The sequence below is a fragment of the Bradyrhizobium sp. CCBAU 53415 genome, assembly GCF_028128735.1.
Lineage (GTDB): Bacteria > Pseudomonadota > Alphaproteobacteria > Rhizobiales > Xanthobacteraceae > Bradyrhizobium.
The window spans coordinates 970,698-1,027,931 of the sequence record NZ_LBJF01000001.1 but is presented as its reverse complement, the minus strand read 5'-3'; the positions used below and the strand labels follow the sequence as shown (position 1 = coordinate 1,027,931).

Sequence of the window (57,234 nt, the reverse complement as noted above, 5' to 3'; positions counted from 1 at the left end):
GACGCAGAGGCGGAGCGCGGCCTGCGGCGTCTCGTCCTGCCGCTCCAGCCGGACCGGCTGGCCGATCAGGCAGCGCTGCGCGGCGACCTCTCGGTCCGCCGTGCTGCCGCTGATCTCTTCGCCCATGTCGCGCGCCAGCGCACGATGAACGGCGGAGGTCTCGGTGATCGAGACCGGTTTGCCCTGGCGCAGCAGCGCGAAAGGAAAGATGGTGGGTTGCGCGAATTCCTCGTCGTCCGCGTCGGTCATGTTGATCGCGGCTGGAACAGAGCGAAATGACGGCGACAGCGCGATCATGCTGTCGATCCCGGCGGCGAGCTCAGCGAGCATCTCGGCGCGGAAAACTGCGGGCACTGCGTAGTAGCTGCCGATCTCGGTCAGCGCCGCCTCCCAGCGCAGCCATTGACCGAAATTCGGCCGGCGCTCGAAGCGCGAACGCAGCTCCGTCCAGGCCACCGGCCAATCGCAACGGCCGGCGTAGTCGACGATACCAGGCGCGATCCCCTCGCCACGGTCGAGCGACCGCGAGAGCCCTTTCGGCACCAGCAGCGCACCGCTGAAGGCGGGCCCACCGAAGAATTTCGAGCCGGTGATCAGCACCATATGGCCGCGGTCGAGATAAGAGCGCAGCCGGCGGCGGCCGAGCCGGGCCTGGCAGGCATCGACGACGATCTGGACCTTGCGCGGCCAGCGCCGCGCGATCTCGTCGAGGCAGGCCGCGCTCGGCGCGCGCCATCCGAGCTTCGAGGAATCCATGATCTGAAGCAGCACGGGCGCGCCTTGCGCGATCGTCGCCTCGACCGCATGCAGCACCGCGGCATCGGCGTCCGCGCGCGTCGCGATCCCGCGCGCGGCCTCGCACAACGGCAACGCAACACTGGCGCCGGCGAGCCCGGCAACAGCGCCGTCCTTGCGAACCGCAAGGCCGCTCGCCGTCATGGAGCTGAAATGGTGCCCGCGGGAGGTATGGATCGTCCCGCTTCCGGTCTGGTCGGCGCCGACCACGATCGTCACCGGCCGTGCGCCGAGTATCGTGCGCGCCAGGAACAGGGCGTGGAGCTGCGAGTCCGTGCCGGAGGGCGAGAACACCACATCGACGCGCGGCGAGAGCTGGAGATGACCGCGCAGCTCGTCGCGCATGTCCTCGCAGCGTGCGTCGAAAGCGACTTCGACCTCGTCGAACAGGCACTTGTGGATCAGCTCTTCGCGCGCCTGCGCGGCACGGTCATAGGCGCGTTGCGAGATCGTCGATGCGGTCGAGGAGGCGAAATTCCAGATCTCCTGGTCCGGCGAGGCCGCGCAGCCATAGGCGTTGGAGCGACCCTTGGGATCGAGCGCGAGCCGCGGATCTCCGCCGGAGACGAGCAGCATGTCGAGCGGCGTGAAGAGATCGCGCAGGCGGTAGCGCGAACCGCCGTCGGACGCGCGTCCCGGTTCTGACACGCGGGCTGCGCCGCCGCTCATTCCGGAGGGCTCACGCCGCGGCATCGGCCGTCGCAGGCACGACTGCGAATTGCGAGGCGATGTCGCCGCGGAACACCGACGGCCCGACGTGATCGAGCGAGCTCTGAATGTCGGCCCAGATCTCGCCGCCGATATCGGTCCAGCGCTTGCAGAAGGCGAAGTCCTCGGAAAGATACGTGCCGGTCGCCGGATCGATCATGCATTCGAACAACGCAAAGCGGTTCTGGCTCGCGGCCAGCGTGTCATGCGAATGCTCGCGGAAGAACTGCAGGCCGGCATAGTCCGGGTGGCGGCACATCGCCTCCAGCACGTGGCGCCGGATCATCAGGAAGCCGGTGCCGGCATAGCGCACGCGGGTGAAGCCGTTGACGACGACGATGCGGTCGGGATCCTCGATCTCGAGCACGTAGTCGAGCGAGGCCGCCGGCACGTCGGTCCGGCCCGACTGGATCGCACGGGCGGCCTTGTCCCAGTTGACCCGCTTGATCGGATAGCAGCCCGCAACGACGTCCGCTCCGCATTCGATCAGCCGGAACACCTGCTCGGGCTTGAACCCGATATCGGCATCGATGAACAGGAAATGCGTCGCCTTGGGATCGTCCAGGAACATCGCGACCAGGTCGGCCCGCGCTCGCGTGATCAGCGCGTCGCCGTCGCGCAGATGCACCTTGAGCTCGAGATTGGACATCCCGTGCACGGCGCGCTGCAGCGCGAAGATCGAGCTCGCATAGATGCTCGACACCTGCCCGCCGAAGCATGGCGTGGCCACCACCAGTTGCATCTTGTCCGACATCGACTGCCCCGCCCCGCTCCAATCCTCACCAAGAGGTAAAGAGGCATGGTTAACGGCGCCTTAACGCGCCCTTACAGGAACTTGACGAGCGAGAGCTGCGCGAGGTTCGAGGTCACCTGGTAGGACGCCTGCAGCGCGTTCTGGAGCGCCAGGATCTCGCTCGCGACCTGGTCCGGCGAAGCCGATTCCGCCTGGTCGATGATGGTCTGGAGCTGCGCCTTGGCCTGGGTCTGGCGCGTGGAGGCGTCCTTCATCGTGTTCTGGGCCATCGCGATGTCGGTCTGGATGTCCTCGATGCGCTGCTGGCCGGGCTGCTGGGTCAGCGCCTGCGTCACCCGCAGGCTCAGCGCGGCGACCTGCCCGCCCGAATACTGCCCGGTCGGCGAGGTCGAGAAAGTCCCGAACACCGCGATCGCCTGCAATTGCCGGCGGATCGCGTCCTCGTTGGCCTGGGCACCATACTGCACCGTGACGGAATCGTCGACCCGCGCCATCGCGGTGGAGCGCGCCGAGCCGGGCCCGTCATTGCCCTGGTACCATTTCACGGTGTTGGCCGAACCGTTGACCAGCGTCGTCGCCGAGTTCGCCGGCGAGGAACCGACGCGCAGCGGCGGCTGCGCGGCGGTCACGGGCGTCGAGCCGAAGCCGAGCGAAGCAAGCGCGCCGGTATTCGAGCTGTTGATGTTCAGGCTCGTCGCATCGTCGGTGTTGATCGTGATCGAACCGCCATGAACCGTCGAAGGCTTCGATGTCCCCGTGATCTGGTCGATCTTGGTCAGCAGGGTCTGGATGCTGTCGCCGACGTTGAGCTGGTCGCCGGTCGCGCCCGAGGCCACGAAGGTCAGCGTGGTGCCGTTGATGGTGATCGTATCGCCGGCGACGAAGCCCGGCGAGATCGAATCCGAGGGGCTCGCGCCCGACAACGCCGTCGCGCCGGTGACGGGCGCCGGCGGCGCCGCCTGGTTGTTGACGGGCGTGCCGATCGCAGAGCTCGCGGTATTGAAGAAATTGTCGCCGGCGGTCACGGCGGACGCCGCGACCAGCGAGGTGTTGGCGAGCTTGGTGATCGCGGTGTTCAGCGCCGTGTTGAGGTTCGCCGCGGTGTTGTCCGGGTTGACCGGGACGCTCGCATCGATCGCGAAGCTGCCGACCGGCGTCGGCGTCGCCGTCGAGGCGGTCAGGTCGATCTGCTCGGTCGTGCCGTCCGGCAGGGTGAACTGGATGCTGAGCTTGTCGCCGTTGCTGGGATTGTTTCCGTTGAGGTCGACCGAGAACGACACCGGCGAGCCGCTGGGGCCGGTGACGGTCGCGCCCGTCAACGTCGAGGAGACCGCCTTGAGCTTGAGACCGAACGGCGAGCCTGCGACGTCTTCCGAGACCTGGATCGAGCTCGGCGTCGGCTGCGTCTGCACCAGCCGCCCCATGCCGTTGGCCCCCAAGTCGGCGGCCTGGCGCTCCGCCATCACGGTCTTGAAGCCCGCCTGCGTCGTGGTGCCATTGATGATGTCGCCGGCATCCGCGACCGGCTGCGTGTTGGCGGCGGTTCCGGAGAACAGATAGCGGTTGCCCGACTGCGTGTTGAGCACGCCGACCATCGAGCCGAACTGGGCGGCGGCGGTGTTCTGCGCGATCGTCTGGCCGTTGACGTTGAGATCCTGCGCGGTGTTGGCCGAGCCGGTCTGCACCGTGTTGCGAATCGTCGTCAGCGACTGCAGCGCGGTATTGGCGAGGTTGATGCTCACGTTGACGTTGGTGATCGTGTCGGTATAGGCGGCGATGTTGGAGAGCTGCGCGCGCCCGGCGATCGCAAAGCCCTCGTTGGTGCCCATGCCGGAATAGTTCTGCGACAGCTTGCCGGTCGAGAGCTGCGTCGACAGGTCGGTGAGCTGCTGATTGATGTTGCGGATCTGCGCGCCGAGAACCGACGAGGAGTAGTTGATGCTGCTGATCGACATGTTTCAGAGCCCTGTTACCTGTTACAATTGAGCCTGGAGCAACGTGTTCATCATGCTCTGCACCACCGACATCACGTGAGCGTTGGCGGCATAGGCATTCTGAAGCTGGATCAGGTTCGACATCTCCGAGTCGAGATTGACGCTGGAGGTCGAGTTGAACTTGGCCTGCAGCGTCGAGACCACGACGCTCTGGCCCTGCTGGAGCTGGGTGGCCTGCGTCGCGGCGTTGGCCTGCACGCTCAGGAACTGCTGGAGATAGTTCGAGACGCTGCCGGTGAAGGGCTGGCTGGCCGAGCCGAGACCGCTCTGCGGCGAATAGGTGAACACCGCCGAAGTGAGCTGCGAGTAGAGATAGTCCGAACGCGTGGTGTCGCCCGCAGGCGTCACCGGCGAGGTGTTGTACACGGACATCCTGGTCGGGTCGGCGACCAGCTGTGTGTTCACGGCGATGCGTCCGGCAAGGCCGGTCAGCTGCGAGCCCGAGGCGGTGATCGCGCCGGTATAGAGCGCCTGTCCGCCGTCGGTGAACAGCGGCAATTGCGGATTGCCCGAGGTCAGCGACGAGATCGTCTTGCTGATCGAGGTCGAACCGATCTTGGCGAGGCCGGTGTTGTCATCCGTGATCCGCAGCGTCGTGGCGGTCGCCGGTGACGGGGCAGCGGCGAAGGTCAGATGCGAGCCGGACAGCGCCGTGTTGAGCGCCGAGGCGATCGCACCCATGCCGCCGGAGAAGTTCACGCCGATCCGCATCGGGTTCGCGTTGGTCGCATTCTGGAGCGGCAGCGCCGCCGGATCGGTCACGTTGACCAGCGTAATCTGGCGCTGGGTGTTGGTCGCCGTGTCGGTGTAGGTGATGGTCGCGGTGTTGCCCGGTTGCGCACCGGCAAGGTCGATGTCGAAGCCGGCCGGCGGGCCGGACACCGCGGTGCCGGCCGTGGTCTTGTCGGACAACGCGCTCGCCATCGTCGCGGCGAGCTGGTCGATCTGGTTCTGCGCCTGCACCAGCGTCTGGTCGCGCAGCTTCAGATCGGCCGCGATCTGGCCGGACGAGACCACGCTATTGGCGACCACGTCGAGCTGCGAGCCGTTCGGCAGCTTGATGGTGAGCGCGCCGACGCCGGACTTGGACGGGTCGATGTTGTAGAGCGAGGTCGCCGAGAGCGCGCCGGCGGAGGCAAAGGAGAATTCCGAGGCGAGCCCGGCGCCGACCAGCTGGATGCCGGTCGTGGTGTAGATGTTGGCCTGGTTCGAGTTGTCGGTGGTGACGCGGACGTCGACATATTTCGACAGCGTGTTGATGGCCTGGTCGCGCTGGTCCATCAGCGTCGCGGCCGAGGGATCGTTGGCCGACAGGCCCTGGAGCTTGGTGTTGATGTCGGCGATTTGCCGCATCGCCGCGTTGGCGGCCTGCGCCGAGGTGCCGAGATCCTGCTCGACATTGGAGCGCAGCGACTGGATGCCCTTGGTGGTGACGTTGAGCTGGGTGGCCAGCGCCTGCGCCGCGCCGAGCGCAACGGTCTGCGCCGACGACGCACCCGAGCTCGTCGACAACGCCTGCAACGCGGTGGTGAAGTTGTTCAGCGCGGTTTCGAGCGTGCCGCTGTTGCCCGGCGTGCCGTAGACATTCTGAAGCTGCTTCAGGATGTTGGCCATCTGGTCGGCGTAGCCGCTGCCGCCGGTTTCGGTGCGCAGCTGGTTCAGCACGAAGGCGTCGAGCTCCCGGCTGACGCCGGTCGTCATCACGGTCGAGCCGAAGTCGCCGGTGGTGACCTCGATCTGGTTCGGCGTCTGGACGACGTAACCCGGCGTCTGCGAGTTCGCGACGTTCGAGGAGACGATCGAGAGCGCGGCCTGGTTGGCACGCAGGCCGCTCATCGCGCTGGCGAGGGCTGAACTCAAACCCATGTTACTTGCCGCCTTTGGTTACGTCACGCGCCGATCAGCGCAATACGTTCAGGAGGTCCTGCACCATCGAATTCGCGGTCGTGATCACCTTGGTGTTGGCCGAGTAGGCCTGCTGGGTCACGATCAGCTTGGTGAATTCGTCGGCGATGTCGGTGTTCGAGCCTTCCAGCGACGAGCCGCTGATGGTGCCCGAGGCGCCGTCGATGGCGTCTCCCGACTGTTCGGTCGCCGCATAGGCGCCGCCGTCCATCGCCTTGAGGTAGTTGGTGCCGTTGAAGTGCGACAACGAGACCTGTGCGAGGTTGAGGTTCTGGCCGTTCGAGAAGGTGCCGACCACGACGCCGTTGTTGTTGACGGCGACCGAGCGGAGCTGACCGGCGGCATAGCCGTTCTGGGTGATGGTGTTGATGGTCACCGCGCCGCTGGTGCTGGCATATTGCGTCAGCCCGCCCGAGGAGATGTTGAAGGCGACCGAGCCGAGCGACTGACCGCTGACGGTGACGTTGTTGATGGTGATGCCCGAGCCGCTCGGCGAGGTCAGCGAGCCGTCGGCGGCAAAGGTGAAGGTCTGACCGGTGTTGACCCAGCCGACGGTGGTGCCGGTCGCGTTCGGGTCGGTCTGGTAGAACAGGTTCCAGCTGTCCGAATGGCCCGCGCCCAGCGAGGCACTGTCGGTCTTGGCCCAGCGCAATTGCAGGTTCACCGGCGTGCCGGCGGCGTTGTAGGCGGTCACCGCGCCGCCGCTGATCGATTCCTTGGTGAAGGTGTCGATGTCGTTGCCGATCACGCCGCCGGTGCCGGCGGTGCCGCCACCGTCGCGGTTCTTGGTGATGGTCGAGGTGAAGCCGAGCGCGGAAAAGGCCGCGCTGTTGGAGCTCGACACCGAGAGGTTGGAGACGGTGCCGGTGTTCAGCGTGATCACGCCGCCGCTGCTGACCGACGATCCCGAGGCGCCGGAGAGCGCATCGATCTTGCCGAGCAGGGTCGTGACGTTGTCGGTGACGTTGATCTGGTTCGGGCCCGAGGCGCCCGAGGCCATGAAGGTCAGCGTCTGACCGTTGACGGTGATGGTGTCGCCGGCGGAGAAGCCGGATGTGAGCACCTGGGCGCCGCCGGCGGTGGCCGAGCCGCTCAGCACCGTTGCGCCCGAGATCGCCGGCGAGGACAGCACGTTGCCGCCGCGCGTCACGCTGCTGATGCCAAGCGCGGTCGCCGCCGTGCCGCTGCCGACCGCCACGTCGGTGCCGGTGCCGGTCGAGATCTGGATATTGCCGCTGGCGGAGAGCGAGGCCGTGACGCCGGCGCCGCCGGCGGTCTGGATCGCGTTCAGGATGTCTGCCACCGTGGCCGTCGTGCCCGCGCCGAGACCGATCGTGGTGTTGCTGCCGACGGTCGAGACCGTGGTGCTGCCGTCGAAGGTGATGGTGTTGCCGTTGATGGTCAGCGTCTGGCCGCTCAGCGCGGTGAGAATGCTGGAGGCGAGATGCGTGCCGACCGTGTTGTCGAGCGATGTGGTGGTCGAGGCCACCGCGGACGAATTGTTCTGAAGCGCGACCGTGCCCGTAGCCGTCGTCGACGAGTAGGCCGAGCGGATGTTCCCGGTTGCAGCCGCGCCTGACACCAATGCATTGGCATAAGGCGCCGGCGGCGTGCCGACCGGCAGCGGGTTGGCGGCGAAATCGGACGGGTTCAGCCCGCCGGCCGCCAGCAGCGTGCCGGTCGACGCGGTCGTTTTCGCCACGGTGTTCGGCTGGGTCGGCAGGTTCGCCGCGTACTGGATCGAGGTGGTCGCCTGCGCCGGAATGAAGTTGTTCTGGAATTGCAGAACGTTCGCGACGCTGCCGGTCGGGTTGCCGGTCTTCGGATCGACCGTGACGCCCATCAGGTAATAGCCGGCGCCGTTGACCAGATTGCCGTTGGCATTGAGCTGGAAGTCGCCGCGCCTCGTGTAGTAGGTCACCCCCGTGAAAACAGGCACGTTGTCGACGACGCCGCTCGCCTTCTGGATCGAGAAGAAGCCGTCGCCGGTGATCGCCATGTTGGTGGCGACGGTAGAGCCCGAGATCGTGCCCTGCGTGGTGATGGTGGCCTTCGCATTGGCCGTCACGCCGCCCGCGACCTGCTTGCTCGGAACCGAGGAGTCGGGAATGAGATCGACGAAGCTGGTGCCGATGCCCTTGTAACCGGTGGTGGACGAGTTCGCGATGTTGCCGGAAATGTTCTGAAGCGCGTAGGACTGCGCCTGCAGGCCACCCACCGAGGTGTTCATTGCATCGAAGATACCCATAACTTTGTCTCCAAATCCCGATCTCGGCGGCCGGTCGACCATGGCCGCAATCGGGAGAGACGTCGCAAGGGCTATGCCAATGCGGGTATCTTCAATAAATCAATGACTTAATGAAAAAGCCCCGGCTTGGCGACCAGGGCACAATTGCCGGGACCGGCAACTATTGCCGGGGAGATGGGGTCGTTCCGGAGCGGTCCACAGGACCGAATCCGGAACCTCGAGATTCCGGATTCGATGCTGACGCATCGCTCCGGAATGACAGTCCAAGTTTACGTCGCGGACGCCGCGGCCGGATGGAACACCAGCCCGAACCCGTCGATGCAGTAGCGCAAGCCCGTCGGCTTCGGACCGTCGTCGAAGACGTGGCCGAGATGGCCGCCGCAGCGCCGGCAATGCACCTCGGTGCGCAGCATGCCGTAGGTGCGGTCCTCGGTCTTGCCGACATTGCCTTCGATCGGCTGGTAGAAGCTCGGCCAGCCCGTGCCGCTCTCGAACTTGGTTTCGGACGCGAACAGCGGCAGGTCGCAGCCGGCGCAGGCGAAGGTGCCCTTGCGATGCTCCTTCAGCAGCGGGCTGGAGCCCGGCCGCTCGGTGCCGTGATTGCGCAGGATTTCATATTGCTGCGGCGTGAGCTGGGCGCGCCATTCAGCCTCCGTCTTGGTGATCTCGAACTTTTCCGCGGCCTTCTCGCCAGCCTCGGCAGGGGTTCCTCTCAGCCAGCGGAAGGCCGAAAGGCCGAACAGGCCGGCAACAGTCGTTAGCAGGATGCGGCGGTCAACCATCTCATTCTCCGTGCGCGGGCAATCCACGCCCTGAGATACGGGCTCTAACGGCCGACGTTACACTTCCGGGCGGAATTTCTCTCAACTTATTGAGAGGCGGCCCCTTCATGCGAGGCCGGTTCCACGACTTCAGCCGCTTGTTTCGGCGGCGGGGCCGGCCGCGGGCGCACACCGGGCGGCGGGCGGCGCGGACCGGTGCCGGCGGCCCGGTTGGCTTCGGCAAGGCGTGCCTCGCGCTCCCTGTCCCTGGCCCTGGCATGTTCGCGATAGCGGGCGAGCGAGCCAGCCGCGGCGGAACTTGCCCTGCCCCACATCCCGACCAGCTGCCCCGCGACGCGCCCCGTGGCGCCGCCCGCCCAGACCAGCTCGAACGGCGAGAACAGCCGCCAGCGCTCGTCGCCCCACAGGATGCTGCGCGCGATCATCTGTCCTGCCATGGCGGAGGTGTTCATGCCCTGGCGGCCGAACCCGCTCGCCACCCACAGGCCTTTGCGCAACTGGCCGATCTGCGGCATGCCGTGCACGGTCTGGCCGGTGGCGCCGCCGAACATATCGGTAATCTCGACATTGCCGAGCTCGGGAAAGATCGTGCGGATCCGCCGCCTCACTGCACCCGCGAAGCGCTGCGGACGCGCCGCCCAGGTGGTCTCCGGGCTCTCCCACATCAGCCGGTCGCCATCGACGATCCGGAAATGGTCGACGCCATCGGAATCCATCACCGATCCCCTGAAGGCGACGATCTCATGCAGGCGCTCGCCGAGCGGCGCGGTGATGCCGACATAGCGCCAGACCGGCAGCAGCGTCTCCGACAGGCGCCTCAAGGGCGCGCCCAGATGAATGTTGCCGGCAAGCACGATATGGGTCGCGCGCAGCCGCGCCGTGGGTGTGACGATGCGCTTGCGGATGCCGGAATGATCGATGCTGACGACCGGCGTGTCCTCGAAGATGCGGGCGCCTGCCCGCCGCGCCAGGGCCGCGAGGCCATGCACATATTTGCGCCCGTCGACCTGAAACGCTTTTGGATAGTACACGCCGTGGAAGTAGCGATCGGTCCTGAGCAACTCGCGGACGCGATCGACCTGCCAGCCCTCGACCTCGGTATCGAAATCCTCGTTCAGCATCTGCAACCGGCTGATCAGCCGGTCGCCGGCATCGACGTTGGAGACCTCCAGCACACCATCGCTGAGGCCGATTCCCGGCATGTTCTCTTCCGTGGCGTTGGCGCGGACCAACTCGGCGCCTTCCTTCGACAGCGCCCACAATTCGCGGGCATCCTCGAAGCCGATGCGCTCGATCAGGTCGGCGAGCGGCAATGCGAAACCCGGCATCACGGTGCCGAGCTGGTTGCCGGAGGCGTTCCAACCGATATGACGGCCCTCGAGCACCGCGACGCTGGCTCCGATCCGGGCCGCCTCCAGCGCGAGGGAAAGGCCGGCAAGCCCTGCACCGATGACGCAGATGTCGGCATCGAGATCGAACGACAGCCGCACGCGATCGCGAAAGCCGGCTTCTTCCTGGGACACGCTTGTGAAAGTCTCGGTCATGGCGTTTTCTTAAGATACCAACTGGGCGCCTGTCACCTTGTCCTCAACCGGCGTCTGTAGATTATCGTGGACGTGTAACGATTCGAGAATGCCATGCGCCGTTTGATGCTGCTGCGTCACGCCAAGACCGAGACCGACGCGCCGAGCGGCCGTGACCAGGACCGCCGGCTCGACGACCGCGGGCACAGGGATGCCGCGCAGATCGGCGACTGGATCGCCGCCCATCCACCCTTCCCCGATACCGTGCTGGTGTCGCACGCCGTGCGAGCCCGGCAGACCTGGGACATCGCCTGGGAGGCGATGAAGGACCGCGTCCCCGCGCCGCAGGTCGAGGTCCTGCCGGAACTCTACGGCGCCGATCCCGCGGAGATCCTGGAAGCCATTCGTACTGCAACCGCCCCGGCGGACCCAAAGCGGTTGCTGCTGATCGGCCACAATCCCGGCATGCACGAGGTCGCCCTGATGCTGATCGGCGGCGGCGATCCTGATGGCGCCAAGGCGCTCGGCCACAACCTGCCCACAGCGGGGCTTGCGATCTTCGACTTTGACGTCAAGGATTGGGGTGACGTGGCCTACCGCCACGGCAAACTGGTGCTGTTCGTCAGCCCCAAGCTGCTTCGATCCGCCTGAGACGCGCGGGCGCCGTCTCGACTGGTTGATCAGCTTGGTCAACAGGGAGGCGCAGATGTTCAAGTCCATCCTCGTGCCCATCGACCTCGCCGACACCGACCTCGCCAAGCCGGCGATCGCGACCGCGGCGACGTTGTCGCAGACCTGGAGCGGCACGGTGCGCCTGCTCAACGTGCTGCCGATGACGCCGGTGATGCTGGCCGAATACGTACCGGCCGATTTCGACGAGCAGCAGCGCCAGACCTCGGAAGAAGCCCTCGCCATCGTCGCGCGCGAATCCGGCATCGAGCCTTCCCGCATCTCCAGCGTGGTGCGCCAGGGCGGCATCTATCACGAGATCCTGGAGGAAGCCGCGCAGATGAAGGCCGATCTGATCGTGATGACCTCGCACCGGCCGGCGATGCGCACCTATTTCCTCGGCTCCAACGCCGGACACGTCGTGCGCTACGCCAAATGCTCGGTGCTGGTGGTGAGGCACTAGGGGCGCAGCGAATTATGGAGGCACCGCGTGCGCAACCAATGGTCTCGTGCCCCGGACGCAGCGCAGCGCTTCTTCAGCGGTGCGCTGCAGAGCCGGGGCCCATGCATCGGCACGCGCTGCGGATTCCTGGGTCCCGGCTATGCGCAGCAACGCAAGAGCGTTGCAGCGCGTCCGGGACACGCGAGTCGCGCTGCCAGGTGAGCAAAGCGACACCCGGGCCCGCTCGCGGTGAGAATTCCGGATATCGCTTCGCTCATTTTGGCTGCAAGACAGGAGGGCAAGCACTGGCTCGGAGCAATGTCATGAAGCAATGGTGGCGGAGGTGGAGCTACGAGGTCCCGCTCGCGATCGGCGATGCGCTGTGGGACGTGCTGGTCGTGCAACTGGCCGCACTGCTGGACAGGCTGACAGTGCGAAAGGTCATCGCCTTCATCCCCATCGTGATCCTCGTTCTGGCCTACTACCACAGAATCCCGATTCCGCCGGAACTGATGTTGATCGGTGACTTCCTCGCCTATATCGACGTCTTCTCGGCATTGATCCTGCTCGGCATGATGAGCCGCGTCACGACGATCCTGTTCGATGTCAAACAGTCGGCGGCGCGCATCGCCCTGCTCGCCGGCAGGGTCGTCGCGCATGCGCAGCGCCTGGACACGAGGCATCGACGCCAACGCGGCGCACCGACGAGACCCCGCCGCAAACCCGACCAGCCCGCAGACGGTTGGGCCTATGGCGGCGTGTGGGACCAGGTCTTGGTCGCCTGATTCGGCAATAAGGCACCAGCTTGTAGCCGGAATGGAGCGAAGCGCAATCACGGCTACAAGACTACGCGACTTCAAACTTCTCGGCGTAGATTCGTAAGAGGCTGGATGTCGAAGACATCTCCAGCCGATAAGCGCAGCATGTCCAGCGATACGCTGAGCGGTTCCCACTTGTTTCGAATTGACGTTAAGCCCGGCTCGCTTTCGATCAGCGAGGCGCTGCAAATTGAGGCGTGTACTGATAAAGGTCCGCTTCCCAGGGCGAAGCGGGAGGTTGCTTGGCTCAGCAATGTTCGACCGCTTTTGACCCATCTGCGACATGGGCAGGTTCAGCCGACCGGCTGGCAGCGGCCGCTGATGACAGTACCGTCGCGTTTATGCGCCTTAAGCGTGCCGTCGACGCGGTTGATGAAACCTTGCCAGCCAGCGGTCGGGTCGAACAGATGTTGCCAAATGTTGCCGAGCGTAAGCGCCGTCTCAAAGAATAAGTGCGCATCCGTGACGTGGACGGCCAAATTGCTTCCGAATGTCCGAGAGTGCATCGTCCCCTCGTCCAGATTAATGATGACCTGTTCTCCGTTCATGTAGACCGGGTTGCGCTCGTCACCCGCAAGGCCTCGCGCCCAGCATTTCAGATCGATCGTCTCGGCATGTGCAGCCATTGCAGCTAGCAGCGCTGCGACGATGATGGTTGCTTTCAGCTTCACAGTTTATCTCGTCGCTTTGTGACGGCCCTGCCGGGGGTCGGACACGACAGGACATGCGATGACCTTGCCGAAACTTCGGTGTGATGTGCGGAGAACTCGGTCGTTCAGAGATGAGCACGCGGCAATAGCCATCCCATGATCTTCTGATACGGATCGCGACGACTGCGGACGAATGCGTTCTCGTTCTGCTGAGCGGCGGTCCTGGCGAATTCAGAAATCCCTTCCATAGACTGCCGTTTATCCTTCGGAAGCTTCGCCCATTGGCGAATGATCTTTCGGCGGGCTTCGCGTTGCTTTTCCCTTACGTCAGGCATCGGGACGCTCCTTGAAGAGGATTATTCCGGTCCACCCAGTATTGTTTGGGCTCACGAAAACTTCAACGTCCAATCAAGAACTCTTAGCCCCTCCGATCGTGCAGCGTTACGCACGGGAGCGAATCTCATGTTGGCTTTGCAGGCCCGACGCCCTAGAATCGGCGGCGATCGCAGGACGAGCGAAATGCAGTATGTTTGCGACGCGCCGAAGGGTAAGACCTGGTTCCGTATCGAGACGGAAGGTGAAGCGGCGCATGAGTCGCGCCTGATGAACCACACAGTCGAGAAATATTTCCGCGAGGAGCGGAAGAAGGCAGTCCAGTCCTGGCGTCCCGAGCGGCCCAACGCGATCGAGCGCGACATCGGCCTTGAGGCCCATGTACGGCGAGAGATGCCGCTTTTCCTCACGTTGCGCGACAGGGAGGGCAATGCACTGGCTACAGCGATGCTGCCACCCGGTGGCAAGGATCGCGGCAGGTTCCGGATCATCATCGTTGCCGCATCCAATGCCGATCCTTATCCTGAGCAGGACGCGGCCATCGCTGCACTGGGAGCGCATTTCGGTCTCACACTCGATCGCAGCCGCTGCTTCCCCTACGGCCGCTAAGGAGCCTGACAAGCACCGCCGCTTGATTGGAGCGATGTCGGCTCATGGCCCGTGGCGGACTTCCACTCTCAGCCTCGCCTGGCCCATAGCTTCCGATGGCGAGGTGCCGCTGCATGTCGGTTCACAGGGGCAGACCGGAAGTCTGCGGCCGGCGCTAGTTCGGCGGCTTGTGACCCAGATCGGAAGTCGGTGGGCCCAATCTGGCCGTCCACCGTTGGCAGGTATCGCAGCCATTCGCCGGATCGCATACCTCGCGGGTCAGTACCTCGGTGCGCGGCGACGTAGTCGATCTCGCCGCGCGTAGTGCCGATATCCATCAGTTCCCTGTCACTTAAGTCGGACAGGGTGGCGCGCAATTTTTGGCGTTCGCGGCGCTCCTGAAAGGCATCCCAATATTTCCAGACGAAGCTGAAGACATGCCGGGTCGATACGGATGTCCGTTCCAGCCACGTTGTGCCGTGCGTCGTGCTCATCGCGGTGTCTCCTGGGATCACCGGCACGAGGGTGCCGCGAGGTCGGCGGGTACGCTTGACCGGCAGCTTACAATTTCCTCACCGGCAGCTTATTCTTGCGATTACCGGCGAGGCCAAAGCGCTACCCGGCTATCGGGGGCTCTCATCCAAGGGGATTCGCATCTTGCGCTATCTCTTCGAGGAGTACGCATTCGACACTGACCGGCGCGAGCTGCATCGCGGGGCGGACGTCGTCTCCATTGCACCACAGGTGTTCGACCTGCTCGAATACTTGATCCGCAACAGGGAGCGGGTCATTAGTAAAGACGACCTCATCAATGCCATTTGGAACGGCCGCAACGTGTCCGATGCCGCGCTCACGACACGCCTGAATGCCGCTCGGAGCGCGATAGGCGATTCCGGTGAGGAGCAGCGCTTCGTCAAGACACTTCCGCGCAAGGGTTTTCGTTTCGTCGGACAGGTGCGGGAGGCGCGAGAGGTTGCAGGCCCAAATCCGAGCGATACGCCCGAGAGCGCTCCTGCGGTACCCGACAAGCCCTCCATCGCCGTGCTGCCATTCGCGAACATGTCTGGCGATCCCGAGCAGGAGTACTTCGCGGACGGGATGGTTGAGGAGATCACGACCGCGCTTTCGCGGTTCAAATGGTTGTTCGTGATTGCTCGCAATTCGAGTTTCACCTTCAAAGGCAAAGCCGTCGATATCAAGGAAGTCGGGCGCAGGCTCGGCGTGCGCTACGTCCTCGAGGGGTCTGTGCGGAAGGCGTCGGGGAAAGTTCGCATCGCAGGGCAGTTGATCGATGCAGCTACAGGCGCGCATCTATGGGCGGACAGGTTTGAACGTGACCTTACCGACGTCTTTGCTCTCCAGGACGAAGTAACCGTCGCCGTTGTCTCGGCTGTTCAACCAAAGATGCTTCAAACAGAAATTGAAATGGCGACACGGAGGCGACCAGAGAACCTCACCGCCTATGACTTGTTTCTCCGATCCATGCAACATTATTACCTGACGACCCGCGAAAGTTTGGCCGAGGCGATCAGGCTGGCTCATTGCGCTTTGGAGCTAGAACCAAGGTTCGGGTCTGCAGCGGCTCTGGCAGGCGACTGCCATGCGAGCAACGTCGCTTTAGGCTATGCCAACGATCCTCAGTTCGACTGCAAGGAAGCAGTTCGGCTCGCTCATTTGGCATTGAGGATCGATGATGGTGATCCAGACACCTTGTCAAGGGTTGCCGTAATCTCGGCGGGCATGGTCGGCGATAGTGAAGCCGAGATCGAAATGGCTGACAGGGCCGTGCTGCTCAACCCAAATTCATGGCGCACTTGGAACAACAGAGGCTGGGTCTATACAATGGCCGGCCTGCCGGAGGAAGCGATACGAAGCTTTGAACGTGCCATTCGCATGAGCCCGGTAGATCCGCTGCTGCACATGACGTTTCTTGGCATTGCGCATGCCCTTATGGGACTTCGGCGTTTTGACGAGGCAATCGTCGCATTGAAGAAAGTCGTTCGTCTAAATCCCTCCTTTATGCCAGCTTACCGCGGCCTCGCGTCCGCCTTCGGCCATCTCGGACGCGACGCTGAGGCGCACGCCGCGGCGGCGCGTGTGCTTGAGATCGATCCCGCCTTTACAATATCGGCGCATATCGCCCGGGTCCCCAAAAGCTCAAAGCTGATTATTGAGGGTCTTCGAAAAGCGGGGTTGCCAGAATGAAGCGTGACGCGCTGGCGAGACGGTCCTCGCTGCGATGCGCGAGTCAGCTATTGGCCCCAAGCCGACCTGCAGGCGAATTGGCTTTTAGGTCGTCTTTCAAAAGCAAGGTCCACTCCCAGCTCGTCGGCAAGCTGGAGCGCAGCACAATCCGGAGCCCCGGGGATCAAGCTTCGCGCCCTTCGGGTACGAGACCTTGCGTCGCCCGACGGGCAAAACACCCAAACGCTGGGTCAACGCGCGGCGGCGAAAATATTCTTATTTACCGAATTTCGGAAACGGCGTATGTATTGCGCAACCCGGCCCAAGGAAGAGGGGCGTATCGCGATCGTCACGAACGCGGGCCGGACGGCGGTGGACGCAGGTCACGTCGGCGCGAAGGGCATCGCAGGGCGGGCAACCGTGAGCGAGAGTGTCGCGCACACGACCGGTGTGATCGGCGTACGGCAAAATCGTGTGGTCCTGGCGCCCGGGGTCTGTGCGCCAAGTCTTGTGGTGGAACGTGTCGCCCGACCGGGCACGCGCACCAGTCATCCGCAAGGCGACGGGGGCAATAGTGCATCGCTCCCCGGGGAGAGCGCGACATAAGCCGTAAAACCACTGCGCAGGGAAGGCCGGGATGTCCTGGCTACACCTGTATGCCGCTGTGCAGATTTCGCTACTGCCTTTCGCACAGTGGACCGCGGGTGCCAGCCGGCGCCTGGTCTTCCCTGCGCCCTCTTTCATTTCAGAGGGTGAGGCAATGAGGCAAAGCTCGGGCGAGATGAACCGCGAGGATGCGAGGTATGTCTCCACGCCAAAAGCGAATACCGAATGCAGCCGCAAGCATCATCCAACCCTGAGGTGCCGGAGCGAAGCGGAGGCCTCGAAAGGCGACAGCCCGTCTGCATCTCGGCCGTTCATCCTTCGAGGCTCCGCATGCTGTGCATTCGCATCGCACGCCTCGCACCTCAGGGTGACGGGACGGACACCGTCAGTGAGGAAGGATTCTGGATGGCTCGACCTTCGAGCTTCGGCGGACAAGCCGCTCGCAATGACGATGCTGAAACAGTTTCACGCCAAACTCCTCTCTCGTGCCCCGGACGATGCGCAGCACGAACTGATGCGCTGCAGAGCCGGGACACGGGAGGAACGAGCGCGGCAGAAGCGCCTCACAGATACCGCGTCAGCTCGGTCTTGAACTGCCCGTACACCGCATCCTCGATCTGGCTGCGCGTGATGCCGATGTCGCGCAGGGCGCGGTCGTCGAGCTCGCTCAGCGTCTTGACGGCGGAGCGGCGCTCGAGCCGGTCGAACAGCGCAGAGACGCCGTTGGCGAGCGCACCGAAAAATCCGCCCGGCGAGGATGGGCGAAAACTCCGCCCAGCAGTTTGCGAGATCGTGGTCATTCTTCTTCTCCGGCCTGTCGTCCCGCGCGGCGAAGCAGCGCCGTTGGCGCGGACGCTTGTGGGCGCCTGCACCTCATTTGCCGTCGGATTGCTCTCGCTCTCCTCGGCTCAATCGCGGTCCTTGATGGAACTTAAATGCTCCGGTACACTGCTCGGAGCAAGCAAAACATTGCTCTCGGTGCAATAATGTCCAAGTTCGAGTACGTGAAGCTTGCCGATGCCATTGCGGCCGATATCACCAACGGCACGTTAAGGCCCGGCGACCGGCTGCCGCCGCAGCGCAATTTTGCCTATGACCGCGGCATCGCCGTCTCGACCGCGAGCCGGGTTTATACGGAATTGCTCCGCCGCGGCCTCGTGGTCGGCGAGGTTGGCCGCGGCACCTTCATCTCCGGCGACGTCAGGCGTGAAGTCGAAACGATGAGCGAGCCGGCCGACGCGCGCATCAATTTCGAGGTCAATTACCCGCTGTTGCCGCAGCAATGGGCGATGATCGCCAGGAGCCTTGCGGGGCTGGAACGCACCGACGCGCTCGAATCCGCGCTGCGCGTCTCGACCAGCACCGGCACCAGGAGCGCGCGCAATGCGGCCGCCGCCTATCTCGCGCGCAAGGATTTCACGCCGCAGGCCGAACAGATCTTCTTCACCGCCAACGGCAAGCAATCGCTCGCGGCGGCGCTTGCGGCGCTCGTTCCCACCGGCGGCCGCTGCGGCGTCGAGGCACTGACCTATCCTTACGTCAAGAGCATCGCCGCGCGGTTAGGTGTGACGCTGGTGCCGATTCCGACGGACGAGCACGGCGCGCGGCCCGATGCGATCCAGAAGGCGCATCGCGAGGCGCACCTGTCGGCGCTGTATCTCCAGCCCATCATCCAGAATCCGCTCGGCGTCACCATGAACGCGACGCGGCGCGCCGAGATCATGCGCGTCGCCGAAAAGCTCGACCTCACCATCATCGAGGACACCGTCTACGGCTTCCTGGCCGACGACACGCCGCTGGCCGCGCTTGGGCCGGACCGCTGCATCGTGATCGACAGCCTGTCCAAGAAGGTCGCGCCCGGCCTCGCGCTCGGCATCCTGGTCGCGCCCCCGCAGCTGCGCGAAAGCGTGATGAGCGCTGTCCGCACCGGTGGCTGGATCGCCTCCGGCCATGCGCTGGCGGCCGGACAGCGGCTGATGGCCGACGGCACCGTCGCCGAGCTGACGCGCCTCAAGCGCATCGACGCGGCGCGCCGCCAGCAGACCGCAGCGAGGCTGCTGGCCGGCTACCAGCTCGCCGCCGATGCGCGCTCCTATCATCTCTGGCTGACACTGCCGCCGCACTGGCGCTCGCAGACCTTCGTCGCCGCGGCAGCAAGGCGCGGCATCGCGCTGACGCCGTCCTCGACCTTCGCGATCGCGCATGGTCATGCGCCAAATGCGGTGCGGCTCGCCCTCGCCCCGCCTTCGCCCGAGCAACTCGATTCCGGCCTGCGCACGATCGCCTCGCTGCTCGGCACCAAGGAAGAGGATTTCGACTCGACGGAGTAGCGATCCGTCCACCTAAGGCAGCATTGACCGAGGTAACTGGTCGAAGCTGTAGCTCTGCGGCTGGTTGCGCCGCACGAAGCCGCCGACCTGCCAGGCGAACAGCGCGGCAAAGCCGAGGATGAACAGCACGCCGGCGAATTCGCCGGTCAGGAGCGCGCGGATCAGGAGCCCCGCCATCGCCACAGCGAGCACCACCAGGAACGCCAGCACCGCCGCGTAGGTCCTGCGACCGAGGCCTGCGGTCAGTTCGGCGCGGCTGCCCGCCCTCGCCATCCGCGCATGCAATTCGACGATGAAATCGCGAAAGCCGTTGTCCTGCGGCGCCATCAGGGCCGCGGTCTGCCAGCTCGTCGACAGGATCGCGATGCGGCCGCCACCAGTGCGGCTGACATCGGCGCGAAAGCGGTGCTGCTGCATCGAGACCGGGCGGAACGACAGCCGGATCGCCGAGATCTCATCGTAGCGCCACAGGCCGGAGCGTCCCCCGTTCTGCCAGGACAGCCCCTGCTCCGTCAGCTCGAAACGATGCGCCGAGCCTATCAGCGAGGCCTTGTAGGCATAGCTCGTGGCCGAACCAGCTTCAGCTCCCCGCATGCCGATCATCGATCCCATCCGCGATCCGCTTGCGTGATCGCCCTCGCCCATCCTACAAGCGAGGCATGGCTGAGACGACATTTTTTCCGCGCCGCCTGATCCTCGGGGCCGCAATGATCTCCGGCGTATTGCTCGCGCTCGCGGTCCACATGCTGGGGGCGCGCTATGGTCTCGACCTTGGCGGCCTCTGGCGCTCCGACACGCACGAGTTCATGCCGACGGGCGCGGCGATCGCCTGGTGGCTGATTGCGACCGTCGGCTTCTCCGGCGGCTATTTCACGGCGAACCTGATGCAGAGCGCCGTCTCCGGCCAGATCCCGCAACGGATGCGGCAATTCCTGATCGCGGTCGGCGTGCTGCTGCTTGCAGGAGCGGGCCAGGCGGCCTCGGCGCCGAGCCCGATCCCGACCGTCTCGGGCGTGCTCGCCGGGCTTGCCGCGCTATGCCTCGGTGCCGTGATGGCGTTTTGCGGCGCGCATTTCGCGCTGCGCCGCGGCTGACCCTCAGGCCGACGCTCGCAGCCGCGGGCGGTCCAGCATCATCGCCACATCGGAAGCCGGCCGCGGCCTGCTGAACAGATACCCCTGCGCCTGAGTGCAGCCTTCGCGCCGGAGCAGCTCGAGTTGCACATCGTTCTCGACGCCTTCCGCCGTGGTGATGATGCCGAGGCTGCGGCCGAGGCCGGTCACCGCACGGATGATTGCCATGGAATCCTCGCGCGTCGCCAGCTCCGACACAAAGGAGCGGTCGATCTTGATCTTGTCGAACGGGAAGCTGCGCAGATAGCTCAGCGACGAATAGCCGGTGCCGAAATCGTCGAGCGAGATCCGCACGCCCATCGCGCGCAGCTCATGGAGGGTCGTGAGCGTCGCCTCGCTGTTCTGGAGCAGCACCGATTCGGTGATCTCGAGCTCGAGACGGCGCGCATCAAGTCCCGAGGCGGCCAGCGCTTCGGTCACGGACCCGATCAGGTGCGGGCTCTTGAACTGCACCGGCGACAAATTGACGGCGACGTCGACGTCGTCGGGCCAGGTGGCTGCGTCGGTGCAGGCGGAGCGCAGCACCAACTCGCCGAGCTGAACGATGAGCCCGGTCTCTTCGGCGAGCGGAATGAAGCTGATGGGCGCGATCAGCCCGCGCTGCGGATGGTTCCAGCGCAAGAGCGCCTCGAAGGCAACGACGCGACCGTTGGCGACGTCACGGATCGGCTGGTAATAGACCTGAAACTCGTCGCGCTGCAGCGCCGCGCGCAGATCCATTTCCATGAGGCGCCGCGCTTGAGCGCGCGCATCCATGCCGGTCTCGAAGAAGCGATAGGTGCCGCGGCCATCCGCCTTGGCGCGGTACAGCGCAAGATCGGCGTTCTTCAACAGCTCGTCCGGATTGCTGCCGTCCTGAGGCGACAGCGAGATGCCGATCGAGACGCCGATCACGATCTGATGGTCGTCGATCTCGTAAGGCGCCGAGATCACCTCGACGAGGCGGCCGGCAAGGGCCCTCGCAGCGGTCTCCTCGGAACGTCCGATCTGGACCACCGCGAACTCGTCGCCACCGAGCCGCGCCACGGTGTCGTTCTCGCCGACGGTGGCCTTCAGCCTGCGGCCGACCTCCTTGAGCAGCGCATCGCCGATGGGATGGCCGAGCGAGTCGTTGATGTCCTTGAAGTGATCGAGATCGAGGCAGAGCACAGCGAGCTGGTCGCCCGACTTGGTCCGACGCAGTCCCTGCTCGAGTTCCTCGTGGAACAGCACCCGGTTCGGCAGGCTGGTCAGCGCATCATGGCGGGCCATGTGCGAGATCTTGGCCTGCGCCTCCAGCCATTCGGTGATGTCCTCGAAGGTCGCGACCCAGCCGCCGCCCTGCATCGGCTGATTGACGACCCGGATGGAGCGGCCGAACCGATTGACGACGTCGGTCGTGGTGCGGCCCTCGCGTGCGTCGGCGATGAGGCGCGCGAAGAATTCATGCGCGTCGCCCTGCCACTGGCCCTTGGCCTGCTCTTCCCTGAGCACGTCGACCAGAAGCCGACCGGTGAGCAGGATGTCGGTGCGACGGAGCATCGCGGCATAGCGCTCGTTGAACAGGATGATCTTGCCGTCGGCATCGAACATGCACAGGCCCTGCGACATGTTCTCCAGCGCGCTGTCCAGCACGATCTGCTGGCGACCCAATTCGCCCTTGGCGCGGCGGTCGAGCAGCGCGGCCACGAGCGCAATCGCGATGATCGCGACGGCGGCGCTGGCCGTGAGGAAGGACAGCGAGGCCGGCGGGATGGAGAGCCCGCTGATCGCGAGCGTCGGGTCCGGCGTCAGCAGCACCGCGCCCATCGCGGTGAAGTGATGCGCGACGATGGCGATCGTCAGCAGGGTGATCGCCGTCAGCGCATGGGAGAGGTCGTCGCGCCGCGCGGCGATGAACAAGGCGAAAGCTGCAAAGACGATTCCGAACAGCACCGAGACGGCAACCGTGCTTCCGACCCAGTTCACCCGTGCCGGCATCTCCAGCGCCGCCATCCCGGTGTAATGCATCACCGCGACACCAGTGCCGACGATGGCGCCCCCCAGAACGATCCACACCGGGCGCGAGGACGATACGGCGACGCTCAGCCCCACGAAGGTCACGGAGATCGCAAGCATCAACGAGAGAATTGTCACCGGGATGTTGTAGGCGCCGGCGCCGCCCGGCCCGTAGGCAAGCATCGCGATGAAATGCGTCGCCCAGATGCCGCATCCGCTGACGGCCGCATCCAGGGCAATCCAGGCCAGACGTCCGGGGCCGTGCGCCGCGCGTGCGCGCTGAAACAGGCTGATCGCCGCCGCACTGGCGAGCAGACACACTGCGCCGCCAAGCGCAACGAGTCGCCAATCATGCTCGTCGGTAAGACAGTAGAGAACTTGATGCATTGCCGGCCCCTATCGACCCGCACTTGAGCCGACAGAGGTGGACAATCGGTAACCGGCTACAAGCCTGTTCCGGGAATGGTGAATGGAAAATGTGTATGTTCGCTCACATTGTTCCGCCGGGAGCGAGGCTGCGGTGAAGATGGCGAACCCCGCCATGAAGACACGCTTGAAGGCGGCAAACGCGATGGTGTAGGCGCTAACCACTCACTGCAACTCGGCGACGCCGCCGCCGAGCGCTTGCCCATCGCATCGAGCGCGGTATTGACGATGGTGACGTCGAGTTGCACCACGCCATAGCCGAGACTCATCGCGGCCATCGTGTGGGAGGTCGCAAGACGCGACGCGGCGCATCGCTCGACTTGATCGGGCGATCCAGTACGCCTTCGCAGGGCATGACACCCGGTAGCGTGGCAAAAAGCGCCACGCGGATGACCGCGCGGCGCCTTTCGCTACACTCACTCCCATCAGCTCGCCGCGCGCAGATTGACCTTGCTCTCAGCCAGCGTGGTCAGCTTCTTGTCGGTCGCCTTTTCCTCTTCCAGCGTCTTGGCGAGCACACTGGCGCAGTCGTTGTGGCCGAGCCGCTTGGCCCAGGCGATCAGACTGCCGTAGCGGACGATCTCGTAATGTTCGGCGGCCTGCGCCGCGTTGATCAGAGCTGCATCGAGCACCGCCTTGTCGGCGACTTCGCCGACGGTCTCGTCGGCTTCCTCGATAATGCCGTCGATCGCCGGACAGTCGACCGCCTTCACGGCGACGCCCTGCATCTTGAATACTTCCTCGAGCCGCGAAACGTGCTGCTTGGTTTCCTCGAGATGCGTCAAAAAGCCCTGCTTCAGCTGCGGATCGGTGGCCTTGCTTGCCATTTTCGGCAGCGCCTTGGTCAGCTGCTGCTCGGCGTAGTAGATGTCCTGAAGCTGGTGCACGAACAGGTCGTTCATGGTTTTGATGTCTTTTGTGAACAGTCCCATCGTTCGGTCCTCTATCGGTTTCTGGAACACGAAGGCAGCGGCTTGCGCGAAAAGCCGCTCCGCCATGTTCGGTTGCTGATGGGGCCACAACGAGTGCGCGGCAGCGACGTTCCAACAAGACGGTTTCGCTTGCGCTGGAACAATGTGGACCGCGCCAGGACCTGAAATCATGTCACCATACGAAACGGTCGCGCCGAGCCGGTATCACGACTCATATGCTTAACGCGCAGCCGATATGAACCGCGTATGACAAAAATGGCCGGTCCAGCGCAGAACCTATTGTTGTCAAGGGCTGCACAAGCCGCTGTTTTTGCCTTAAATGAGCTGGATCATGCCTTGCGGTCGATGCCTGCCTTTGGCCGTGATCGCACCCGATTGGCCAATGCCTGGCCCGGTCGGTCTTTGCCCCTGCCGGGAGGATGAATGCACGGACTGCTGCCCGCGCTGAAGCGTGGCTTCAAGAGATGGATCGGCTGGCGACGGCTCGGAATTGCCGCGAGCGTCTTCATCATCGCCTTCGCGATCACTACGCTGGTGCGGACCCTCAAGGGCATCGATACCGGGGTCATCCTGACCGCGTTGACCGAGATTCCCCGCGGCAGTATCGGGCTGGCGGCGATCTGCGTCTTCTTCGCGTTCTGCACGTTGACCTTCTACGACTTTTTCGCACTGCGAACGATCGGCAAGAAGCACGTGCCCTATCGCATCGCGGCGCTCTCCAGCTTCACGTCCTATTCGATCGGCCACAACATCGGCGCGACGGTCTTCACCGGCGGCGCGATCCGTTTCCGGATCTATTCGGACTACGGGCTGAACGCGATCGACGTCGCGAAGATCTGCTTCCTGTCCGGCCTGACCTTCTGGCTCGGTAACATCTTCGTGCTCTCGATCGGCATGGCCATCCATCCGGATGCCGCATCCGCGATGGATCAGCTCCCGTCGTCGATCAACCGCCTGATCGCCCTTGGCGGCCTCGCTTCGATCGGCGCTTATCTGGTCTGGCTCTGCATGGGCGAGAAGCGGCGGGAGCTCGGCCAGAAGGGCTGGAAAGTGGTGCTGCCATCGGCGCCGCTGACCTTGGTGCAGATCCTGATCGGCGTCGTCGATCTCGGCTTCTGCGCCACGGCGATGTACCTGTTGATGCCGGCCAATCCGCCGATCGACTTCATGTCGCTGGCGGTCGTGTTCATCCTGGCGACCCTGATCGGCTTTGCCAGCCACGCGCCCGGTTCGATCGGCGTGTTCGATGCTGCCATGCTGGTGGCACTGCCCGAATTCGGCCGCGAGCAGCTTCTGGCAACGCTGCTGGTGTTCCGCATCCTGTATTTCGTTATTCCGTTCGGCCTCGCCATCTCCATCATGGGCACGCGCGAGCTCTGGATGAACGTGGTCGAGCCCTGGCAGGAGCGACGGCGGCTGGCCGAGGCCTGCGCGCAGGCCAACCTGCCCAAGGAGGTGACACCAATGGAGCGCGAGCGGTTGCTGCGGCAGGCCAATAAGCGCTAAGGCGGCCGGCGCAGACAAAGGTTGCGGGCGGCGGAGCAATGCTCTCTTATTTCCGCCTCAACTTTACCGTTGAAGACCCGGGCCATGATCCCTGTACACTTTCGCACTCTCGCCGCAGGCGCTCTGCTGCTTGCCGGGCTTTGGACCGCCTTGCCGGCCCAGCGCGCCGCCGCTCAGGACGCCGGCACCATCCAGATCAGCTGGGAGGTGCGTAACCGCTTCCGGCTGTTCCGCGAGGAGCGCGACTTCCTGCTCCATGTCGAGAATGCGCGCAACCGCAGCATCCTCGCCGCCGAACAATCGCTGGAGCTCCAGAGTGAAGGCCGCGGCTGGGCCCGCAACATGGTCAATCGCCTGTGCATCGACCTCCAGGGCCGGGTCAACCAGCCCTGCACCCGCGACAACGTCAAGGAGAACTACATCACGCCGATCGACCACCCCGTCACCGTGCGCCTCGTTGGCGCGGTGCCGGTCGGCGCCACCTGCGCCTGGTCGTTCGACGACGGCGACGGGCCGCAACAATCGACCTTCGACTGCGCCGAGCCGGTCAATTTGCGCGTCCGCTACGGCAAGCAGACGGTCGCGACCGTCGATGTCTCCGCCGGCTCCGACCCGACCCAGCGGGTCCAGACCGAGATCGCGGTCCGCGACATTTTCGTCGCCGGCCTCGGAGACAGCATCGCCTCCGGCGAAGGCAATCCGGACCGGCCGCTGGCGCTGTCGGACGAAGGTTTTTGCTTCCGCTCCTATCTCGGCACCGCCGGCGCACAGTATTACCGGCCGAGCCGTCATGGCTTCAAGGGCGGCCGCGCCTGCGAGGCGCCGGATACGCTCGCCAACTGGCAACGCTACAGCGCACTCTGGTTCAATGCGCCCTGCCACCGCTCGCTGTACAGCTACCAGACGCGCACCGCGCTTGCGCTCGCGGTGCGCTACACCCACATCGCCGTGACTTACCTGCCGCTCGCCTGCACCGGCGCCAGCATTGGCGACGGACTGCTCGGCTCGCAGCGCGCCCGCGAATGCCCGCCCGGCAAGACCGGCGTCTGCAACACCAGCGTGACCGCCCAGGTCGCCGAGTTGCGCGAAGCGCTCACCGCGGCAAAAAAGCGCCAGCCCGACCGCACGCTCGATCTCGTGCTGCTCTCGGTCGGCGCCAACGACGTCTATTTTTCCGGTCTCGTCGCCGACGTCATTGTCGATACCGCGACCGAGCGCGCGCTGTTCCGCCGCTCCGGCGTGATGGCGAGCGTCGATGATTCCCGCGATGCGCTGGCGCGCGAGCTGCCGCAGAACTTCGTCAAGCTGCGCGAGGCGCTGAAGCCGCTCGTCGGCGGCGACCTCTCGCACGTGGTCTATGTCTCCTACGCCAATCCCGCGCTCGCCGACGGCGGCGTGCCCTGCCGCGGCGGAAGGGCCGGGTTCGACATCCATCCGGCCTTCAACGCCGATCCGCAGCGCCTTGCCCGCGTCTCGACCTATGTCGACACCGAATTCCTGCCGCAGCTGAAAGGCCTCGCCACCTGCACCCGCGGCGCGCTGTGCCGCGATCCCGAAGCCGACCGCATGACCTTCGTCGATGCGCACCAGGCGGCGTTCGCCGATCACGGCTTCTGCGCCCATTCGGGCAATGACCCCGAATTCGACCGGACCTGCTTTGCCGAGAACGGCCAGAGCTTCAATCCTGACATCGTGAGCGCGGCGAGCCAGCCGATGCTGTGCGGCCGCGGCGCTTCGGAATATCGCGCCTACCTGCCCCGCGCGCGCTGGATCCGCGACGCCAATGACAGCTATTTTGCGGCGATGACATATCCGCAAGGCTTGCCGGCGGCGAGCCAGCCGACCGACATTCACGACGCGACCTGGGGCGTGCTCTCCGCCGTCTACGGCGGCGCCGTGCATCCGAGCGCCGAGGGTCATGCCGCGATGGCGGATGCAGCACTGCCGGCCGCGAGCGCCGTGCTCGGGCTCGATGCCGTGCCGCCGAACGTGACGCGCGGATTCCTGCCGCAGCTGCTGCCGGGCGCGCAGCAGTAGCAAGGACGACGGAGCCCGGCTGAGCGCGGCGACATCCGGGACCACTCTCCCCCCATCGCCCGGCTCACGCGGGCCGCGCACTGCCTCCATCAATCCAAAAACGGCATCGATCGATACCCCCTTCAACTTGGACACCCTGCCGCGCGCGCCTCTACGACTCGCGGTGAATAGTCGGCAAGACCGAACGGGTCTGCTGAAACGTTCCTCCTGAGCGCTCCGGGACAAGCGGAGTGGGACAGGCAACTCAACGGCGGCCCAGAAAGCCGCCGTCTTTGTATTGGGGGTGATCGATGCTAGAAGTGCCGGGGAAGCGCCTTATCCATCTAAGGCATGTATCGATGTTCGACCTCAACCAGCTCCGCTGTTTCGTCACGGTGGCGGAGGAACTGCACTTCGGCCGCGCCGCCGCGCGGCTGAACATGACCCAGCCGCCGCTGTCCCGGCAGATCCAGGTGCTCGAGCACATCATCGATGCCCCGCTGCTGGAACGCACCAGCCGCTCGGTGCGCCTCACGCCTGCGGGACGCAGCTTCCTGCCGGAGGCGCGGCGCATCCTCAAGCTTGCGGAAAGCGCCTCGCAGGTCGCCCGGCGCATCGCACTCGGCAAGATCGGCTCTCTCAAGATCGGCTTCACAGCGGCTGCGGCCTACGGCTTCCTGCCCGAGCTCATCGCCGCCTGCCGCGCCAAGCTGCCCGAGGTCGATTTCTCGCTGAAGGAGATGGTGTCTGGCGATCAGTTCGAGGCGCTGACCTCCGGCCAGATCGACGCCGGCCTGCTGAGGCCGCCGATCGCGCGTCCCGAACTGGCCAGCCGCCGCGTCGTCGCCGAGCCCCTGCTCGCGGCGATCCCGAAGAAGCATCCGCTGGCAAACGCCGACAGCATCACCATCAAGGATTTCGACGACCAGCCCTTCGTGATGTACTCGCCTTACGAGAGCCGCTACTTCCACGACCTGCTGGTGGCGCTATTCACCCGCGCCGACGTGCTGCCACGCTACGTCCAGCATCTCAGCCAGATCCACTCGATCCTCGCGATGGTGCGCGCCGGCCTCGGCCTTGCCATCGTGCCGGCCGCAGCCGCGAGCCTGAAGATCTCCGACGTGCGCCTGCGTCCCCTGAAGCTGCGCACCCGCGTGCCCGTCGAGCTGTTCATGGTGTGGCGCCGCGAGGACGAGAATCCGCTGCTGCCGACGCTGGTTAAGATCGCCGGCGAATTGTCCTCCGCGGAGCTGACGGAGGATTGATGCTCGATCCGCATCGGTCGATATAGGCTTTGGCTTGGACGCGCATCGAACGGTCTCCTAAACCACGGCGCATGGACGCGCAGGCTTGCGTCCTCCGCAACACGCACGAAGGGAGCAGCGCCGTGAGCAAGATGACCCCGCAGGAAATGGCCGAGAAGATCGGATCCGGCCTCCTGTCCTTCCCCGTCACGCCGTTCAAGGATGACTACTCCTTCGACGAGGCGACGTATCGTGCCAACATGGACTGGCTGTGCGGCTACGACGTTGCCGGCCTGTTCGCGGCCGGCGGCACCGGCGAGTTCTTCTCGCTGACGCCATCAGAGGTTCCGCAAGTGGTCAAGATCGCCGTCGAGGAGACCAAGGGCCGCGTGCCCGTGCTTGCCGGCACCGGCTATGGCACCGCGATCGCCCGCGAGATCGCTGTTGGTGCCGAGAAGGCCGGCGCGGACGGCCTGCTGCTGCTGCCGCCTTACCTCACCCATTCCGAGCAGGACGGCCTCGCCGCCCATGTCGAGGCGATCTGCGCCGCCGTGAGGATCGGCGTCATTGTCTACAATCGCGACAACGCCATCCTCCAGCCCGACACGCTGGCCCGCCTCGCCGAGCGCTGCCCAAACCTCGTCGGCTACAAGGACGGCATCGGCGACATCGAGCTGATGACCCGCGTCTACACCACGCTCGGCGATCGCCTCACCTATATCGGCGGCCTGCCGACTGCGGAGACCTTCGCGCTGCCCTATCTCGACATGGGCGTGACCACCTATTCCTCGGCCGTGTTCAACTTCGTTCCGGAATTCGCCATCAACTTCTACGCCGCGGTGCGCAAGCGCGACCATGAGACCATCCATGCCGGCCTGAAGAACTTCATCCTGCCGCTGATCGCGATCCGCAACCGCAAGAAGGGCTACGCGGTCTCGATCATCAAGGCCGGCATGAAGGTGATCGGCCGCGACTCCGGCCCGGTCCGGCCGCCGCTGACCGATCTCACCGAGCAGGAGATGGTGGAACTGGCGGCGCTGGTGACGAATCTGCCCGCCATCCGATCGACACAACAGGCGGCAGAATAGCGAACGACAACAGGGAGGAGCATGCGATGGCCGAGACCAACATCTCCGGCGCGCCAGTCTCCAGCGCGCAAGTTGCCGGTGCACCCGTCGTCACGGCGATGCAGGTGATCCCGGTCGCGGGCCGCGACAGCATGCTCCTCAACCTGAGCGGCGCGCATGCGCCGTTCTTCACCCGCAACATCGTTGTCCTCACCGACAATTCCGGTCACACCGGCGTCGGCGAGGTACCGGGCGGACAGAAGATCTGGCAGACGCTCCAGGACGCCCGCGATCTCGTCATCGGCAAGACCGTCGGCGCGATGAACAACATCCTCGCAGACGTCCGCACCGCCTTCGCCGACCGCGATGCCGGCGGCCGCGGCAAGCAGACCTTCGACCTCCGCGTGATGATCCACGCGGTCACGGCGATCGAATCCGCACTGCTCGATCTGCTCGGCCAGCATCTCGGGCTGCCCGTCGCCGCGCTGCTCGGCGAAGGCCAGCAGCGCACCAGCGTCGAGACGCTCGGCTATCTCTTCTTTGTCGGCGATCGGCGCAAGTCGAAGCTCGACTATGTCGCGGGCGAGAGCGGCAAGGCGGAATGGTTCAACCTCCGCCATCAGGAGGCGATGACGCCCGAGACGGTGGTACGCCTCGCGGAAGCGACCTACGATCGTTACGGCTTCGCCGACTTCAAGCTGAAGGGCGGCGTGCTCCGGGGCGAGCAGGAGATCGAGGCAGTCACCGCGATCGCGAAGCGCTTCCCGAACGCGCGCGTCACGCTGGACCCGAACGGCGCCTGGTCGCTCGACGAGGCGATCAGGCTCTGCAAGGGCATGCACGGCATCCTCGCTTATGCCGAAGACCCGTGCGGCGCCGAGGCCGGCTTCTCCGGCCGCGAGATCATGGCCGAGTTCCGCCGCGCCACGGGGCTGCCGACCGCAACCAACATGATCGCGACCGACTGGCGGCAGCTGTCGCATGCGCTGCGCCTGGGCGCGGTGGACATCCCGCTCGCCGATCCCCATTTCTGGACCATGCAAGGCTCGGTGCGCGTGGCCCAGACCTGCCGCGACAACGGCCTGACCTGGGGCTCCCACTCCAACAACCACTTCGACATCTCGCTCGCCATGTTCACCCATGTCGGCGCAGCCGCCCCCGGCAAGGTCACCGCGATCGACACACACTGGATCTGGCAGGACGGCCAGGCTCTGACGAAGGAGCCGCTCCGGATCAGGGGCGGCAAGATCGCGGTGCCCGATCGCCCCGGCCTCGGCATCGAGATCGACCGCGCCGCCATCGAGGCCGCGCATGAGCTCTACAAGAAGCATGGACTTGGCGCCCGGGATGACGCTATGGCCATGCAGGACCTGATCCCCGGCTGGACCTTCGACGACAAGCGTCCCTGCCTCGTTCGCTAAGAAACTCTGGAGGAATACATGACAGCGATCCTGAAGAACTTCATCGGCGGCGAATGGGTCGACGGCTCCGGCGTCACGAAGAACATCAACCCCTCCAACACCAACGATCTCGTCGGCGAATACGCCAAGGCCGACAAGGCGCAGACCGAGAAGGCGATTGCGGCTGCCAAGGCGGCCTTCCCCGGCTGGGCGCAGTCGACACCGCAGGTGCGCTATGACGCACTGAACAAGATCTCGACCGAAATCCTCGCCCGCAAGGAAGAGCTCGGCCGCCTGCTCGCGCGCGAGGAAGGCAAGACACTGCCCGAGGGCATCGGCGAGGTCGCGCGCGCAGGCCAGATCTTTGCATTCTTCGCCGGCGAAGCGCTGCGCCTGATCGGCGAGAAGGGCGCCTCGGTCCGTCCCGGCCTCGACGTCGAGCTCACCCGTGAGCCGGTCGGCGTCGTCGGCATGATCACGCCCTGGAATTTCCCGATCGCGATCCCGGCCTGGAAGATCGCGCCCGCGCTCTGCTACGGCAACACGGTGGTGTTCAAGCCGGCCGAGCTGGTGCCCGGCTCGGCGCACGCGCTGTCCGAGATCATCACCCGCTCCGGGATTCCGGCCGGCGTGTTCAACCTCGTGGTCGGCTCCGGCTCCGTGGTCGGGCAGACGCTGCTCGACCATCCGGATGTCGCCGCGATCTCCTTCACCGGCTCGGTGCAGACGGGGCGCAAGATCGCGCAGGCCTGCGTGCTGTCGAACCCCATGAAGAAATTCCAGCTCGAGATGGGCGGCAAGAATCCGCTGGTCGTGCTCGACGACGCGGATCTCAAGACCGCCGTCGAGGTTGCCGTCAACGGTGCCTATTTCTCGACCGGTCAGCGCTGTACCGCCTCCTCTCGCCTGATCGTCACCGAAGGCATCCACGATCGCTTCGTCGCAGCAATGGCCGAGCGGCTGAAGGGCCTGTCGGTGGACGACGCGCTCAAGGCCGGCGTGCATATCGGCCCCGTCGTCGATCAGAGCCAGCTCGACCAGGACCTGCGCTATATCAAGATCGGCCAGGACGAGGGCGCCAGGCTCGCCTTCGGCGGCGAGCTGCTCAAGCGCGAGAACCCCGGTCACTATCTGCAGCCGGCGCTGTTCACCGAAGCCAGCAACAACATGCGCATCGCGCGTGAGGAGATTTTCGGCCCCGTCGCCGCCGTCATCCGCGCCAAGAACTACGAGGAGGCGCTCGCGATCTCCAACGATACCGAGTTCGGTCTCGCCTCCGGCATCTGCACCACCAGCCTGAAATATGCCTCGCACTACAAGCGCAACAGCGAGTCCGGCATGGTGATGGTCAACCTGCCGACCGCCGGCGTCGACTATCACGTGCCGTTCGGCGGCCGGAAGGGCTCGAGCTACGGCGCGCGCGAGCAGGGCTCCTATGCCCGCGAGTTCTACACGACGGTGAAGACGGCCTATACCTTCCCGGGCTGACAGGCCAATATGGGAGGGTGGGTTAGCGCAGCGTAACCCACCTCTTCTGCTTCCAAGGATAAAGATGCTGGTGGCTTACGCCGATTCGATTGCGCTCTGCGCAATCGCAGGGCTAACCCACCCTACAACTCCCGGAGTCCATCATGGACCAGGACGTCGCAGCGAAAGAGCAGCCCCGCTACATCAAGCTCAACGAGCGCGACAATGTCGCGATCGTGGTCAATGATTTCGGGCTTCCCGCCGGCTCCCGCTTCGCCAGCGGCCTGACGCTGCGCGTCTTCGTGCCGCAGGGACACAAGACGGCCCTGGTCGACATCGCGGAAGGCGCGCCGATCATCCGCTATGGCGAGATCATCGGCCACGCGCTCTCGCCGATCCTGGCCGGCGAGTGGGTGGACGAAGCCCGCATCCGCATGCCGGAGGCCCCTGCCCTCGACAAGCTTGAAATCTCGACCGCCGTCCCCGCCCCGCTGCCGCCGCTCGAAGGCTTCACCTTCCAAGGCTATCGCAATCCCGACGGCTCGGTCGGCACCAAGAACATCCTCGGCATCTCCTCCTCCGTGCAATGCGTCAAGGGCACGATGGAATATGCGGTCAAGCGCATCCGTGCCGAGCTGTTGCCGAAGTACCCTGATGTCGACGACGTCGTGCCGCTGACCCATGCCTATGGCTGCGGCGTCGCCATCACCGCGCCCGACGCGGTGGTGCCGATCCGCACCCTGCAGAACCTCGCGCTCAACCCGAATTTCGGCGGCGAGATCCTGGTCGTCGGTCTCGGCTGCGAGAAGCTCGCGCCCGAGCGGCTGGTGCCGGAGGGCGTGGGCGATGCCATCGTGCGCATGCAGGACGAAGCCTTCGACGGTTTCGGCGCCATCGTCGATGCCATCATGACCCAGGCCGAGGCCCGGCTGAAGGTGCTCAACACCCGCAAGCGCGAGACCTGCCCGGCCTCCGATCTCGTCATCGGCCTGCAATGCGGCGGCAGCGACGCCTTCTCCGGCGTCACCGCGAACCCCGCCGTCGGATTCGCCGCCGATCTCCTGGTGCGCGCCGGCGCCACCGTGATGTTCTCCGAGGTCACCGAGGTGCGCGACGCGATCCAGCTCCTGACGCGACGCGCGATCAGCGAGGAGGTCGGCCGCGCCCTTGTGCGCGAGATGGCCTGGTACGATTCCTATCTGGCCCGAGGCGGCGCCGACCGCAGCGCCAACACCACGCCCGGCAACAAGAAGGGCGGCCTCGCCAACATCGTCGAGAAGTCATTGGGCTCGATCGTGAAGTCCGGATCGAGCGCCATCACCGGCGTGCTCTCGCCCGGCGAGAAGGCGACGCAGAAGGGCATGCTGTTCGCGGCAACGCCCGCTTCCGACTTCATCTGCGGCACGCTGCAGCTCGCCTCCGGCATGACGCTGCAGGTGTTCACCACCGGCCGCGGCACGCCCTACGGGCTTGCCGCCGCGCCCGTGATCAAGGTCGCCACCCGCAGCGAGCTCGCGCGGCGCTGGAAGGACCTGATCGACTTCGACGCCGGCAGCATCGCCACCGGCGAGAAGACCATCGAGGAATGCGGCTGGGACCTGTTCCGCCTGATCCTCAATGTCGCCTCTGGCCGCATCAAGCCGTGGTCGGACCGCTGGGGCATCCACAATGATCTCACGCTGTTCAATCCGGCGCCGGTGACCTGAGGGGCGACGGGCCGGGTGCCTGTCATTGGCTATCGATCAGGTGCATGTCGCCCAGCGTGACGGGCCGGCTGCGTCCGGTATTCGGCGAGCCCGACACCCTCGACGTTGCGGCGGTTTCCAAGCTTCGATCTCGCCCGGGTGATGACGGTATGCGCATCCAGTCCCTGCGGCGTGACGTCCCTACGAACCAGCTCCTTGAACGGATCGCTCCGTAGCAGATTGATGGGCGCAACCGCCTAATCCCTGATCGCAGCGAACGCAGCACCGCGCCGGTCATGACGGCGCTTCCGCGGCGCGCGGAACGAGGTGCGTTCGTTCACGTCATGCTGCCCGGCATGAAGCAGCGCACGCGCGGATGGCCGTCGATATAGTGCTTCCACACCATGGTGCGGCCGATCTTGTTCGGCACGGTGATCACCGCCCCGTCGGGCACCACGACCCATTCGTCGTCGATGCGCACGCGGTAGTGGCCGCGTTCGGACTCCCAATCGACGTCGGCAATGACGTAGCCGTCGGCATCCGAGCAGCATTGCCCGTATTCGCTGTGCAGGCTCTCGAACCAGGGTTTCAAGGGCGAATTGGCGTAGCGGCCGTCGTCGCGCGCCAGCGCCGAAGCCGCGAGCAGCGTCGTCAACCCCAGCAGCGTGGCCGCACCTGATATGGCAGGTCTCATGTCGTCTCCGCGGTCGAAGTGACCGCCGCGAGGCAAACGCCGCCGTCCGCCCCTCCGCATGGTGTGCGGCAGGCGTGGAGACGGCGACTCGCTCCCTGGCAGCTTTGCCGACAGCTATGCAAATCCAGCGCCAGCGCGCATTCCGGGGAACTACTGGAGCGGGTCCGGCACGCGTTCGCCTTTCGGCGAACGTCGCCGCACAGGCCGTTCGAGGAAACGGAGAGACTGATGGGGACTGGCTTCCCCGCTGGCGGGCGCGGAAGCTACAGGCGTTGAGGCGGCGCAGCGTGCGAAATACGTCCCTACTGTTTCGCCGGAGCCATCATCGCGCCGCCCTTCTTCGTCGCGGGCGCCGGCGGCTTCGCTGCGGCGGCCTGCGCAGGCAGGTACTTCGCGACGATGGCAGGATCGATCTGCGCGATGTAGGCATCCGGCAGGCGCGTCCAGGTCTCGTCCTTGCCGAGCAGCGCGATGCCGAGATAACCGCGCAGCGTCAGGGTCTGGCCGTCGGGGCTGACCCGCATGTTGGCCTTCCAGATCTGACCGTCGCGCGGATTGAGCACGTTGCCGCCTTCGTACTTCAATCCTTCGCGCTTCATGTTGCGGACAAAGGAGATGCCGAGCACCGGCGCGTTCTTGCGATCGTCGGTGCACTTGCTGCAAACCTCGTTCGGATTGTCGGTTGGCCGCGGGAAGGTCTTTGCGATCACACCTTCGAAGACGCCGTTGTGGTCGACGAAGAGGAACCATCCGACCGTCTTGCCGTCTTCGACCTTCTGCCAGAGGCCCGCCGCTGTGGGCTCGGCGCTCTGCGCTGCACACGGGCTCACAGTCGCGAGCGACAATGCGAGCGCGACGAAGGAGAACAGCCGAGAGCTGGAAAAATTCCGCATTAGATCACCTTGCTATTCCACAACCGGAATGGCCGCAGACTACGGCGATTTCGCGAACGGTTCCAGCACCAGAAACATGGGGCATCGCCTCCCCGCTGCGTTCCGTCAGTTGACACCGAGCTTCTTTTGCAGGCTGGAGGACGAAGTCGTGTACTGGAACACGAGCCGCTTATCCGGATAGACGTAGCGATGGGCTTTTTGCGACATCAGCGCGCCCTCGTGGAAGCCGCACAGGATCAGCTTGATCTTGCCGGGATAGGTGTTGATGTCGCCGATCGCGAAGATGCCCGATACGTTGGTCTCGAACGCGGATGTCTCGACCGGCACCAGATTGTTCTCCAGCGCAATGCCCCAGTTCGCGACCGGGCCGAGCTTCATGGTCAGCCCGAAGAACGGCAGCATGGTATCGCAGGCGATTTCGCTCACGCTGTTGTCATTGCCCTTCACGGTCGCGCCGGTGAGCTTGCCCTCGGTGCCGGAGAGCGCGGTGACCTGGCCGAGCCGCAGATCCATCTTGCCGCCGGCGACCAGGGCGCGCATCTGCTCGACGCTGTGGGGCGCGGCGCGAAACTCGTCGCGCCGGTGCAGCAGCGTGATGCGCTTGGCGATCGGATGCAAATTGAGCGTCCAGTCGAGCGCGGAATCGCCGCCGCCGACGATCAGCACGTTCCTGTCGCGGAACGTCTCCATCTTGCGCACGGCGTAATGGACCGACGTGCCTTCATAGGCCTCGATGCCCGGCACCGGCGGACGCTTGGGCTGGAACGAGCCGCCGCCGGCCGCGATCACCAGGACCTTGCATTCGAACACCTTGCCGGCATCCGTGGTACAGCGGAAGGCGGGATCGCCGATCTTCTCCACGGTCTCGACCATCTCGCCGAGATGGAAGGTCGGATGGAACGGCTTGATCTGCTCCATCAGCGCGTCGGTGAGTCCCTGCCCGGAGACATGCGGAATGCCGGGAATGTCGTAGATCGGTTTTTCCGGATAAAGCTCGGCGCACTGGCCGCCGACCTTGTCGAGGATATCGACGAAGTGCGCCTTCATGTCGAGAAGGCCGAGCTCGAATGCGGCGAACAGACCGCAGGGGCCGGCACCAATAATCAGCACATCGGTTTTGATCGCGTCGCTCATGTCGTCTCTTTGTCTGTCGTTATCGGTTGGACGGAGCCCTGTGGGCAGAGGTGACCCTGCCTGTCTAGCCAACGGGGATGGATCAGGGAAGGCATAAAAGCGGGAGCGTCCCGCAGCCACGCCCACTTGCCGGCGCAGGATAACTGAGCTGTAACGACAAAGGATATGACGGAGATCAATCGGTGAACGCACCAAGCCGCCTCGACACGACGCCGCGCCTGGAGGACTATCCCTACCGCCTCAGCGACAACGTCCGCTTCGGCGACCTCGATCCCAACCAGCACGTCAACAACGCGGTCTACGCGACTTATTTCGAGACCGGCCGCGTCACGCTGATGAAGCTCCCGGAATACGGCCTGACGCCGCCGGGACTCGCCTGGATCATGGTGCGGCTCGACATCCATTTCCGCGCCGAGCTGCACTGGCCCAACACGATCGAGCTCGGCCTCGGCGTGGTGAAGCTCGGACGGACGTCGGTGACCTTCGAGCAGGTCGTGTTCTCACAAGGAAAATGCATCGCGTCGGCAACGTCGGTCGGCGTCATGATCGACGAAGCGACGCGGCGGCCGACGCCGCTGACCGCAGAGGTGATCGAGAAGCTCGGACCCTGGCACAAGCGCGGTATCGAGGTCGCGCCGCCGAGCATCTAGCGCGAGTGGAGAGATCAGGCCTGCCGTTCCGGCGTCGAGACGATGAGACCGTCGAGCTCGTCGGAGACCTTGATCTGGCAGGACAGGCGCGAATTCGGGCGCACGTCGAAGCCGAAGTCGAGCATGTCCTCTTCCATCGGCGTCGGGCTGCCGACCTTCTCGCGCCAGGCTTCGTCGACATAGACATGGCAGGTCGCGCAGGCACAGGCGCCGCCGCATTCGGCCTCGATGCCGGGAATGCTGTTGCGGATCGCGGCTTCCATCACGGTTGCGCCGTTCTCGATTTCCACCGTGCGGGTTTCGCCCTTGTGGTCGACAAAGTGAATCTTGGCCATGTGTGCTCGTGCTGCCGCGGTGCTGGGAATGAAGGAGGGTCCGGGCTGTCCTATAACGGGTCGGTCAGCCCGGCGCCATAGCGTTTTGATGCGAAATGAATCCCGCTTTGCGGGAAGAAAACGCGTCAAAACAAAAGACTAGAGCCCGGCTCCGACCGTATCGGCCTACGGCTTCAGGATCGCCTCGATGGCGGCGCGGGCCTCGGTCACCGCCTCTTTCAGCGCGGCAAAGGCATCGGCCCGGCCATGGCCGGTCCGGGCCGCCATCTCCAGGCTGGCTGCGGCATCGGCCACCGCAAAGGCGCCAACCCCGCGCGCCGAACCCTTGAGCTTGTGCGCGAGCGGGCCGGTCTCGGCCGGCATTGCAGCCATCGCCGCGAGCAGGCGGACCGCCTGCTCGGCAAACATCGCCAGCACTTCCTGCTCCAGGTCGGAGTCGCCGAGCGTCATCCGGGAGAGATGATCGAGATCGAGCGGGCTGTCGAAAGGTGCAAGCGGGGGCGAAGGCATCCAGTCCATCCGTTGCAGTTCAGGCGGCATGGTGCAGGCCCCGGCGTCGCGCAGCGGCCGCCGGTCCGGCGGTCAGGTTCCCCCACCCAAGCATGAAAATGGTTAACGAAATGTTTGGGCCGTTTGACGCAGATCCGCCCGCTTGTTGACGGAAAGTTGCCGCAATCGACCGAGTTCGGTGGAGAATTGTATTTATTGCTAAGGCGTTACGGCGCGATGCTGTTAACGATGATTAAGATTGTCTTAATCGCGGGCATTTCATTCGCGACGCTCTGCCAATAGGATGTTGCGGAAATTGGCGGACAAGCCGTCCGGGGTGGGGACGGCTCGGAGATCCGCGCAAGCGGCATGATCCGGTCTGTGGGCTCGCGCGGCGCGCAGGGCTCGCGGGGGGACGCGTACAAGTAACGAGGGCTCGGACTGAACATGGCGAACACTCCGAAAAAGGTCAAAGACCCCACAGAAGTTGCGCTTTCTGCGATCCAGGAAGCCCTGAACATCAGTGACACGGCTGCGGATACCAGCCGCAACGCCACGATGCGCAACGAGACGGCGCCCCCGGTGCCGCCGCCCGCGCCCCCGATCTTCGACGAGCCGAGCTTCGAGCCGCGACCGGCCGCCAACGAGCGGGCAACCGTGTTCGACACGGTCGAGGAGCCGCGCGCCTCGCGCCGCGCCGCCAATGACGACCGCGAGACCATCGGCCAGCTGCTCCAGGCGCTTCAGAAAGGCCGCCCTGCCCGCAGCGTCTACACCTTCGCCACCATCTTCGCCGGCATCTGGCTCGCCGCCTGCGCGGCGCTGACCGTCGGCTTCCTGCCCTCGATCCAGGCCGCCATGGGCCAGAGCGGCGGCGTGCTCGTCATCGCCGGCCTCGTCGCGATGTTCTTCGCGCCGATCATGCTGTTCTACTTCCTCGCCAGTCTCGTCTGGCGCGGCCAGGAAATGCGCATGATCGCGCAGGCGATGGCGCAGGTCGCGATCCGCTTCTCCGAGCCGGAAGGCTCTGCCTCCGATTCCATGGTCACCGTCGGCCAGGCCATCCGCCGCGAGGTCGCGGCGATGGGCGACGGCATCGAGCGCGCGATTGCGCGCGCCGGCGAGCTGGAGACGCTGGTCGCCAACGAGGTCGCCGCGCTGGAGCGCGCCTATTCCGACAACGAGGTGCGCATCCGCGCCCTGCTCCAGGACATCGCGCATCAGCGCGACAATCTGGTCGGCCAGGCCGAGCAGGTCCGCAGCGCCATCTCCGGCGTGCAGATCGACCTGCGCCACGACATCGCGCTGATCTCCGACGCGATCGCCTCGCGCGTCGACGAGGTCGCGAAGTCCATCACCGGCGCGCTCGAAGAGCGCGGCGCCCACATCACCAGTGCGCTGAGCAATGCCGGCGACAACATGATCCTGGCGCTCGGCGAGCGCGGCGGCGACCTGCTCGACCGCCTCGAGGAAGCCAGCAACGAGACCACGCGCGCCGTGCTCGACGCCAGCGAGCGACTGACCACCAGCCTCAACTTCAAGACCGGCCACGTCCACGACGAGTTCGTCGACCTCGCCGACCGCGTCCACGAGATGCTGAACGAGCGCATCGACCGCATCACCGGCGAATTCGAGCAGCGCTCCGCCGCGATCGTCGACGGCATCTCCGAGCGCACCGAGCAGGTGCATGATTCCCTCAAGAATTCGTCGGATTCGCTGCTGCTCGAGCTTGAGCTGCGCTCCAGCGACCTCTCGGCCAAGATCGACGACGCCGGCAACCGGCTCGCAACCCAGATCATGACCTCCGGCGACAAGGCGAGCGACGCGCTCGACGCCACCGTCAACACCCTGGTCGCCAAGGTCGTCAGCCAGACCGAGACCGCGCACGACTCGCTGTCGCTGCAGATGAGCGCCTTCGACGAGCTGGTGAGGAACCAGGGCACCGAGCTGGTCGAGAAGTTCGCCCGCGATTCCGGCACGCTGGGCGCGCTGATCACGCGCCACATCTCCGAGTTCGACCGCACCGTGAAGACCTTCGGCGGCGAGATCGTCGAGCGCATGGGCCAGCGCACGCAGGACATCGCCGAGACGCTGAAGACCTATGTCGACAATTTCGACACCCGCTTCACGGCGAACGGCGGCGAGATCACGGCGGTGCTCGACCAGCGCCTCGTGCAATTCGAGACCACGATCGGCGAACGCGTGAGCAATCTCGACGCCTCGCTGAACGGCAAGATCGCCAGCCTCGACGGCACCATCGAAGGCCACATCAGGACCTTCGACGAGCAGCTCGTCGGCCGCGTCGCCGCGCTCGAACAGTCATTCGACGCCCGCGCCGAGTCCATGACCGAGACCATTGACGGACGCATCAACACGCTGGCGACGTCGCTGACCGACGGTGCCGCACAGGCGATCCAGTCGATCGACTCCCGCCTCACCCACCTCACGACCTCGCTGACCGATGGCGCATCGCAGACCATCCAGTCGATCGACACGAGGCTGACGCACCTCACGACGACGCTCGCCGGCGGCGCGTCGCAGGCGCTCGAATCCATCGATTCCCGCCTCACCTACCTGACCACCGCCGTGACGAGCGGCGCCTCGCAGGCCGTGCAGTCGATCGACACGCGCCTCACCCTTCTGGGCTCGACGCTCACGGACGGCACCGCGCAGGCGATCGAGGCGGTCGACCGCCGCATCACCGGCGTCACCGAGATCATCGACGGCCGCACCGCGCATCTGACCGACACGGTTACCGCGCGCTTCCAGGAGATCCACCAGGCCATCGAGACCAAGGTCGGCTCTGTCGCGAGCGACATCGACGTGCGCGTGGCGCAGTTCGAGGACCTGCTCGGCTCGCGCGTCGAGGCCGTCGCCGGCCGCATCGAAAGCAGCGGACGCCAGGCCAGCGAGGACATGATGTCCCGCGCCGAGATGATCTCGACCGCGATCCGCTCGCATGTCGAGGACGCCGAGCGCTCGCTCACCAACCTCGTCGTCAACACCAGCGAGACGATCCAGACCGGCGCGCGCACGGCTCAGCAGTCGCTGCTGACGGTCTCCTCCGACGTCAACGCCCAGCTCAGGATGACCTCGGCCGAGGTCGAGCAGGCGCTGACCGCGGTCGGCACCGGTGCGGCGAACTCGATCCTGACCAGCGCCCGCGAAGCGCAGTCGACGCTGGTCGCGGCATCGGGCGAGGCCTCCAACCAGATCAAGGGGCTCGCGGCCGACGTCGAACGCACGCTGTCGGCGGCAGGCTCGGCCACCGCGGCCTCGATCCTGGCGGGCGCCCGCGAGGTGCAGACCACTCTCGTCACCGCCTCCTCGGATGCGGCCAGCCAGGTCAAGGCCCTCACCGCCGACGTGCAGCGTTCGCTGTCGCTGGCCGGCACCACCACGGCGGAATCGATCACCGCCGGCGCCCGCGATGCGCAGGGCGCGCTGATCGCGGCCTCGACCGAGACCGCCAACCAGATCAAGGCGCTGTCCTCGGACGTGCAGCGCTCGCTCACGATGGCGGGCACCTCGACGGCCGAGACCATCATGAGCGGTGCCCGCGAAGCCCAGAGCACGCTTGTCACGGCGTCGTCGGATGCGGCGAGCCAGGTCAAGTCGCTCGCGGCCGAAGTGCATCGTTCGCTCTCGCAGGTCGGCCAGTCGACCGCCGAGACGATCACCACCAGCGCCCGCGACGCCCAGAGCACCCTGCTCGCGGTCTCGGCCGAACAGACCAGCCAGGTCCGTTCGCTCGCGGCCGAGATGCAGCGCGCGCTGGCGACCGCCGGCGGCGCCACCATCGAGGCGCTCACCAGCGGCGTTCGCGAGGCCCAGGGCTCGCTGATCTCCGCCTCGAGCGATGCGGCGAGCCAGATCAAGTCGCTGACGACGGACATCGAGCGCACGCTGACCGCGGTCGGCGCCGACACCGCCTCGACCATCCTCAACAGTGCGCGCGAGGCGCAGATCTCGCTGACCTCGACCTCGGCCGACGCCGCGAGCCAGATCCGCACGATCTCGACCGAGATCGAGCGGACGCTGAACGCGGCCACCGTCAACGCGACCAGCGACATCCAGACCAGCGCGCTCAACGCCCAGAACGCGCTGATATCGGCCTCCAACGAGGCGAGCTCGCGGGTCAAGTCGAGCTCGGCCGACATCGAGCGCTCGGTGCTCGCCGCCAGCTCCAGCTTCGGCCAGGCCATGACCGGCAAGACCGACGAGATCGTCACCTATGTGCAGCAGCAGGCCGACCGCCTGTCGAACATGATCGACGCCAAGCGCGGCGCGCTGGTCGACGCGATCGGCTCGAAGAGCAGCCAGCTCACGCTCGACATCGACCGCGTCACCTCCGATGCGCTGAAGTCGATCGAGACGCGCGGCCAGGCCTTCTCGCAGACCATGATGGGCAACGGCTCGGAAGTCGCCCGCACCATCAACGCGGCCAGCGAGATCGCCACGAGCGCGGTCGGCAAATCGCTCAAGGACCTCGAGCAGGCCTCGCGTTCCGCGATCGACCAGTCGCGCCAGGTTTCGATCGCGGCCGTCACCGAGATGCAGGAGACCAGCAAGATCCTGCGCACCGACACGGTGGCCCTGTTCGAGCGCCTGCGCGAAGGCAACATCCTGCTCCAGGAGGTGCTGACCGGTGCGCACGACAACCTCAACTCGCTCGAGCGGGCGCTGGTGACGCGCGTCGCCGACTTCGTCTCGGCGATGAACGACGTCACCTCGCGCAACGGCGCGGCGACCCAGAACCTGGAAGAGCAGCTCAACGTCTTCAACAGCAAGACCACGAAGGCGCTGCAGGATCTCGGCGAGCTGTCGACCCAGTTCGACAAGCACGGCCAGGCGCTGGTCGAGGCCGCGCAGGTCGTCGAGCAGAGCAACAGGAACACCACTGCCTCGCTCGCCGAGCGCAAGCAGGCGCTGGAATCGCTCGTCACCACGATCGATCTGCGCACGGCCGATCTCGACCAGCGGCTGTCGCGCTTCACCGGACTGCTCGATGAATCGCTGGCCGCCGCCGAGGAGCGCGCCCGCGACATCGCCCGCGTCGTTGCCGAGACCGCCGGCGCAGGATCGGCCGCGATCACCCGCCAGTTCGAGGCGGTGCGCGCGGCGTCAGAGGAGGAGCACCGGCAGACCATCGAGGCGATGCACGACATCTACCGCCAGACCACGGACGAGGCGGATGCGATGTTCAAGCAGTCGACCGAGAAGTTCACCAACCTCGTCTCCAGCATGAAGCAGATGGCCTTCGAGATGCACAACGAGCTCGAAGCCACCCGCAACGAGCTGCGCCGCGGCGTGCTCGAGATGCCGCAGGAGGCCGCCGAGAGCACGGCGCAGATGCGCAAGGTGATCGTCGACCAGATCGAGGCCCTCGCCGAGCTCAACCGCATCGTGGCCCAGCACGGCCGCGGCCTCGACGTCACCACGGCGGGCCGCGCCGGCGTGCAGCGCCAGGAGGAACCGGTAGCACTGGCCGCAGTCGGCGGCCGGACTCCCGAGACCCGCATGCGCGACACTGGCAGCGCCTCGACGCTGCCGCCGCCGGACCTCGGCATGCCGGCTGCGCGCCGCACCGAAGCGCCGCCGGTCGCGCCTGCCGGCAACGACCAGGGCCGCGACGGCTGGCTGTCGGACCTGTTGAATCGCACCGACGCCAACCAGGGCGCCCCGGCCGGTCGCGAGGCTCCGCGCGGCCGCCCCGCACCCGCGCCGCTGCCGCAGGCTCCGCAGGGTGGCGGCAACCCGCTGGAATCGCTGTCGCTCGACATCGGCCGGCTGATGGACCGCAACCTCGCCGCCGAGATGTGGGACCGCTACCAGCGCGGCGAGAACAAGGCCTTCACCAAGCGCCTCTACACGCCCGCCGGCCAGAAGGCCTTCGACGAGGTCGCCCGCAAGTACCGCGCCGACCGCAACTTCAAGGGCACGGTCGACCGCTACGTCGCCGAGTTCGAGCGCCTGCTCGACGAAGTCGCCCGCGACGGCCGCGGCCCGCACGAGCTGCGCGGCCACCTGATCTCGGAGACGGGCCTCGTGTACACCCTGCTCGCGCACGCGGCGGGCCGGCTGGGATGAGCGGCAGATAGCAAGGAGTAGCGAATGAAAACGGAGGCCTCACGGCCTCCGTTTTTGCTTGGGCACGTCATCCGCGCTCTCGTGCCCCGGACGCAGCGCAACGCCCCTTCGGCGGTGCGATGCCGAGCCGGGGCCCATGTCGAGGCGTTTCGCGGTGAGGCCTTCCGGGTCGCGGCTCTGCGCAGCAACGCGAAGAGCGTTGCAGCGCGTCCGGGACACGAGAGCGCGAACGCGCCCGCCTCCTACCGCCTGCCGCTCGCGGACGGCACCGGTCTCGGCGGCTCGGGCGGCGGGGCCGGCTGCGACGAGTTGCTGGCGCCGAACAGGACGCGGGTCGGGTTGCGGTCGAAATTGTTCACGGCGCGGCTGATGTCGCCCAGCGTACGGCGGCCGTCGGCCATCAACGCGCCGGAGCGCTTGTCGAAATCGTCGGCGAGCTCGCGGATCGACTTCACCGCCTGGAACAGCTCGCCACCGTCCTTGCCGCCGGCCAGCGTGTTGAGGCCGAGCATGAGATTGTCGGCCTTGAGCATGACGCCGTCGACCTTGGCCATGACGGCGTCGATCTTCTCGGAATTGCGCGCCAGCGAGTTGGTGAAGGTCTCGAGGTTCTTGAGCGAGTTCTTCACCGACTCCTGATTGTCGGCGACGATCTTGTTGATGTTCTGCAGCGTGCCGCGGATCGCCTCGGTGACGTCCTGGAGCTTGTTGGGATCGGCGGTGAGCGTCGGGATGCCGTCCTGGTCGAGCGGCGGTGGGGCCGCGGACTCGTCGCCGCCCTTGAGCGAGATGGCTGCGACGCCCGTGAGGCCCTGGAACTCGAGCCCGACCAGGGTGTCCTTGCGGATCGGGGCGTTGTTCTCGATCATGGCGAGTGCGACAACCCGCCGCGGGTTGTCCAGCTTCACCGAGACCACCTCGCCCACCCTGATACCGTTGAAGTTGACGCTGCCGCCGTTGCGCAGGCCCGCTGCGGGCCCCTCGAACACGACGCGCAGAGGGCTGCGCTGCTTGGTGGTGTGCAGCGACTGGAACCACAGCACGAAGCCGATCGCCGCGGCGATCACCGCCAGCGTGAACGAGCCGATCAATACGTAATTCGCCCGCGTTTCCATCAGGTGCTCCGGCTACTCAACCCAGGTCTTCAACCCATGACCGCGCGGGCGCGCTTGCCATGAAAATACTGCCTCAGCCAGGGATGCTGCGAGGCCTGCATGTCGGCGATCGACCCTGCCGCAATGATCTTACCGTTCCCTAAAACGGCGATGCGATCACATGCTGTGTAGAGGCTGTCGAGGTCGTGGGTTACCATGAAAACGGTCAGCCCCAAAGTGCGCTGGAGCGTCCTGACCAGCTCGTCGAAATCGCCGGCGGCGATCGGGTCGAGGCCCGAGGTCGGCTCGTCCAGGAACACGAGGTCCGGATCGAGCGACAGTGCGCGCGCCAGCGCCACGCGCTTGATCATGCCGCCCGAGAGCTCGGACGGGAAACGCTCGGCGACTTCGGGCTTGAGCCCGACCATGGTGAGCTTGGCCATGGTGATCTCGTCCATCAGCCGCTGCGAGACGCGCAAATATTCGCGCATCGGAAACTGGATGTTCTGCCGCACGGTCAGCGAGGAGAACAGCGCGCCCTGCTGGAACAGCACGCCCCAGCGCCGCTCCACGTTGCGCCGCTGCGACGTGCTGGAGGAATCGAGGTCGACGCCGAACACCTCGATGGAGCCTGCCACCTTCGGCACCAGGCCGATGATGGTGCGCGTCAGCACCGATTTGCCCGCGCCCGAGGGACCGACGAAGCCCAATATTTCGCCGCGCTTGACGTCGAGGTTGAGCCCATCGAGCACGCGCGTGGCGCCGAACTGCACGGTGATGTCGCGGACGCGGATGATGGGATTTTGAATCTCGCTTTGAGCTTCTTTTGCCATCGTCACATCCCGATCGAGGCGAAGAAGATGGCGAACACGCCGTCCATCACGATGACGAAGAAGATGCCCTTCACCACCGATGCGGTGGTGTGCTGGCCCAGCGATTCCGCGCTGCCCTGCACGGCGAGCCCTTCGACGCAGGCGACGATGCCGATCACGGCGGCCATGACGGGCGCCTTCACCATGCCGACGATGAAATGATCGATCGAGATGGCGTCGCGCAAGCGCAGCAGGAAGGCCTCCGGCTCGACGCCGCCATAAAGCCAGGCGACGAGCCCGCCGCCATAGAGCGCGGCCATGGCGCCGAGGAAAGCCAGGATCGGCAGCGCCAGCACCAGCGCCAGCATGCGCGGCAGCACCAGGACCTCGATCGGATCGAAGCCCATGGTGCGCAGCGCGTCGATCTCCTCGCGCATCTTCATCGAGCCGAGCTCGGCGGTGTAGGCGCTGCCGGAACGGCCCGCGACCATGATCGCGACCAGCAATACGCCGATCTCGCGCAGGACCAGGACGCCGAGCATGTCGACGACGAAGATGTCGGCGCCGAAGCGGCGGAAATGGAAGATGCCTTGTTGGGCGATGATGCAGCCGATCAGGAAGGTGATCAGCACGATGATCGGCACCGCGCGCCAGCAGACCTGCTCCATGTGATGCACGGTCGAGGTCAGGCGGAACGAGCGCGGGTGGATCAGGACGCGAAATGCCGCCGCGAGCACCGCGCCGAGCATGTCGACGAGGCCGGCGACGGTCCCGGCCACGCCGGCCACGGTCCGGCCGATCTGCTCCAGCATGCCGGAGATGGTGATCGTGCTGCTGTCGACATCGGGGGTCGCCCTGACCCGCCGCACCTCGTCCACGAGGCTGGAATAATTGGCGGAGAGGCCCGCGATCTGCGCTTCGACGGCGCCTTGGGTCAGGCTGCGGCGCAGCCGTTCGATCAGCCAGGCGCCGAAAGTGTCGAGCTTGGCGACCTCGGAGACGTCGATGAAGATGCTTTGCGGGGTGCCTGCGAGCTTCTCGGCGTCAGCCACCATCCGCTCCAGGACCGGCGCAAAGCTCGCGGTCCAGGTCCCGGTGGCGCAGAGTGCCAGCGCGTTGCCCTTCGCAATCCGTTCCAGCTTCGGATCGCTGCTCAAGATGTCCGCTCCCGTGCCGGGGCGGAGAAAATCAGATAGTTGCGCACGCGCCCTTACCCAGAGAAGGTATCCCCAAGGGGTTAATGTTAGTTGCTAGAGGTAACTAGCAGGTTCAGATTTCGCCAGAGTTCAAAATGACTTCCATGAAATTTGCAACTTTGGCGGCGCGAATCGAGCGCTTCCCGATTGCCGGCAGCTTTACCATCAGCCGGGGGGCCAAGACCGAGGCCGTCACGGTCGTGGCGGAGGTCAGCCGCAACGGCCTGACCGGCCGCGGCGAGTGCGTGCCCTATCCCCGCTACGGCGAGACGCCGGAAGCCACGCTTGCGGCCATCCAGGCCATGCAGCAGGCCCTCGCGGACGGGCTGACGCGGCAGGCCCTCCAGGCCGCCATGCCGCCCGGTGCGGCCCGCAACGCCCTGGATTGCGCCCTGATCGACCTCGAGGCCAAGGCGGCCGGCCTGCGGGCCTGGAACCTGCTGAACCGCCTGGAGCCTGGCGAGCGCACCACCGCCTACACAATCTCGTTAGGTACCCCGGAGGCCATGGCTGCGGCGACCGCCAAAGCGGCGCACCGGCCGCTGCTCAAGATCAAGCTCGGCGGCGATGGCGATCCGGAGCGAATCGCGGCGGTGCGCAAGGCCGCGCCAAAATCCGAGCTGATCGTCGACGCCAACGAGGCCTGGACCGAGGCCAACCTGGAGCACAACCTCGCCGCATGCGCCGCGGCCGGCGTCACCCTGGTGGAGCAGCCGCTGCCATCAGGCAAGGACGAAGCGCTGGCGCGGATCGAGCGCCCGCTCGCCGTCTGCGCCGACGAGAGCGTGCACGACCGCTCCTCGCTCGCGCCGTTGCGCGAACGCTACGACGCCGTGAACATCAAGCTCGACAAGACCGGCGGTCTCACCGAAGCCCTCGCCATGGCCGACGCTGCTCAAGCGCTCGGCTTCGAGATCATGATCGGCTGCATGGTCGCGACATCGCTGTCGATGGCGCCCGCCATGCTGGTGACGCCGCAGGCGCGCTTCGTCGATCTCGACGGCCCGCTGCTGCTGGCGCGCGATCGCGACCATGGTCTGCGCTATGATGGCAGCCTGGTCTATCCGCCCGATTCCGCGTTGTGGGGATGAGCCGTGAGGCGATGCCGCGCCGTCCAGATGACGAGCGCGCCGAGGCCGGCCATCGCGGCCATGACGTAATACAGGCCGTCGCCGGTGCGGGCGTAGATCGCACCTGACGCGATCGAGGTCGCCGCGCCCAGTAGCCCGTTGCAGGCGGCATAGTAACCCTGACCCCGCGCGATCTGATGCGCCGGTACGCGCTGCACCAAGAGATTCATGGTGCCGACGATGGTCATGCCGAAGCTGAGACCATGCCCCAGCTGCGCGATCGCGAGCAGCGCGAGCGGCGGCTCGTGCGCGGTGACGATCCAGCGCACCACGGCGCTGAGCCCTCCGATCGCGATCATCGTGGACGGGTGCAGCGAGAAGCGCGGAGACAGCGCGAACACGACAATCTCGGCGATCACGCCCAGCGTCCACAGCTCCGCGATGGTCAGTCCACTGATCCCATGGAGCTGCCAGTTGATGGCCGAGAAGGTGTAGTAGGCGACGTGGCTGCCCTGGATCAGCGCGGCCGAGGCGATGATCGCCCAGAAGCCGGCATCGCGCAGCAGCGCTGTGTGGGCACGCCTCTCCGTCGTCCTGTGCCTGACATCGTCGAGCGGCTGAAGCAGCGAGCTGGCGAGAACCGCAACGACGGCCCAGGCGACGATGACCCAGATCAGATCGCGCGCCGCGATGACGTCGACGAGATAGCCGCAAGCGAGCGAGCCCGCGGCAAAGGCCGCCGAGCCCCACAGCCTCAGGGGTCCATAGTCGAGCCCGTAACGGGCGACGCCGCGCAGCGCATAGGCGTCGGTCAGCGGCATCGTCGGTGTCCACATCATGCAAGTCAGCGCATAGATCAGGAACAACGCCAGAGGTTGCTGCTGCAATCCAACCGCCGTGAAGCCGATCGCGGTCGCCAGCACCGACACCATCATGGCGGCGCGAATGGCATGTCGCTTCTCGGCAAACGCGGTGACCTGCGGCAGCGTTGTGAACCGCGTGATCGCCGGCAGCGCATTGATGAGGCCGATCCAGGCCGCGTCGATGCCGATCGCCTTCAGCCAGAGCGGAAAGAACGGCAGATGCGTGCCCAGGACCGCGAAGACCGCCGAATAGAACAGGGCGAGGTTCACCGCGAATCGCCGCTTCTCGGCTGCCGCGATGGGGATTTGTGATTCGGTCTGCATCAAACCAATTGCGATTCGGTCGATATCGTGGTGATCGTTACAGTAACGCGCGGTGATTTGCGCGACGAGATTGTCATGGCCAACGAAGCATTCGCCCTCTCGCCCATGTCTGCCCGCGCGGCCGAGCCGAACGAGCAGGATTACGACGCGATCCGCGAAGCCTTCATGGAGACCGCGCGCGGCCGCTGGTTCCTCGGCGAATACGCCAAACGCAACCGCAATGCCGACACGAGCATGGTGCTGGATGCGGTCGCCAGAATCGAAGAAACCCTTGCGGCACAGCGACAACCCGTCGTCGAGGACCGCCTGCCCGAAGCGCTGGTCGAGATCCGCCGCGCCATCCGCGAGGCCGAGACGATCGCGATCGCGGCGTTCGATCCCGCCGCGATCGAGGCGAGCCTCGCGCCGATCCCGCGCGGGGTGCGCATCATCAAGGAGATCTCCTGGCGCTGGCGCGAGATCGGCGCCGACGGGCGAATCTGCGACCTCATTGATTCGCAGCTCGCCTCGATCGAGGCCGCCTGCGGACAGATTTCGACCATCGACCCTCGCGTCGAGCTCAAGGCCGCGTTCGATCTGCTGAGGGACCGGGTCGAGCAGCTTGGCGGCGGCGCAACGCCGCAGGCCGCGCCCTCCGCCGATGCTGCGCCGGCGCAGGCCGCCGAGACGGCCAGCAAAGCCCCCGTGGCTCTTGCGGACACGCCGCAGGACATCGCAGCAACTCCCGAGCCCCAAAGAGCCGCTGAGGAGGCCGGCACCACTGCAACGCTCGCCATGGCCGAGCAGACCGTCGACGCTGTCGCCGTGCCGGAGACGGCTGCCGAACGCGACATCGTGCCCGACCAGGTCGCAGCTGAAGACGTCGCTCTTGAGGAGCCGACCGCCGAACCCGCCGCCTTCGCGGAAGCCGCCGACACGTTCTCGCCCGATGCCGCGGCGGAAGCCGAGGACGAAGCCATACTCGATGCCATCGCGCTGGAGATGGCGGCGCCCGATCCGGAGTTCGACGAGATCATCGAGCCGATCGAGCTGGCCGCGCCGACGCCCGAACCGATGGCCTCGGATGTCGCAGCGCCTGTTGCCGCCGATCTTCCGGAGCCGGTTGCACCCGAGCCGGTCGTCGCGGCCGTTGCGGAAGAGTCCGCCGCGGACGCACCGATCGCAATGGACTCGCTCGCACGCCTCACCGATGCCATTGCCGAGGCCGCCGCCGAGGTGATGGAACAGCAGGCCCCGGCCATGGCGGCCACCGCAACATTCGCCGCAGCCTCGACCGCGACGCTGCCGATGCCCTCACCTCTGTCCACGTCCTTGCCCGAGCCCTCGCTCGGCGCCACCATCCTCGCCAGCGGCATTCTGCAGAAGCCCCGCGCGCCGGCCAACGACCCGCTCGCGCCGATTCGCCGCATGACCCAGGCCGAGAAGATCGCGTTCTTCTCGTAGGCGACGAGCTCTTTCCCGCGCGATTCACTGTCGTGTCCCGGACAAGCGAAGCGCAGATCCGGGACCCAGGAGCGACGAGTTTTACTGCAACGTGGGCCCCGGCTCAGCAGCGCACCGTCGAAGAGACGCTGCGCTGCGTCCGGGGCACGAGACTGCTGCGCTCAGTCCATCACCCGCAATTCCAGATTGGCCCGATCGGCGTCCGCGTCCAGCACGGACCGAAACTGCCGCCATTGTAGCGGCCGCCGCCGAAGCCGGGGCGGCCGAAATAATGCCACTCGCCATCCCAACGGTAGTATTGAGGAACCGGGTCGATGTACCAATGGCGCCGGTCGTTGCGCGCAAGGCGCCGCATCGCGTCCTTCTGCTTGTAGAGCGGAATGGCGTTGCTCAGCGGCTGCCGATAGCCCGGCAGGAAGCCGTAGCCCTTCCAGACCGGCTTGGGACGCTTTTGCGCGGCCTCAGTGGGCGCGACGGCCGGCAGCAGCGACAGGATGATAGCAACAGATAGACACACAAGGCGCGACATGCGTTGACCCTAGACAATCGGCCGCGAGAACGCCATTCAAATTCGATCGCTGGATGAACGTAGCCATGGGCAGGATCATCGCACGCGATGATCGCATCCGCTTTGCACCAAGCCGTGCGTCGATCGAACGCAGCCCCGCTAGCTGATCACGCCCTTGCGGAGCAGGAAGCAGCCATAGCCTCGGCTGTCGCCGACCTGCACGACGCCAAAACCTGCCGCCGCCGCGCGATAGAAATCCGCTCGTGACAACTTGCCAGGTGTGACGGGGTGACCGGCGGCGCGCGCGACCTCCGCCAGCACCGCATGCTGCACCTCGGGCACGCGGTCGGGATCGTCCACCGGCATCATCACACGCACCGGATCGGGATCGAAATCGTCGAGCGGATAGACCGACATGATGGCGCGGACGGCGGTCTCCATGCTCATGCCCGGCAGCTGGATCAGGCGCTGCGAGGAGGTGCTCTGCGCGATCCGGGCCGCGGGATGATTGGCGTCGACGAAGACGAGATCGTCGCCATGGCCCATCGAGGCGAGCAGCCAGAGCAGGTCGGGCGTCAGGATCGGATCGATCGATTTCAGCATGTGACGGAAGCTCCCCTTATCGATCGCTAAACCATAGCAGGTTCCAAGCGTGATTCAGATCACGTTCGCCGCCATGGTGATAGGGATCACGGACCGCAAACTCGAACGCGACCAAGCTTCAGCGCAACCAATCTCGCATCGAGATGAGTGCCAAAGGAGCACGCCATGTTCCGCCTGAAGCCTTTCCTGATGACAGCTAGCCTCGTGGGAAGCCTGTTCGGCTTCGCCTGCGGGCCCGTTGCCGCGCAAGTCGCCCCGGTCGTGCCGGCTCCCACCGCCCTGCAGGGCCCGGAGCAGCGGGTGGCGCTGGTGATCGGCAATGCGAACTACCGGAACGCGCCGCAACTTGCGAACCCCGACGATGACGCGCAATCGATGGCGCAGTTCCTGAACTCCGCCGGTTTCGAAGTGGTCGCCGCGACCGACCTGACGCAGAACGACATGCTCCGCGTCGTCCAGGACTTTTCCGCAAAGGTCGCCTCACGCGGTCCCAACACGGTGGCGATGGTCTATTACGCCGGTCACGGCGTGCAGCTCGCCGGCGAGAACTATCTCGTTCCCGTGGACGCGAAAGTGTCCAGCCCGACAGAGCTCGTCAACAATTCGGTGCGCCTCGTCGACGTGATGTCCACGCTGGAGACGATTCCGAGCCGCATGCGCATCGTCATCCTCGATGCCTGCCGCAACAACCCGTTCCCCCAAGTCAACGATGCCGGCCGGGGCCTCGCCATCGTCGATGCACCGAACGGCTCGATCGTCGGTTACTCGACCGCGCCGGGCGCCGAAGCGCTCGACGGCACGGGCGGCCACAGCCCCTACACGCAGGCGTTCCTGAACATCGCGCGCGAGCCCAACGTGCCGATCGAGCAATTGTTCAAGCGCGTCCGCCTGCAGGTGAACCAGTCGACCGGCGGCGCGCAGATTCCGTGGGAGAGCTCCTCCCTCACGAGCGACTTCACCTTCTTCGGCGACACCGCAGTCGCGGCCAACCGCACGCCGGTGAATGCACCAGTGGTGCAGATGGCCTCCAACCTGCCCAGCCGCTCGACCCGCCAGGCCTATGACTACGTCGTGTCCGAGGGCCGGCCGGAATACTATCAGGAGTTCATCCAGATGTACCCGCACGACCCGCTGTGCGACCACGTCCGCTGGCTGCTCAAGAACCTCCTGCTCTCGCAGGCCTGGCACAAGGCGGTGCTCACGAACTCGCCGCTTGCCTACAAGAGCTTCTATGACAGCTACGGCAACAGCCCCTATGCACAGGTCGCGCTGAAGCTGCAGGCGCAGCCGAAGCAGATCCCCCTGATGCAGGCGACCAAGTTCCTGGCGCCGCAGAACATTGCGCCGACCTTCAAGATCGGCAATCTCGGCCAGCCCAAATACATGCCCTTGCAGCAGGGTAATGGCGGCGCGCAGATCGGCGGCAACCTGCCGAACCCGCAGAACGGCACGCCGTCGCAGACCCCGGGCAAGATCGTCACCCTGCCCGCGCCGACCAACACGACCAACGGCAATGGCGGGATCGGCAAGATCGTGACCTTGCCTGCAACCAACACCACGCAGAATGGCGGCAACGCCAAGCCGGGCAAGATCGTGAGCATGCCGGCGACTATCGGCAAAGGCGGCACGAAGGTCGACGTGAAGCCGATCAATGTTCAGACGCAGAACCACCCGATCCGCATCAACAACGGCAACACCGGCATCGTAAAGCCCAACAGCAATCCGGTGAACAAGATGCAAGTGCAAAACAAAGTGCTGAACAACCGTCCGCAGTTCAATGCGATGCCGAACCGCATGGTCAACAGCAACAACAACTTCCGGCAGTCGATGAACCAGGCGCCGAGCATGAACGGCGGCGGCAACCGTCGCGGCGGCTTCATGCATTGATCGCACGGAAGGCAGACGCGACAAAGGGGCAGAGCCGCAATGCTCTGCCCCTTCTTCATGTCAGCTCTTGAGCATCGTCATTCGGGGATGCGCCGAAGGCGCAGGCCCGGAAATCCATCGTGCGGCAGGGTCGGTTGAGAAATGGACCCCAGGCTCTCGCTTCGCGAGCGCCGGAATGACGACTAAGCCACCAGCTCGGCAAACAAATCCGCGTCGACATTGCCGCCGGAGAGCACGATGACGACATTCTTCCCAGCGACCTCGAGACGTCCCGCCAGCAGCGCGGCGAGGCCCACGGCACCACCGGGCTCCACCACGAGCTTGAGCTCGCGATAGGCGAACGCAACGGCAGCCCCCACTTCGGCATCGGACGCCGTGACACCACGCGCGAGCAGCTTGCTGTTGATTGCAAACGTCATCTCGCCGGGCATCAAGGCCATCAGCGCGTCGCAGATGGTGCGGCCGGCCGGTGGATGCGGCTCACGGTGGCCGGCGCTCAGCGAAATGCCGTGATCGTCGAATGCCTCGGGCTCGGCCACCACGATCTCGGCCAGCGGGTAGCGCGCCTTCACGGCGGTCGCGACGCCCGCGATCAGGCCGCCGCCGGAGGCCGGCGCCACCACGATGTCGGGGCTGAGGCCGAGCGCTGCCATGTCCTCGGCGACCTCGCGGCCGGCGGTGCCCTGCCCCGCGATCACGAAGGGATCGTCATAGGGTTTCACAAGTGTGGCGCCGCGCTTCTCGGCGATGCCGCGCGAGATCGCCTCGCGGTCGTCACGGTCGCGGTCATACAGCACGACCTCGGCGCCGTAGGATTTGGTGCGCTCGCGCTTCGACAGCGGCGCATCCGCCGGCATCACGATGGTTGCCTGCATGTCGAGGATCTTAGCCGCGGCCGCCACCCCTTGGGCATGGTTGCCCGAGGAGAACGCGACGACGCCGCCGGCGCGCTTGTCCTGCGGGATCGAGAACACTTTGTTGAAGGCGCCACGGAACTTGAACGAGCCGGTGCGCTGGAGCATCTCCGGCTTCAAGAACACCTTGGCGCCGACGCGCTCGTTGAGCACGGGAAACGACAACAGCGGGGTGCGGATGGCGTAAGGCGCGATCACGCGCGCCGCGGCATCGATGTCGGCAGGGCCGACCGGAAGGAGCTGTTCGGTCATGGCGGAATGTTATCGCGGCCGATGAGGCCCGGGCAAGACACCTCCGCGAGAGGTTTTACCTGCTCAGGCGACCCGGCGCGGCTGTTCCGCGCTGGTCCGGCCGGGCAGCACCGCCCCGACCGCCTGGATGCTGTCGATGAAGACCCGGGCCGAGGCTTCCCAGGTGTAATTGGCGGCGAACGCGACGCAGTCCTGCCGACAGATGTCGAGCGCGGCGAAGCAGGCACTGCGCAGATCGTGATCGAGCGCGCCGACCGGCGCAACGCCGATCACGTCGCGGGGGCCCCTCACCGGAAAGGCCGCGACCGGCAGGCCGCTGGCGAGCGCTTCCAGCAGGACCAGGCCGAACGTGTCGGTCTTGCTGGGGAACACGAACACGTCGGCGGCCGCGTAGATTTCCGCCAGCGCCTCGCCGTGCTTCTCGCCGAGGAAGATCGCGTCGGGATAGGCCTGTTCGAGCGAGGCCCGCGCCGGGCCGTCACCGACGATGACCTTGGTGCCGGGCAGGTCGAGGTCGAGGAAGGCCTCGAGATTCTTCTCCACCGCGACCCGGCCGACCGATAGGAACACCGGTGCCGGCAGGCAGAGATCGATGGCACGGGGATGGAACAGGCCGGTATCGACCCCGCGCGGCCACAGCACGACATTGTCGAAACCGCGGTCGGTCAGTTCGCGGGCCAGCGCCGGCGTTGCCGCCATCACGGCACGGCTGGGCGCGTGGAATCGGCGCAGCGCGCGCCAGATCAGCGAGCCCGGCACCGGCACGCGGGCGCGGACATATTCGGGGAAACGGGTGTGGAAGCTGGTCGTGAACGGCAGCTTGCGCTGGCGGCAATAGCGGCGGACCATCAGGCCGATCGGCCCTTCCGTCGCGATGTGGATGCTGTCCGGGCGCGCTTCCTCGATCAGCCCGGCGATCCGGGCCGGCCGCGGCATGGCGAGCCGCACGTCGCGATAGCTCGGCATCGCGAAGGTGCGGAACGATTGCGGCGTCAGGAACGCGAATTCGACGTCGAGCCCTTTGGCGGCGTCGGCAAGCTTGGTCAGCGTCCGAACCACACCATTGACTTGCGGGTGCCAGGCGTCGGTCGCGACCAGGATGCGCATCATGCGGGCCTTGTCACGCGGCTCTTGCCGCGACCTGCGGAACGGCTGCCGGCCTCTGCAAATGATCCGCCCAGGTGATGATCTCGAAATGCCCGTCGTCATGCTCGACCAGGGCCGTGCAGCTCTCGACCCAGTCGCCGCAATTCATGTAGCGGATGCCGGCCTCGTCGCGGATGACGGCGTAATGGATGTGGCCGCAGATCACGCCGTCAGCATCGTGGCGCCGCGCCTCGGCCGCGAGCGCCTGCTCGAACGCGCCGATATAGTTGACGGCGTTCTTGACCTTCTGCTTGGCCCATTGCGACAGCGACCAATAGGGCACGCCGAACAGGCGGCGGAAGAAGTTGACGAGGCGGTTCATCTGGATCGCGAGGTCGTAGGCCTTGTCGCCGAGATGGGCGAGCCAGCGGGCGTTCTGCACCACGAGATCGAAGATGTCGCCGTGGATGACGAGATAGCGCTTGCCGTCGGTGCCGGTGTGAACTGTGTTCTCGACGACGTCGATGCCGCCGAAATGCGTACCATAATAGTTGCGCAGGAACTCGTCGTGATTGCCGGGGATGTAGATGATCTTGGCGCCCTTGCGCGCCTTGCGCAAAAGCTTCTGGACGAGGTCGTTATGCGACTGCGGCCAGTGCCAGCTCGATTTCAGCGCCCAGCCGTCGACGATGTCGCCGACGAGATAGATCGTGTC

At 65.7% G+C, this 57,234-nt stretch carries 47 protein-coding genes and 1 pseudogene (2 of these 48 running past the window's edge); 19 read left to right on the top strand and 29 right to left on the bottom strand.

Annotated elements, in window-relative coordinates:
- The 7 genes from XH87_RS04705 to XH87_RS04675 form a co-directional block, all read right to left on the bottom strand.
- Window positions 1-1,464, bottom strand: partial view of a hypothetical protein gene (locus tag XH87_RS04705; protein ID WP_271586341.1) — the 5' portion only. The gene continues 165 nt to the left of window position 1, outside the view; the window shows 1,464 of its 1,629 coding nt (coding positions 1-1,464); the start codon lies at window positions 1,462-1,464; its stop codon lies off the left edge, out of view.
- Between the two features lie 10 nt (window positions 1,465-1,474).
- Window positions 1,475-2,257 carry a hypothetical protein gene (locus tag XH87_RS04700; protein ID WP_271586340.1) on the bottom strand — a complete coding sequence of 261 codons (783 nt, stop codon included), beginning with the start codon at window positions 2,255-2,257 and terminating at the stop codon, window positions 1,475-1,477.
- A 71-nt stretch (window positions 2,258-2,328) separates the two neighbouring features.
- On the bottom strand, window positions 2,329-4,212 hold the full coding sequence (locus XH87_RS04695) for a flagellar protein (protein ID WP_271586339.1): 1,884 nt from the start codon (window positions 4,210-4,212) through the stop codon (window positions 2,329-2,331).
- Between the two features lie 21 nt (window positions 4,213-4,233).
- Window positions 4,234-6,117 (bottom strand): flagellar hook-associated protein FlgK, encoded by a 1,884-nt coding sequence (flgK, locus tag XH87_RS04690; RefSeq protein ID WP_271586338.1) that lies wholly within the window; start codon window positions 6,115-6,117, stop codon window positions 4,234-4,236.
- Between the two features lie 34 nt (window positions 6,118-6,151).
- Entirely contained in the window at window positions 6,152-8,404 is a 2,253-nt protein-coding gene (locus XH87_RS04685; RefSeq protein WP_271586337.1) for a flagellar hook-basal body complex protein, read from the bottom strand.
- Between the two features lie 269 nt (window positions 8,405-8,673).
- Window positions 8,674-9,186: a peptide-methionine (R)-S-oxide reductase MsrB gene (msrB, locus tag XH87_RS04680; RefSeq protein ID WP_271586336.1), complete on the bottom strand. Its 513-nt coding sequence runs from the start codon at window positions 9,184-9,186 to the stop codon at window positions 8,674-8,676.
- An 86-nt stretch (window positions 9,187-9,272) separates the two neighbouring features.
- Complete coding sequence (locus XH87_RS04675; protein WP_271586335.1) at window positions 9,273-10,730, bottom strand: NAD(P)/FAD-dependent oxidoreductase; 1,458 nt, start codon at window positions 10,728-10,730, stop codon at window positions 9,273-9,275.
- Between the two features lie 93 nt (window positions 10,731-10,823).
- Between XH87_RS04675 and XH87_RS04670 the strand changes: the two genes are divergently transcribed.
- The 3 genes from XH87_RS04670 to XH87_RS04660 all read left to right on the top strand — a co-directional run bounded on the left by XH87_RS04670 (window position 10,824) and on the right by XH87_RS04660 (window position 12,605).
- The gene (locus tag XH87_RS04670; RefSeq protein ID WP_158668346.1) at window positions 10,824-11,360 is read left to right on the top strand and encodes a SixA phosphatase family protein; all 537 of its coding nucleotides are present in this window, start codon (window positions 10,824-10,826) and stop codon (window positions 11,358-11,360) included.
- 55 nt (window positions 11,361-11,415) lie between these two features.
- Window positions 11,416-11,841, top strand: coding sequence for a universal stress protein (locus XH87_RS04665; RefSeq protein WP_035707892.1), 426 nt, complete (start codon window positions 11,416-11,418; stop codon window positions 11,839-11,841).
- A 302-nt stretch (window positions 11,842-12,143) separates the two neighbouring features.
- Complete coding sequence (locus tag XH87_RS04660) at window positions 12,144-12,605, top strand: hypothetical protein (protein ID WP_271586334.1); 462 nt, start codon at window positions 12,144-12,146, stop codon at window positions 12,603-12,605.
- Window positions 12,606-12,931: 326 nt separating this feature from the next.
- Here the strand turns inward: XH87_RS04660 and XH87_RS04655 are convergent, their stop codons facing one another.
- A complete protein-coding gene (locus tag XH87_RS04655) occupies window positions 12,932-13,309 on the bottom strand; it encodes a hypothetical protein (RefSeq protein WP_271586333.1) in 378 nt (125 codons plus the stop codon).
- Window positions 13,310-13,413: 104 nt separating this feature from the next.
- Window positions 13,414-13,623: a hypothetical protein gene (locus XH87_RS04650; RefSeq protein WP_063707793.1), complete on the bottom strand. Its 210-nt coding sequence runs from the start codon at window positions 13,621-13,623 to the stop codon at window positions 13,414-13,416.
- A gap of 184 nt (window positions 13,624-13,807) precedes the next feature.
- Here XH87_RS04650 and XH87_RS04645 point away from each other — a divergent pair, with 184 nt between their 5' ends.
- Window positions 13,808-14,230, top strand: a complete 423-nt coding sequence (locus XH87_RS04645; protein ID WP_271586332.1) for a hypothetical protein — start codon at window positions 13,808-13,810, stop codon at window positions 14,228-14,230.
- Between the two features lie 68 nt (window positions 14,231-14,298).
- Here XH87_RS04645 and XH87_RS04640 read toward each other — a convergent pair whose 3' ends face one another.
- On the bottom strand, window positions 14,299-14,703 hold the full coding sequence (locus tag XH87_RS04640) for a DUF1127 domain-containing protein (RefSeq protein ID WP_271586331.1): 405 nt from the start codon (window positions 14,701-14,703) through the stop codon (window positions 14,299-14,301).
- Window positions 14,704-14,866: 163 nt separating this feature from the next.
- Between XH87_RS04640 and XH87_RS04635 the strand changes: the two genes are divergently transcribed.
- Complete coding sequence (locus XH87_RS04635) at window positions 14,867-16,414, top strand: winged helix-turn-helix domain-containing tetratricopeptide repeat protein (RefSeq protein ID WP_442868239.1); 1,548 nt, start codon at window positions 14,867-14,869, stop codon at window positions 16,412-16,414.
- A 1,148-nt stretch (window positions 16,415-17,562) separates the two neighbouring features.
- On the opposite strand, the gene XH87_RS04630 is transcribed toward XH87_RS04635, so the two are convergent.
- The gene (locus XH87_RS04630) at window positions 17,563-17,799 is read right to left on the bottom strand and encodes a DUF1127 domain-containing protein (RefSeq protein ID WP_035707772.1); all 237 of its coding nucleotides are present in this window, start codon (window positions 17,797-17,799) and stop codon (window positions 17,563-17,565) included.
- 186 nt (window positions 17,800-17,985) lie between these two features.
- Between XH87_RS04630 and XH87_RS04625 the strand changes: the two genes are divergently transcribed.
- The gene (locus XH87_RS04625) at window positions 17,986-19,329 is read left to right on the top strand and encodes an aminotransferase-like domain-containing protein (protein ID WP_271586329.1); all 1,344 of its coding nucleotides are present in this window, start codon (window positions 17,986-17,988) and stop codon (window positions 19,327-19,329) included.
- A 12-nt stretch (window positions 19,330-19,341) separates the two neighbouring features.
- On the opposite strand, the gene XH87_RS04620 is transcribed toward XH87_RS04625, so the two are convergent.
- Window positions 19,342-19,941 carry a hypothetical protein gene (locus tag XH87_RS04620; protein ID WP_442868234.1) on the bottom strand — a complete coding sequence of 200 codons (600 nt, stop codon included), beginning with the start codon at window positions 19,939-19,941 and terminating at the stop codon, window positions 19,342-19,344.
- 47 nt (window positions 19,942-19,988) lie between these two features.
- On the opposite strand from XH87_RS04620, the gene XH87_RS04615 reads away from it, so the two are divergent.
- Window positions 19,989-20,423 carry a hypothetical protein gene (locus XH87_RS04615; RefSeq protein ID WP_158671450.1) on the top strand — a complete coding sequence of 145 codons (435 nt, stop codon included), beginning with the start codon at window positions 19,989-19,991 and terminating at the stop codon, window positions 20,421-20,423.
- A gap of 3 nt (window positions 20,424-20,426) precedes the next feature.
- Here XH87_RS04615 and XH87_RS04610 read toward each other — a convergent pair whose 3' ends face one another.
- From XH87_RS04610 to XH87_RS04600, 3 genes and pseudogenes are all read right to left on the bottom strand, one after another.
- On the bottom strand, window positions 20,427-22,826 hold the full coding sequence (locus XH87_RS04610; RefSeq protein ID WP_271586328.1) for a bifunctional diguanylate cyclase/phosphodiesterase: 2,400 nt from the start codon (window positions 22,824-22,826) through the stop codon (window positions 20,427-20,429).
- Between the two features lie 120 nt (window positions 22,827-22,946).
- Window positions 22,947-23,215: pseudogene (locus tag XH87_RS04605) on the bottom strand (MFS transporter); the annotation flags it as partial.
- A gap of 75 nt (window positions 23,216-23,290) precedes the next feature.
- Window positions 23,291-23,797 carry a YciE/YciF ferroxidase family protein gene (locus XH87_RS04600; RefSeq protein WP_035707902.1) on the bottom strand — a complete coding sequence of 169 codons (507 nt, stop codon included), beginning with the start codon at window positions 23,795-23,797 and terminating at the stop codon, window positions 23,291-23,293.
- Window positions 23,798-24,220: 423 nt separating this feature from the next.
- Here XH87_RS04600 and XH87_RS04595 point away from each other — a divergent pair, with 423 nt between their 5' ends.
- From XH87_RS04595 to garD, 7 genes are all read left to right on the top strand, one after another.
- Window positions 24,221-25,303, top strand: coding sequence for a lysylphosphatidylglycerol synthase transmembrane domain-containing protein (locus XH87_RS04595; protein ID WP_035707784.1), 1,083 nt, complete (start codon window positions 24,221-24,223; stop codon window positions 25,301-25,303).
- Between the two features lie 84 nt (window positions 25,304-25,387).
- On the top strand, window positions 25,388-27,340 hold the full coding sequence (locus XH87_RS04590) for a hypothetical protein (protein ID WP_271586327.1): 1,953 nt from the start codon (window positions 25,388-25,390) through the stop codon (window positions 27,338-27,340).
- A gap of 338 nt (window positions 27,341-27,678) precedes the next feature.
- Window positions 27,679-28,584 carry a LysR substrate-binding domain-containing protein gene (locus XH87_RS04585; protein ID WP_035707791.1) on the top strand — a complete coding sequence of 302 codons (906 nt, stop codon included), beginning with the start codon at window positions 27,679-27,681 and terminating at the stop codon, window positions 28,582-28,584.
- Window positions 28,585-28,706: 122 nt separating this feature from the next.
- On the top strand, window positions 28,707-29,651 hold the full coding sequence (gene kdgD, locus XH87_RS04580) for a 5-dehydro-4-deoxyglucarate dehydratase (RefSeq protein ID WP_271586326.1): 945 nt from the start codon (window positions 28,707-28,709) through the stop codon (window positions 29,649-29,651).
- Window positions 29,652-29,677: 26 nt separating this feature from the next.
- On the top strand, window positions 29,678-31,051 hold the full coding sequence (gene gudD, locus XH87_RS04575; RefSeq protein ID WP_271586325.1) for a glucarate dehydratase: 1,374 nt from the start codon (window positions 29,678-29,680) through the stop codon (window positions 31,049-31,051).
- A gap of 18 nt (window positions 31,052-31,069) precedes the next feature.
- The gene (locus tag XH87_RS04570; RefSeq protein ID WP_271586324.1) at window positions 31,070-32,518 is read left to right on the top strand and encodes an aldehyde dehydrogenase family protein; all 1,449 of its coding nucleotides are present in this window, start codon (window positions 31,070-31,072) and stop codon (window positions 32,516-32,518) included.
- Between the two features lie 143 nt (window positions 32,519-32,661).
- On the top strand, window positions 32,662-34,203 hold the full coding sequence (gene garD, locus XH87_RS04565; protein WP_271586323.1) for a galactarate dehydratase: 1,542 nt from the start codon (window positions 32,662-32,664) through the stop codon (window positions 34,201-34,203).
- 316 nt (window positions 34,204-34,519) lie between these two features.
- Here garD and XH87_RS04560 read toward each other — a convergent pair whose 3' ends face one another.
- From XH87_RS04560 to XH87_RS04550, 3 genes are all read right to left on the bottom strand, one after another.
- Window positions 34,520-34,876, bottom strand: coding sequence for a hypothetical protein (locus tag XH87_RS04560; protein WP_035707809.1), 357 nt, complete (start codon window positions 34,874-34,876; stop codon window positions 34,520-34,522).
- 302 nt (window positions 34,877-35,178) lie between these two features.
- Window positions 35,179-35,769 carry a DUF2147 domain-containing protein gene (locus tag XH87_RS04555; RefSeq protein WP_158668058.1) on the bottom strand — a complete coding sequence of 197 codons (591 nt, stop codon included), beginning with the start codon at window positions 35,767-35,769 and terminating at the stop codon, window positions 35,179-35,181.
- Between the two features lie 105 nt (window positions 35,770-35,874).
- Window positions 35,875-36,903, bottom strand: a complete 1,029-nt coding sequence (locus tag XH87_RS04550) for an NAD(P)/FAD-dependent oxidoreductase (RefSeq protein WP_271586322.1) — start codon at window positions 36,901-36,903, stop codon at window positions 35,875-35,877.
- 182 nt (window positions 36,904-37,085) lie between these two features.
- On the opposite strand from XH87_RS04550, the gene XH87_RS04545 reads away from it, so the two are divergent.
- On the top strand, window positions 37,086-37,553 hold the full coding sequence (locus XH87_RS04545) for an acyl-CoA thioesterase (protein ID WP_035707819.1): 468 nt from the start codon (window positions 37,086-37,088) through the stop codon (window positions 37,551-37,553).
- A gap of 14 nt (window positions 37,554-37,567) precedes the next feature.
- On the opposite strand, the gene XH87_RS04540 is transcribed toward XH87_RS04545, so the two are convergent.
- On the bottom strand, window positions 37,568-37,888 hold the full coding sequence (locus XH87_RS04540; RefSeq protein WP_035707822.1) for a 2Fe-2S iron-sulfur cluster-binding protein: 321 nt from the start codon (window positions 37,886-37,888) through the stop codon (window positions 37,568-37,570).
- 165 nt (window positions 37,889-38,053) lie between these two features.
- Complete coding sequence (locus XH87_RS04535) at window positions 38,054-38,398, bottom strand: Hpt domain-containing protein (RefSeq protein WP_245333338.1); 345 nt, start codon at window positions 38,396-38,398, stop codon at window positions 38,054-38,056.
- Between the two features lie 426 nt (window positions 38,399-38,824).
- On the opposite strand from XH87_RS04535, the gene XH87_RS04530 reads away from it, so the two are divergent.
- Entirely contained in the window at window positions 38,825-44,467 is a 5,643-nt protein-coding gene (locus tag XH87_RS04530) for a negative regulator of septation ring formation (protein WP_271586321.1), read from the top strand.
- Window positions 44,468-44,709: 242 nt separating this feature from the next.
- Here the strand turns inward: XH87_RS04530 and XH87_RS04525 are convergent, their stop codons facing one another.
- From XH87_RS04525 to XH87_RS04515, 3 genes are read right to left on the bottom strand one after another with little or no spacing between them, the layout of a single operon-like run.
- Complete coding sequence (locus tag XH87_RS04525; RefSeq protein WP_271586320.1) at window positions 44,710-45,582, bottom strand: MlaD family protein; 873 nt, start codon at window positions 45,580-45,582, stop codon at window positions 44,710-44,712.
- 29 nt (window positions 45,583-45,611) lie between these two features.
- Window positions 45,612-46,394 (bottom strand): ABC transporter ATP-binding protein, encoded by a 783-nt coding sequence (locus tag XH87_RS04520; protein ID WP_271586319.1) that lies wholly within the window; start codon window positions 46,392-46,394, stop codon window positions 45,612-45,614.
- 2 nt (window positions 46,395-46,396) lie between these two features.
- Entirely contained in the window at window positions 46,397-47,530 is a 1,134-nt protein-coding gene (locus tag XH87_RS04515) for an MlaE family ABC transporter permease (protein ID WP_271586318.1), read from the bottom strand.
- Window positions 47,531-47,664: 134 nt separating this feature from the next.
- Between XH87_RS04515 and dgcA the strand changes: the two genes are divergently transcribed.
- A complete protein-coding gene (dgcA, locus tag XH87_RS04510; protein ID WP_271586317.1) occupies window positions 47,665-48,660 on the top strand; it encodes an N-acetyl-D-Glu racemase DgcA in 996 nt (331 codons plus the stop codon).
- Here dgcA and XH87_RS04505 read toward each other — a convergent pair.
- The gene (locus XH87_RS04505; RefSeq protein WP_271586316.1) at window positions 48,630-49,826 is read right to left on the bottom strand and encodes an MFS transporter; all 1,197 of its coding nucleotides are present in this window, start codon (window positions 49,824-49,826) and stop codon (window positions 48,630-48,632) included. The two genes, dgcA and XH87_RS04505, sit on opposite strands and share 31 nt — an antisense overlap.
- Window positions 49,827-49,901: 75 nt before the next feature.
- Here XH87_RS04505 and XH87_RS04500 point away from each other — a divergent pair, with 75 nt between their 5' ends.
- The gene (locus XH87_RS04500; protein ID WP_271586315.1) at window positions 49,902-51,269 is read left to right on the top strand and encodes a hypothetical protein; all 1,368 of its coding nucleotides are present in this window, start codon (window positions 49,902-49,904) and stop codon (window positions 51,267-51,269) included.
- Window positions 51,270-51,438: 169 nt separating this feature from the next.
- Here the strand turns inward: XH87_RS04500 and XH87_RS04495 are convergent, their stop codons facing one another.
- A complete protein-coding gene (locus XH87_RS04495; RefSeq protein ID WP_271586314.1) occupies window positions 51,439-51,798 on the bottom strand; it encodes a hypothetical protein in 360 nt (119 codons plus the stop codon).
- Between the two features lie 138 nt (window positions 51,799-51,936).
- Window positions 51,937-52,380 (bottom strand): RbsD/FucU family protein, encoded by a 444-nt coding sequence (locus XH87_RS04490; protein ID WP_035707860.1) that lies wholly within the window; start codon window positions 52,378-52,380, stop codon window positions 51,937-51,939.
- A 165-nt stretch (window positions 52,381-52,545) separates the two neighbouring features.
- On the opposite strand from XH87_RS04490, the gene XH87_RS04485 reads away from it, so the two are divergent.
- Window positions 52,546-54,267, top strand: a complete 1,722-nt coding sequence (locus XH87_RS04485; RefSeq protein ID WP_271586313.1) for a caspase family protein — start codon at window positions 52,546-52,548, stop codon at window positions 54,265-54,267.
- A 182-nt stretch (window positions 54,268-54,449) separates the two neighbouring features.
- Here the strand turns inward: XH87_RS04485 and XH87_RS04480 are convergent, their stop codons facing one another.
- The 3 genes from XH87_RS04480 to XH87_RS04470 all read right to left on the bottom strand — a co-directional run.
- Window positions 54,450-55,433 carry a threonine/serine dehydratase gene (locus XH87_RS04480; RefSeq protein WP_271586312.1) on the bottom strand — a complete coding sequence of 328 codons (984 nt, stop codon included), beginning with the start codon at window positions 55,431-55,433 and terminating at the stop codon, window positions 54,450-54,452.
- Between the two features lie 63 nt (window positions 55,434-55,496).
- Window positions 55,497-56,540: a glycosyltransferase family 4 protein gene (locus tag XH87_RS04475; protein ID WP_271586583.1), complete on the bottom strand. Its 1,044-nt coding sequence runs from the start codon at window positions 56,538-56,540 to the stop codon at window positions 55,497-55,499.
- A gap of 13 nt (window positions 56,541-56,553) precedes the next feature.
- Window positions 56,554-57,234, bottom strand: the 3' portion of a protein-coding gene (locus XH87_RS04470; RefSeq protein WP_271586311.1) for a UDP-2,3-diacylglucosamine diphosphatase. It continues 132 nt past the right edge of the window; only the last 681 of its 813 coding nucleotides appear in the window; the start codon falls outside the window, past its right edge; the stop codon is at window positions 56,554-56,556.

Excerpts from the sequence above, each read along its gene's own strand:
- XH87_RS04700 (WP_271586340.1), bottom strand. The coding sequence starts at position 2,257 with ATGTCGGACAAGATGCAACTGGTGGTGGCCACGCCATGCTTCGGCGGG.
- XH87_RS04695 (WP_271586339.1), bottom strand. The coding sequence starts at position 4,212 with ATGTCGATCAGCAGCATCAACTACTCCTCGTCGGTTCTCGGCGCGCAG.
- flgK (WP_271586338.1), bottom strand. The coding sequence starts at position 6,117 with ATGGGTTTGAGTTCAGCCCTCGCCAGCGCGATGAGCGGCCTGCGTGCC.
- XH87_RS04685 (WP_271586337.1), bottom strand. The coding sequence starts at position 8,404 with ATGGGTATCTTCGATGCAATGAACACCTCGGTGGGTGGCCTGCAGGCG.
- msrB (WP_271586336.1), bottom strand. The coding sequence starts at position 9,186 with ATGGTTGACCGCCGCATCCTGCTAACGACTGTTGCCGGCCTGTTCGGC.
- XH87_RS04675 (WP_271586335.1), bottom strand. The coding sequence starts at position 10,730 with ATGACCGAGACTTTCACAAGCGTGTCCCAGGAAGAAGCCGGCTTTCGC.
- XH87_RS04670 (WP_158668346.1), top strand. The coding sequence starts at position 10,824 with ATGCGCCGTTTGATGCTGCTGCGTCACGCCAAGACCGAGACCGACGCG.
- XH87_RS04665 (WP_035707892.1), top strand. The coding sequence starts at position 11,416 with ATGTTCAAGTCCATCCTCGTGCCCATCGACCTCGCCGACACCGACCTC.
- XH87_RS04660 (WP_271586334.1), top strand. The coding sequence starts at position 12,144 with ATGAAGCAATGGTGGCGGAGGTGGAGCTACGAGGTCCCGCTCGCGATC.
- XH87_RS04650 (WP_063707793.1), bottom strand. The coding sequence starts at position 13,623 with ATGCCTGACGTAAGGGAAAAGCAACGCGAAGCCCGCCGAAAGATCATT.
- XH87_RS04645 (WP_271586332.1), top strand. The coding sequence starts at position 13,808 with ATGCAGTATGTTTGCGACGCGCCGAAGGGTAAGACCTGGTTCCGTATC.
- XH87_RS04640 (WP_271586331.1), bottom strand. The coding sequence starts at position 14,703 with ATGAGCACGACGCACGGCACAACGTGGCTGGAACGGACATCCGTATCG.
- XH87_RS04630 (WP_035707772.1), bottom strand. The coding sequence starts at position 17,799 with ATGACCACGATCTCGCAAACTGCTGGGCGGAGTTTTCGCCCATCCTCG.
- XH87_RS04625 (WP_271586329.1), top strand. The coding sequence starts at position 17,986 with ATGTCCAAGTTCGAGTACGTGAAGCTTGCCGATGCCATTGCGGCCGAT.
- XH87_RS04620 (WP_442868234.1), bottom strand. The coding sequence starts at position 19,941 with ATGGGATCGATGATCGGCATGCGGGGAGCTGAAGCTGGTTCGGCCACG.
- XH87_RS04615 (WP_158671450.1), top strand. The coding sequence starts at position 19,989 with ATGGCTGAGACGACATTTTTTCCGCGCCGCCTGATCCTCGGGGCCGCA.
- XH87_RS04610 (WP_271586328.1), bottom strand. The coding sequence starts at position 22,826 with ATGCATCAAGTTCTCTACTGTCTTACCGACGAGCATGATTGGCGACTC.
- XH87_RS04600 (WP_035707902.1), bottom strand. The coding sequence starts at position 23,797 with ATGGGACTGTTCACAAAAGACATCAAAACCATGAACGACCTGTTCGTG.
- XH87_RS04595 (WP_035707784.1), top strand. The coding sequence starts at position 24,221 with ATGCACGGACTGCTGCCCGCGCTGAAGCGTGGCTTCAAGAGATGGATC.
- XH87_RS04590 (WP_271586327.1), top strand. The coding sequence starts at position 25,388 with ATGATCCCTGTACACTTTCGCACTCTCGCCGCAGGCGCTCTGCTGCTT.
- XH87_RS04585 (WP_035707791.1), top strand. The coding sequence starts at position 27,679 with ATGTTCGACCTCAACCAGCTCCGCTGTTTCGTCACGGTGGCGGAGGAA.
- gudD (WP_271586325.1), top strand. The coding sequence starts at position 29,678 with ATGGCCGAGACCAACATCTCCGGCGCGCCAGTCTCCAGCGCGCAAGTT.
- XH87_RS04570 (WP_271586324.1), top strand. The coding sequence starts at position 31,070 with ATGACAGCGATCCTGAAGAACTTCATCGGCGGCGAATGGGTCGACGGC.
- garD (WP_271586323.1), top strand. The coding sequence starts at position 32,662 with ATGGACCAGGACGTCGCAGCGAAAGAGCAGCCCCGCTACATCAAGCTC.
- XH87_RS04560 (WP_035707809.1), bottom strand. The coding sequence starts at position 34,876 with ATGAGACCTGCCATATCAGGTGCGGCCACGCTGCTGGGGTTGACGACG.
- XH87_RS04555 (WP_158668058.1), bottom strand. The coding sequence starts at position 35,769 with ATGCGGAATTTTTCCAGCTCTCGGCTGTTCTCCTTCGTCGCGCTCGCA.
- XH87_RS04550 (WP_271586322.1), bottom strand. The coding sequence starts at position 36,903 with ATGAGCGACGCGATCAAAACCGATGTGCTGATTATTGGTGCCGGCCCC.
- XH87_RS04540 (WP_035707822.1), bottom strand. The coding sequence starts at position 37,888 with ATGGCCAAGATTCACTTTGTCGACCACAAGGGCGAAACCCGCACGGTG.
- XH87_RS04535 (WP_245333338.1), bottom strand. The coding sequence starts at position 38,398 with ATGCCTTCGCCCCCGCTTGCACCTTTCGACAGCCCGCTCGATCTCGAT.
- XH87_RS04530 (WP_271586321.1), top strand. The coding sequence starts at position 38,825 with ATGGCGAACACTCCGAAAAAGGTCAAAGACCCCACAGAAGTTGCGCTT.
- XH87_RS04525 (WP_271586320.1), bottom strand. The coding sequence starts at position 45,582 with ATGGAAACGCGGGCGAATTACGTATTGATCGGCTCGTTCACGCTGGCG.
- XH87_RS04520 (WP_271586319.1), bottom strand. The coding sequence starts at position 46,394 with ATGGCAAAAGAAGCTCAAAGCGAGATTCAAAATCCCATCATCCGCGTC.
- dgcA (WP_271586317.1), top strand. The coding sequence starts at position 47,665 with ATGACTTCCATGAAATTTGCAACTTTGGCGGCGCGAATCGAGCGCTTC.
- XH87_RS04505 (WP_271586316.1), bottom strand. The coding sequence starts at position 49,826 with ATGCAGACCGAATCACAAATCCCCATCGCGGCAGCCGAGAAGCGGCGA.
- XH87_RS04500 (WP_271586315.1), top strand. The coding sequence starts at position 49,902 with ATGGCCAACGAAGCATTCGCCCTCTCGCCCATGTCTGCCCGCGCGGCC.
- XH87_RS04495 (WP_271586314.1), bottom strand. The coding sequence starts at position 51,798 with ATGTCGCGCCTTGTGTGTCTATCTGTTGCTATCATCCTGTCGCTGCTG.
- XH87_RS04490 (WP_035707860.1), bottom strand. The coding sequence starts at position 52,380 with ATGCTGAAATCGATCGATCCGATCCTGACGCCCGACCTGCTCTGGCTG.
- XH87_RS04485 (WP_271586313.1), top strand. The coding sequence starts at position 52,546 with ATGTTCCGCCTGAAGCCTTTCCTGATGACAGCTAGCCTCGTGGGAAGC.
- XH87_RS04480 (WP_271586312.1), bottom strand. The coding sequence starts at position 55,433 with ATGACCGAACAGCTCCTTCCGGTCGGCCCTGCCGACATCGATGCCGCG.
- XH87_RS04475 (WP_271586583.1), bottom strand. The coding sequence starts at position 56,540 with ATGCGCATCCTGGTCGCGACCGACGCCTGGCACCCGCAAGTCAATGGT.